52 protein-coding genes and 1 pseudogene (2 of these 53 only partly in view) are annotated in these 57671 nt (G+C 71.0%); 45 read left to right on the forward strand and 8 right to left on the reverse strand.

Features of this window, described 5'->3' with window-relative positions; all coding sequences use genetic code 11:
- Positions 1 to 867, forward strand: partial view of a replication-associated recombination protein A gene (locus ACFYZ8_RS39100; RefSeq protein WP_359039959.1) — the 3' portion only. Its footprint begins 489 nt before the window's first position; only the last 867 of its 1356 coding nucleotides appear in the window; its start codon lies off the left edge, out of view; the stop codon is at positions 865 to 867.
- Between the two features lie 295 nt (positions 868 to 1162).
- A complete protein-coding gene (gene rpsD, locus ACFYZ8_RS39105; protein ID WP_250076706.1) occupies positions 1163 to 1777 on the forward strand; it encodes a 30S ribosomal protein S4 in 615 nt (204 codons plus the stop codon).
- Between the two features lie 30 nt (positions 1778 to 1807).
- Here the strand turns inward: rpsD and ACFYZ8_RS39110 are convergent, their stop codons facing one another.
- On the reverse strand, positions 1808 to 3163 hold the full coding sequence (locus ACFYZ8_RS39110) for an ATP-binding protein (protein ID WP_388540419.1): 1356 nt from the start codon (positions 3161 to 3163) through the stop codon (positions 1808 to 1810).
- A 322-nt stretch (positions 3164 to 3485) separates the two neighbouring features.
- On the opposite strand from ACFYZ8_RS39110, the gene ACFYZ8_RS39115 reads away from it, so the two are divergent.
- From ACFYZ8_RS39115 to nusB, 13 genes are all read left to right on the forward strand, one after another.
- Positions 3486 to 3920: a DUF948 domain-containing protein gene (locus ACFYZ8_RS39115; protein ID WP_359039964.1), complete on the forward strand. Its 435-nt coding sequence runs from the start codon at positions 3486 to 3488 to the stop codon at positions 3918 to 3920.
- An 8-nt stretch (positions 3921 to 3928) separates the two neighbouring features.
- Positions 3929 to 4255, forward strand: a complete 327-nt coding sequence (locus ACFYZ8_RS39120; RefSeq protein ID WP_388540416.1) for a hypothetical protein — start codon at positions 3929 to 3931, stop codon at positions 4253 to 4255.
- The gene (gene alaS, locus ACFYZ8_RS39125) at positions 4255 to 6927 is read left to right on the forward strand and encodes an alanine--tRNA ligase (protein ID WP_388540413.1); all 2673 of its coding nucleotides are present in this window, start codon (positions 4255 to 4257) and stop codon (positions 6925 to 6927) included. Before ACFYZ8_RS39120 ends, alaS begins: the two co-directional genes overlap by 1 nt.
- Positions 6927 to 7391, forward strand: coding sequence for a Holliday junction resolvase RuvX (ruvX, locus tag ACFYZ8_RS39130; RefSeq protein WP_007380695.1), 465 nt, complete (start codon positions 6927 to 6929; stop codon positions 7389 to 7391). Before alaS ends, ruvX begins: the two co-directional genes overlap by 1 nt.
- A 122-nt stretch (positions 7392 to 7513) precedes the next feature.
- Positions 7514 to 9250: an endolytic transglycosylase MltG gene (gene mltG, locus ACFYZ8_RS39135; protein WP_388540409.1), complete on the forward strand. Its 1737-nt coding sequence runs from the start codon at positions 7514 to 7516 to the stop codon at positions 9248 to 9250.
- Complete coding sequence (locus ACFYZ8_RS39140; RefSeq protein ID WP_359039974.1) at positions 9231 to 10070, forward strand: shikimate dehydrogenase; 840 nt, start codon at positions 9231 to 9233, stop codon at positions 10068 to 10070. The genes mltG and ACFYZ8_RS39140 overlap by 20 nt, the downstream gene beginning before the upstream one ends.
- A gap of 199 nt (positions 10071 to 10269) precedes the next feature.
- Positions 10270 to 11454 carry a chorismate synthase gene (aroC, locus tag ACFYZ8_RS39145; RefSeq protein ID WP_359039976.1) on the forward strand — a complete coding sequence of 395 codons (1185 nt, stop codon included), beginning with the start codon at positions 10270 to 10272 and terminating at the stop codon, positions 11452 to 11454.
- Positions 11451 to 11963: a shikimate kinase gene (locus ACFYZ8_RS39150; protein ID WP_359039978.1), complete on the forward strand. Its 513-nt coding sequence runs from the start codon at positions 11451 to 11453 to the stop codon at positions 11961 to 11963. The genes aroC and ACFYZ8_RS39150 overlap by 4 nt, the downstream gene beginning before the upstream one ends.
- A complete protein-coding gene (gene aroB, locus ACFYZ8_RS39155; protein WP_359039980.1) occupies positions 11960 to 13051 on the forward strand; it encodes a 3-dehydroquinate synthase in 1092 nt (363 codons plus the stop codon). Before ACFYZ8_RS39150 ends, aroB begins: the two co-directional genes overlap by 4 nt.
- 291 nt (positions 13052 to 13342) lie before the next feature.
- Entirely contained in the window at positions 13343 to 14251 is a 909-nt protein-coding gene (locus ACFYZ8_RS39160; RefSeq protein ID WP_388540405.1) for a Pro-rich N-terminal domain-containing protein, read from the forward strand.
- Positions 14252 to 14366: 115 nt separating this feature from the next.
- On the forward strand, positions 14367 to 15473 hold the full coding sequence (locus ACFYZ8_RS39165; protein WP_388540402.1) for an aminopeptidase P family protein: 1107 nt from the start codon (positions 14367 to 14369) through the stop codon (positions 15471 to 15473).
- A 49-nt stretch (positions 15474 to 15522) separates the two neighbouring features.
- Complete coding sequence (efp, locus tag ACFYZ8_RS39170) at positions 15523 to 16089, forward strand: elongation factor P (protein WP_007380687.1); 567 nt, start codon at positions 15523 to 15525, stop codon at positions 16087 to 16089.
- A gap of 2 nt (positions 16090 to 16091) precedes the next feature.
- Positions 16092 to 16526 (forward strand): transcription antitermination factor NusB, encoded by a 435-nt coding sequence (gene nusB / locus ACFYZ8_RS39175; protein ID WP_359039987.1) that lies wholly within the window; start codon positions 16092 to 16094, stop codon positions 16524 to 16526.
- Positions 16527 to 16708: 182 nt separating this feature from the next.
- Here the strand turns inward: nusB and bldD are convergent, their stop codons facing one another.
- Positions 16709 to 17209, reverse strand: a complete 501-nt coding sequence (gene bldD / locus ACFYZ8_RS39180; protein WP_003956405.1) for a transcriptional regulator BldD — start codon at positions 17207 to 17209, stop codon at positions 16709 to 16711.
- Positions 17210 to 17462: 253 nt separating this feature from the next.
- Between bldD and pyrR the strand changes: the two genes are divergently transcribed.
- The 14 genes from pyrR to ACFYZ8_RS39250 all read left to right on the forward strand — a co-directional run bounded on the left by pyrR (position 17463) and on the right by ACFYZ8_RS39250 (position 34038).
- Positions 17463 to 18038 carry a bifunctional pyr operon transcriptional regulator/uracil phosphoribosyltransferase PyrR gene (gene pyrR / locus ACFYZ8_RS39185; RefSeq protein ID WP_359035914.1) on the forward strand — a complete coding sequence of 192 codons (576 nt, stop codon included), beginning with the start codon at positions 17463 to 17465 and terminating at the stop codon, positions 18036 to 18038.
- A gap of 75 nt (positions 18039 to 18113) precedes the next feature.
- Positions 18114 to 19091 (forward strand): aspartate carbamoyltransferase catalytic subunit, encoded by a 978-nt coding sequence (locus tag ACFYZ8_RS39190; protein WP_388540396.1) that lies wholly within the window; start codon positions 18114 to 18116, stop codon positions 19089 to 19091.
- Positions 19092 to 19096: 5 nt separating this feature from the next.
- Positions 19097 to 20383, forward strand: a complete 1287-nt coding sequence (locus ACFYZ8_RS39195; RefSeq protein ID WP_388540393.1) for a dihydroorotase — start codon at positions 19097 to 19099, stop codon at positions 20381 to 20383.
- Entirely contained in the window at positions 20380 to 20958 is a 579-nt protein-coding gene (locus tag ACFYZ8_RS39200) for a hypothetical protein (protein ID WP_388540390.1), read from the forward strand. Before ACFYZ8_RS39195 ends, ACFYZ8_RS39200 begins: the two co-directional genes overlap by 4 nt.
- Positions 20955 to 22097: a glutamine-hydrolyzing carbamoyl-phosphate synthase small subunit gene (gene carA / locus ACFYZ8_RS39205; RefSeq protein ID WP_359035906.1), complete on the forward strand. Its 1143-nt coding sequence runs from the start codon at positions 20955 to 20957 to the stop codon at positions 22095 to 22097. Before ACFYZ8_RS39200 ends, carA begins: the two co-directional genes overlap by 4 nt.
- Complete coding sequence (gene carB, locus ACFYZ8_RS39210) at positions 22090 to 25398, forward strand: carbamoyl-phosphate synthase large subunit (RefSeq protein WP_388540386.1); 3309 nt, start codon at positions 22090 to 22092, stop codon at positions 25396 to 25398. Before carA ends, carB begins: the two co-directional genes overlap by 8 nt.
- Positions 25399 to 25449: 51 nt before the next feature.
- Complete coding sequence (locus ACFYZ8_RS39215) at positions 25450 to 26559, forward strand: quinone-dependent dihydroorotate dehydrogenase (RefSeq protein WP_388540383.1); 1110 nt, start codon at positions 25450 to 25452, stop codon at positions 26557 to 26559.
- Positions 26556 to 27395, forward strand: a complete 840-nt coding sequence (gene pyrF / locus ACFYZ8_RS39220) for an orotidine-5'-phosphate decarboxylase (RefSeq protein ID WP_388540381.1) — start codon at positions 26556 to 26558, stop codon at positions 27393 to 27395. Before ACFYZ8_RS39215 ends, pyrF begins: the two co-directional genes overlap by 4 nt.
- Positions 27396 to 27685: 290 nt before the next feature.
- Entirely contained in the window at positions 27686 to 28009 is a 324-nt protein-coding gene (locus tag ACFYZ8_RS39225; protein ID WP_003977346.1) for an integration host factor, read from the forward strand.
- Between the two features lie 59 nt (positions 28010 to 28068).
- The gene (gene gmk / locus ACFYZ8_RS39230; protein WP_359035898.1) at positions 28069 to 28662 is read left to right on the forward strand and encodes a guanylate kinase; all 594 of its coding nucleotides are present in this window, start codon (positions 28069 to 28071) and stop codon (positions 28660 to 28662) included.
- Positions 28663 to 28727: 65 nt separating this feature from the next.
- Positions 28728 to 29000, forward strand: coding sequence for a DNA-directed RNA polymerase subunit omega (rpoZ, locus tag ACFYZ8_RS39235; protein WP_003988945.1), 273 nt, complete (start codon positions 28728 to 28730; stop codon positions 28998 to 29000).
- Positions 29001 to 29099: 99 nt separating this feature from the next.
- The gene (gene coaBC / locus ACFYZ8_RS39240; RefSeq protein ID WP_388540378.1) at positions 29100 to 30302 is read left to right on the forward strand and encodes a bifunctional phosphopantothenoylcysteine decarboxylase/phosphopantothenate--cysteine ligase CoaBC; all 1203 of its coding nucleotides are present in this window, start codon (positions 29100 to 29102) and stop codon (positions 30300 to 30302) included.
- Positions 30303 to 30542: 240 nt separating this feature from the next.
- Positions 30543 to 31751, forward strand: coding sequence for a methionine adenosyltransferase (gene metK, locus ACFYZ8_RS39245; RefSeq protein ID WP_355751811.1), 1209 nt, complete (start codon positions 30543 to 30545; stop codon positions 31749 to 31751).
- A 124-nt stretch (positions 31752 to 31875) separates the two neighbouring features.
- Complete coding sequence (locus tag ACFYZ8_RS39250; RefSeq protein WP_388540375.1) at positions 31876 to 34038, forward strand: primosomal protein N'; 2163 nt, start codon at positions 31876 to 31878, stop codon at positions 34036 to 34038.
- Between the two features lie 138 nt (positions 34039 to 34176).
- On the opposite strand, the gene ACFYZ8_RS39255 is transcribed toward ACFYZ8_RS39250, so the two are convergent.
- Positions 34177 to 34728, reverse strand: a complete 552-nt coding sequence (locus ACFYZ8_RS39255) for a hypothetical protein (protein WP_388540372.1) — start codon at positions 34726 to 34728, stop codon at positions 34177 to 34179.
- A gap of 270 nt (positions 34729 to 34998) precedes the next feature.
- On the opposite strand from ACFYZ8_RS39255, the gene fmt reads away from it, so the two are divergent.
- A complete protein-coding gene (gene fmt, locus ACFYZ8_RS39260) occupies positions 34999 to 35931 on the forward strand; it encodes a methionyl-tRNA formyltransferase (RefSeq protein WP_359035890.1) in 933 nt (310 codons plus the stop codon).
- 388 nt (positions 35932 to 36319) lie between these two features.
- On the forward strand, positions 36320 to 37738 hold the full coding sequence (locus ACFYZ8_RS39265) for an RsmB/NOP family class I SAM-dependent RNA methyltransferase (protein WP_388540369.1): 1419 nt from the start codon (positions 36320 to 36322) through the stop codon (positions 37736 to 37738).
- A gap of 1 nt (position 37739) precedes the next feature.
- Here the strand turns inward: ACFYZ8_RS39265 and ACFYZ8_RS39270 are convergent, their stop codons facing one another.
- On the reverse strand, positions 37740 to 39896 hold the full coding sequence (locus ACFYZ8_RS39270) for an MMPL family transporter (protein WP_359035886.1): 2157 nt from the start codon (positions 39894 to 39896) through the stop codon (positions 37740 to 37742).
- A gap of 134 nt (positions 39897 to 40030) precedes the next feature.
- On the opposite strand from ACFYZ8_RS39270, the gene rpe reads away from it, so the two are divergent.
- The 4 genes from rpe to ACFYZ8_RS39290 all read left to right on the forward strand — a co-directional run bounded on the left by rpe (position 40031) and on the right by ACFYZ8_RS39290 (position 43383).
- Complete coding sequence (rpe, locus tag ACFYZ8_RS39275; protein ID WP_007380668.1) at positions 40031 to 40717, forward strand: ribulose-phosphate 3-epimerase; 687 nt, start codon at positions 40031 to 40033, stop codon at positions 40715 to 40717.
- 78 nt (positions 40718 to 40795) lie between these two features.
- Positions 40796 to 41839: a sugar-binding domain-containing protein gene (locus tag ACFYZ8_RS39280; protein ID WP_359035884.1), complete on the forward strand. Its 1044-nt coding sequence runs from the start codon at positions 40796 to 40798 to the stop codon at positions 41837 to 41839.
- A 236-nt stretch (positions 41840 to 42075) separates the two neighbouring features.
- Complete coding sequence (locus ACFYZ8_RS39285) at positions 42076 to 42417, forward strand: hypothetical protein (RefSeq protein ID WP_389050806.1); 342 nt, start codon at positions 42076 to 42078, stop codon at positions 42415 to 42417.
- A 9-nt stretch (positions 42418 to 42426) separates the two neighbouring features.
- On the forward strand, positions 42427 to 43383 hold the full coding sequence (locus ACFYZ8_RS39290; protein WP_359035880.1) for a hypothetical protein: 957 nt from the start codon (positions 42427 to 42429) through the stop codon (positions 43381 to 43383).
- On the opposite strand, the gene ACFYZ8_RS39295 is transcribed toward ACFYZ8_RS39290, so the two are convergent.
- The gene (locus ACFYZ8_RS39295; protein WP_388540359.1) at positions 43369 to 44097 is read right to left on the reverse strand and encodes a hypothetical protein; all 729 of its coding nucleotides are present in this window, start codon (positions 44095 to 44097) and stop codon (positions 43369 to 43371) included. The genes ACFYZ8_RS39290 and ACFYZ8_RS39295 overlap by 15 nt on opposite strands.
- Before the next feature lie 134 nt (positions 44098 to 44231).
- Entirely contained in the window at positions 44232 to 45392 is a 1161-nt protein-coding gene (locus tag ACFYZ8_RS39300; RefSeq protein WP_388540357.1) for a cytochrome P450, read from the reverse strand.
- A gap of 219 nt (positions 45393 to 45611) precedes the next feature.
- On the opposite strand from ACFYZ8_RS39300, the gene ACFYZ8_RS39305 reads away from it, so the two are divergent.
- From ACFYZ8_RS39305 to ACFYZ8_RS39320, 4 genes are all read left to right on the forward strand, one after another.
- Positions 45612 to 45914, forward strand: coding sequence for a barstar family protein (locus ACFYZ8_RS39305; RefSeq protein ID WP_388540354.1), 303 nt, complete (start codon positions 45612 to 45614; stop codon positions 45912 to 45914).
- Between the two features lie 132 nt (positions 45915 to 46046).
- Positions 46047 to 47489, forward strand: a complete 1443-nt coding sequence (locus ACFYZ8_RS39310; protein WP_388540495.1) for a GuaB1 family IMP dehydrogenase-related protein — start codon at positions 46047 to 46049, stop codon at positions 47487 to 47489.
- A 1229-nt stretch (positions 47490 to 48718) separates the two neighbouring features.
- The gene (locus tag ACFYZ8_RS39315) at positions 48719 to 50176 is read left to right on the forward strand and encodes an amino acid permease (protein WP_359035871.1); all 1458 of its coding nucleotides are present in this window, start codon (positions 48719 to 48721) and stop codon (positions 50174 to 50176) included.
- A 10-nt stretch (positions 50177 to 50186) separates the two neighbouring features.
- The gene (locus tag ACFYZ8_RS39320) at positions 50187 to 50639 is read left to right on the forward strand and encodes an Lrp/AsnC family transcriptional regulator (protein WP_007380661.1); all 453 of its coding nucleotides are present in this window, start codon (positions 50187 to 50189) and stop codon (positions 50637 to 50639) included.
- A 38-nt stretch (positions 50640 to 50677) separates the two neighbouring features.
- On the opposite strand, the gene ACFYZ8_RS39325 is transcribed toward ACFYZ8_RS39320, so the two are convergent.
- Both ACFYZ8_RS39325 and ACFYZ8_RS39330 read right to left on the reverse strand, forming a co-directional pair.
- Complete coding sequence (locus tag ACFYZ8_RS39325) at positions 50678 to 51136, reverse strand: hypothetical protein (RefSeq protein ID WP_388540351.1); 459 nt, start codon at positions 51134 to 51136, stop codon at positions 50678 to 50680.
- An 11-nt stretch (positions 51137 to 51147) separates the two neighbouring features.
- Positions 51148 to 51888, reverse strand: a complete 741-nt coding sequence (locus ACFYZ8_RS39330; protein ID WP_388540349.1) for a GntR family transcriptional regulator — start codon at positions 51886 to 51888, stop codon at positions 51148 to 51150.
- A gap of 226 nt (positions 51889 to 52114) precedes the next feature.
- Between ACFYZ8_RS39330 and ACFYZ8_RS39335 the strand changes: the two genes are divergently transcribed.
- From ACFYZ8_RS39335 to ACFYZ8_RS39360, 6 genes and pseudogenes are all read left to right on the forward strand, one after another.
- Complete coding sequence (locus ACFYZ8_RS39335; RefSeq protein ID WP_388540346.1) at positions 52115 to 53269, forward strand: ABC transporter substrate-binding protein; 1155 nt, start codon at positions 52115 to 52117, stop codon at positions 53267 to 53269.
- The gene (locus tag ACFYZ8_RS39340; protein ID WP_359035864.1) at positions 53266 to 54165 is read left to right on the forward strand and encodes an ABC transporter permease subunit; all 900 of its coding nucleotides are present in this window, start codon (positions 53266 to 53268) and stop codon (positions 54163 to 54165) included. The genes ACFYZ8_RS39335 and ACFYZ8_RS39340 overlap by 4 nt, the downstream gene beginning before the upstream one ends.
- Positions 54153 to 54965: an ABC transporter permease subunit gene (locus tag ACFYZ8_RS39345; protein ID WP_359035862.1), complete on the forward strand. Its 813-nt coding sequence runs from the start codon at positions 54153 to 54155 to the stop codon at positions 54963 to 54965. The genes ACFYZ8_RS39340 and ACFYZ8_RS39345 overlap by 13 nt, the downstream gene beginning before the upstream one ends.
- A 3-nt stretch (positions 54966 to 54968) precedes the next feature.
- On the forward strand, positions 54969 to 56018 hold the full coding sequence (locus ACFYZ8_RS39350; RefSeq protein WP_388540342.1) for an ABC transporter ATP-binding protein: 1050 nt from the start codon (positions 54969 to 54971) through the stop codon (positions 56016 to 56018).
- Between the two features lie 38 nt (positions 56019 to 56056).
- A pseudogene (locus ACFYZ8_RS39355) lies at positions 56057 to 56698 on the forward strand (HAD family hydrolase); the annotation flags it as partial.
- 209 nt (positions 56699 to 56907) lie between these two features.
- On the forward strand, positions 56908 to 57671 hold the 5' portion of the coding sequence (locus ACFYZ8_RS39360; RefSeq protein ID WP_359035858.1) for an MFS transporter. 424 nt of this gene lie beyond the right edge of the window; the window shows 764 of its 1188 coding nt (coding positions 1-764); it begins with the start codon at positions 56908 to 56910; its stop codon lies beyond the right edge, outside the window.

Genomic DNA, 57671 nt, shown 5'->3' on the forward strand with positions numbered 1-57671 from the left:
TCCCCGCTGCTGTCCCGGTCCCTGCTGCTGACCCTCGAACCCCTCACCGACGACGACGTCAGAGGGCTCCTGAAGCGGGCGCTGAGCGACGAGCGCGGCCTGAAGGACGCCGTCACCCTCCCCGAGGACACCGAGGACCACCTCCTGCGGATCGCCGGCGGCGACGCCCGCCGCGCCCTGACCGCCCTGGAGGCTGCCGCCGGTGCCGCCCTCGACAAGGGCGAGCCGGAGATCTCCCTCACCACACTGGAGGAGACGGTCGACCGCGCGGCCGTGAAGTACGACCGCGACGGCGACCAGCACTACGACGTGGCCAGCGCCCTCATCAAGTCCATCAGGGGCTCCGACGTGGACGCGGCCCTGCACTACCTGGCCCGCATGATCGAGGCCGGCGAGGACCCCCGCTTCATCGCCCGCCGCCTGATGATCTCCGCCAGCGAGGACATCGGCCTCGCCGACCCGAACGCCCTGCCCATAGCCGTCGCCGCCGCCCAGGCCGTGGCGATGATCGGCTTCCCCGAGGCCGCGCTGACCCTGAGCCACGCCACCATCGCCCTGGCTCTCGCCCCGAAGTCCAACGCCGCGACCATGGCGATCGGCGCCGCCATGGAGGACGTGCGCAAGGGACTCGCCGGACCGGTGCCGCCCCATCTGCGCGACGGGCACTACAAGGGCGCCGCCAAGCTCGGGCACGCGCAGGGGTACGTCTACCCGCACGACCTGCCCGAGGGGATCGCCGAGCAGCAGTACGCCCCGGACGCCATCAAGGACCGCGAGTACTACGAACCCACCCGGCACGGCGCCGAGGCCCGGTACGCGGACGCCGTGGAGTGGACCCGCAAGCACCTCGGTCGCAAGCGGTCCTGAGCACCCTGTAGAATCCCTCGAAGTGCTGTGTCCCGTGCAGTCAGAACGGGACGGTCAGCCGGAACCCCCAGTGGGTTCCAGGAGCGTCGCGCACCGTTCGAATGGTGTCGCGGGCAGCCCACCACCGCCCGTCGTACGACGGGAAAGGTCGGTGGGCCACTCGCGTGCTGCACGTATGTGCCCAGACCAGGGGAGCGGCTGCCCACCAGGTCCCTCGCGGACCCGGCGGGTTTCCCCGGCTGCGGATGCGACCTCCCATAACTCTGACGAGCCGAACACTGAGAAATGAGAGATTGTGGCGAACCAGCCCCGCCCCAAGGTCAAGAAGTCGCGTGCCCTCGGCATCGCGCTGACCCCGAAGGCCGTCAAGTACTTCGAGGCCCGTCCCTACCCCCCGGGTGAGCACGGCCGCGGCCGCAAGCAGAACTCGGACTACAAGGTCCGTCTGCTCGAGAAGCAGCGTCTGCGTGCGCAGTACGACGTGTCCGAGCGTCAGCTCGTCCGCGCCTACGAGCGTGCCTCCAAGGTTCAGGGCAAGACCGGTGAGGCCCTGATCATCGAGCTCGAGCGTCGTCTCGACGCGCTGGTCCTGCGTTCGGGCATCGCCCGCACGATCTACCAGGCCCGCCAGATGGTCGTCCACGGCCACATCGAGGTCAACGGTCAGAAGGTCGACAAGCCGTCCTTCCGCGTCCGTCCCGACGACGTCGTGATGGTCCGCGAGCGCAGCCGCGAGAAGACCCTCTTCTCGATCGCCCGCGAGGGTGGCTTCGCCCCCGACGGCGAGACCCCGCGCTACCTCCAGGTGAACCTCCGCGCCCTGGCCTTCCGCCTGGACCGCGAGCCGAACCGCAAGGAGATCCCGGTGATCTGCGACGAGCAGCTCGTCGTCGAGTACTACGCCCGCTGATCACCGGCAGGCCGTAGCACCCGCACCACCTCAGCCCGCCGTCTCCCCGCCCTTCCGGGTGGGCGAGGCGGCGGGTTGCTGCATGCCGGGGGTCACACGCGGGTGCCGCACGCACGGAGCCCCGCGGCGCCGGCAGCCCGTCGAGCGGACATGCGCGGCCCAGGGCCCGGGACACCGCGGCGAACCGAACAGGGGCAGCCCCACCGACGGCCACAGCGAGGCCGCCGCACCCTGGAGCACGGCGGCCTCGGCCGCGTCGCCCCCGGTCACCGTGACCAAGGCGAGGAGCTCGATCGACAGGACCGAACCGAGCAGGTCGTGGAAGGCGTGCGCGCAGGTCAGACAGTCGGTGAGCAGCTCACGCGCGCATGCCGCGTCCCCCTCGCTCCAGGCCGCGTACGCCAGGACGTACAGCGCGTACGACCGCGCCCACCGCTCGCCGTGGTCCTCGCACACCCGGCGCACCTCCTCGCACCCTCGCACCGCGTCCGGCAGATCGCCCAGGAAGGCGTGTGCCATCGCCAGCTCGACCTGCCCCATCAGCACATTGCTGTTGAGCTCGCCGATCTCCTGGAGCGCCGCCGGCGCGGGCACGGTGTCACCTTGGAGGACCGCCACATGGCAGAGCACCCACAGGGCCTTCAGACGCGTGTGGTCGTGGCCCGGCTCCAGTTCGACGCTGCGCTCCAGCCAGTGCCGTCCCAGGCAGTACTCCAGGGCGCCGCGCAGGTTCGGCAGCTCGGCCTCGACGCGCGCGGCCACCTCGTTCTGGCGCGGGGAGAACCAGTCCAGCTCGCACCAGGTCGCCAGGCCCACGTACCAGTCGCGGTCCCGCCTGCGCAGCCGTACCGCGTCGCCCGTCGCCTCCAGCCACTCGGCGCCGTACGCCCGTGTCGAGCATCCGGCCACCACCGACCGGGCGAGCAGCGCGGACAGGACGTCGAGGACGTCGTCGCAGTGCAGACCGCCGCCGCTGCACACGTACTCCGCGGCCTCCAGGTCGAACCGCCCCGCGAACACCGAGAGCCGCGACCACAGCAACCGCTCCTCGGGCGTGCACAGTTCATGGCTCCAGCCGATCGCCGTGCGCAGCGTCCGATGCCGGGGCAGCGCGTCCCGGCCGCCGCTCGTCAGCAGCCGGAACCGGTCGTCCAGCCGCTCCAGCAGCTGCCCGGGAGACAGCGCCCCCAGCCGGCCCGCGGCCGGCTCGATCGCCAACGGGATGCCCTCCAGGCGCCCGCACAGCTCCCGGACGTACGGATCGTCGTCGGCGGTCACCCCCAGCCGCCCGGCCCGCTCCCGGAACAGCTCCACCGCCTCGCCCTCGCCCGGCGGGCCCGGCATGAGGACCCGCTCACCGGCGACGGCCAGCGGCCGGCGTCCCACGGCGCCCGCTACGAACAGGAGTTGACGTCCGGTCAGGTGACTCGGAAGCGTCTCGGGCGGCAGCCGCGTGGTCGAGCCACACGCCGTCGGGCGGCGCGCACCGGCCGCCCGTCACCCGGGCCGCGAGCCGGGACTTGCCGAGCCCGCCGGGGCCCGTCACCGTCACGCATGGGGCACGGAGCGTACTGAAGCGTATGCACTCCGTACAATCGCCGTGGACAACTCGCCTGCCCGCGAGGAGATATCCGGTGCGGAGCGCCGTCCCCGGCGCGATAGGCTCGGCGGAGACTTTTTCCATAGACAGCACGTATTCAGGGAGCGGGTGCACACAGTGTCCGGTGGAGAGGTTGCCGGGATCCTGGTGGCCGTCTTCTGGGCGATCCTGGTCTCCTTCCTCGCCGTCGCGCTGGCGAGGCTGGCCCAGACGCTCAAGGCGACCACCAAACTCGTGGCGGACGTGACCGACCAGGCCGTCCCGCTGCTGGCCGATGCCTCCACCGCGGTGCGCTCCGCGCAGACCCAGATCGAGCGGGTCGACGCGATCGCCTCGGACGTCCAGGAGGTCACGTCGAACGCCTCCGCGCTGTCCACCACCGTGGCCTCCACCTTCGGCGGCCCCCTGGTCAAGGTCGCGGCCTTCGGCTACGGCGTGCGCCGGGCCCTCGGCGGCCGCAAGGACGATGTGCCCGTGAAGGCTCCCCGGCGTACCGTGATCGTGGGTCGGGCGGTTTCCCGGGGCCGTGGGAAGAGGGACTGAGGTTCAGGATGTTCCGCCGCACTTTCTGGTTCAGCTCGGGCGTGGCCGCCGGTGTCTGGGCCACCACCAAGGTCAATCGCAAGCTGAAGCAGCTGACCCCCGAGAACCTCGCCGTCACGGCGGCCAACAAGGCGATCGAGACGGGCGCCCGCCTCAAGGACCGCGCGGTCGGCTTCGCGCTCGACGTCCGCGACAACATGGCCCAGCGGGAGGCCGAGCTGACGGACGCGCTCGGCATTCGCGAGAGCCCCGAACTGCCCGCACCCAGGCGCATCGCCGCCATCGAGAACACCACGCACACCACGAATTCGCACAACCGGAATGAGGACCACTGATGGAGTCGGCCGAGATTCGCCGCCGCTGGCTGAGCTTCTACGAGGAGCGCGGTCACACCGTCGTCCCTTCGGCGTCGCTCATCGCGGACGACCCGACTCTGCTCCTGGTCCCCGCCGGCATGGTGCCCTTCAAGCCGTACTTCCTCGGTGAGGTCAAGCCGCCGTGGGCGCGCGCCACCAGCGTGCAGAAGTGCGTGCGCACCCCCGACATCGAAGAGGTCGGCAAGACCACCCGGCACGGCACCTTCTTCCAGATGTGCGGCAACTTCTCCTTCGGCGACTACTTCAAGGAAGGCGCCATCAAGTACGCCTGGGAGCTGCTCACCACGCCCCAGGACAAGGGTGGTTACGGCCTGGAGCCGGAGAAGCTCTGGATCACCGTGTACAAGGACGACGACGAGGCCGAGCGCATCTGGCACGAGGTCGTCGGGGTGCCGAAGGAGCGCATCCAGCGCCTCGGCATGAAGGACAACTACTGGTCCATGGGTGTCCCCGGACCCTGTGGCCCCTGTTCCGAGATCAACTACGACCGCGGCCCCGAGTTCGGCGTCGAGGGCGGTCCCGCCGTCAACGACGAGCGGTACGTGGAGATCTGGAACCTCGTCTTCATGCAGTACGAGCGCGGCGAGGGCATCGGCAAGGACAACTTCGAGATCCTCGGCGAGCTCCCCAGCAAGAACATCGACACCGGCCTCGGCCTCGAGCGCCTCGCGATGATCCTGCAGGGCGTGCAGAACATGTACGAGATCGACACCTCGATGGCCGTCATCAAGAAGGCCACCGAGCTCACCGGTGTCGCGTACGGCGACGCCCACGACTCGGACGTCTCCCTGCGCGTGGTCACCGACCACATGCGCACGTCCGTGATGCTCATCGGCGACGGTGTCACCCCGGGCAACGAGGGCCGCGGTTACGTCCTGCGCCGCATCATGCGCCGGGCCATCCGCAACATGCGCCTGCTCGGCGCCACCGGTCCGGTCGTACTCGACCTGATCGACACCGTGATCGCCATGATGGGCCAGCAGTACCCCGAGCTCGTCACCGACCGCGAGCGCATCGAGAAGGTCGCCGTCGCCGAGGAGAACGCCTTCCTCAAGACGCTCAAGGCCGGCACCAACATCCTCGACACCGCCGTCACCGAGACCAAGGCCGCCGGCGGCAAGGTCCTCGCCGGCGACAAGGCGTTCCTGCTCCACGACACCTGGGGCTTCCCGATCGACCTCACCCTGGAGATGGCCGCCGAACAGGGCCTGTCCGTGGACGAGGACGGCTTCCGCCGCCTGATGAAGGAGCAGCGGGAGCGCGCCAAGGCCGACGCCCAGGGCAAGAAGACCGGCCACGCCGGCGCGGGCGCCTACCGTGCGATCGCCGACCAGGCGGGCGAGACCGAGTTCCTCGGCTACTCGGACACCGAGAGCGAGTCCACGATCGTCGGCATCCTCGTCGACGGCGCCTCCTCCCCGGCCGCCACCGAGGGCGACGAGGTCGAGATCGTCCTGGACCGCACCCCGTTCTACGCCGAGGGCGGCGGCCAGATCGGCGACACCGGCCGGATCAAGGTCGACTCCGGTGCCGTCATCGAGATCCGCGACTGCCAGAAGCCGGTCCCGGGTGTCTACGTCCACAAGGGCGTCGTGCAGTTCGGCGAGGTGACCGTCGGAGCCAAGGCCCACGCCGCCATCGACAACCGCCGCCGTACCGCCATCGCCCGCGCCCACTCGGCCACCCACCTCACCCACCAGGCGCTGCGGGACGCGCTCGGCCCCACGGCCGCCCAGGCCGGTTCCGAGAACCAGCCCGGCCGCTTCCGCTTCGACTTCGGCTCCCCGTCCGCCGTGCCCACGGCCGTGATGACCGACGTCGAGCAGAAGATCAACGAGGTGCTCGCCCGTGACCTCGACGTCCGCGCCGACGTCATGGGCATCGACGAGGCCAAGAAGCAGGGCGCCATCGCCGAGTTCGGCGAGAAGTACGGCGAGCGGGTCCGCGTGGTGACCATCGGCGACTTCTCCAAGGAGCTGTGCGGCGGCACCCACGTGCACAACACCTCGCAGCTCGGCCTGGTCAAGCTGCTGGGCGAGTCGTCCATCGGCTCCGGGGTCCGCCGTATCGAGGCGCTCGTCGGTGTCGACGCCTACAACTTCCTCGCCCGTGAGCACACGGTCGTCGCCCAGCTCCAGGAGCTGATCAAGGGGCGTCCGGAGGAGCTTCCGGAGAAGGTCTCCGCCATGCTCGGCAAGCTGAAGGACGCCGAGAAGGAGATCGAGAAGTTCCGCGCGGAGAAGGTGCTCCAGGCCGCGGCAGGTCTCGCCGAGTCCGCCAAGGACGTCCGCGGGATCGCCGTCGTCACCGGTCAGGTCCCGGACGGCACGACCCCGGACGACCTGCGCAAGCTGGTCCTCGACGTGCGCGGCCGCATCCAGGGCGGCCGGGCCGTCGTCGTCGCCCTCTTCACGGTCAACAACGGCAAGCCGCTGACGGTCATCGCCACCAACGAGGCCGCCCGCGAGCGTGGTCTCAAGGCCGGTGACCTGGTCCGCACCGCCGCGAAGACCCTCGGCGGCGGCGGTGGCGGCAAGCCGGACGTCGCCCAGGGCGGCGGCCAGAACCCGGCCGCCATCGGTGAGGCCGTGGACGCCGTGGAGCGCACGGTCGCGGAGACCGCCAAGTAATGCGCCGAGGCCGCAGGCTCGCGATCGACGTCGGGGACGCCCGCATCGGGGTCGCCTCGTGCGACCCCGACGGGATCCTCGCCACCCCGGTGGAGACGGTCCCGGGCCGGGACGTCCCGGCGGCCCACCGCCGGCTGAAGCAGCTGGTCGAGGAGTACGAACCGATCGAGGTCGTCGTCGGTCTGCCTCGTTCCCTCAAGGGGGGCGAGGGCCCGGCCGCCGTGAAGGTCCGCGGCTTCGTCCAGGAGCTCGCCCGGGGGATCGCGCCCGTACCGGTCAGGCTCGTCGACGAGCGGATGACCACCGTGACGGCCAGCCAGGGACTCCGCGCATCCGGAGTGAAATCCAAAAAGGGCAGATCGGTCATCGACCAGGCAGCGGCCGTGATCATTCTCCAGCAGGCCCTGGAATCCGAACGGGTGTCAGGTAAAGCACCCGGCGAGGGCGTCGAAGTGGTCATCTGATCGCGATACGGTAACGTTCCGCGCGATGCGGCGACATTCGAACAGTCACCGCACAGAAAGAGGCGGATCGGTAGCCGGATCGTGGACGAGGGAGACCGCCGCCTCGCGGCTCTAGGGGATCGATGACTGAGTATGGCCGGGGCCAAGGCTCCGAACCGTGGCATCCGGAGGACCCGTTGTACGGGGACGACGGATGGGGTGGACAGCAGGCCCAGGCGGGCCAGCAGTCTCCCTACGGCGGCCAGCCGCAGCACTATCCGGAGCAGCCGCAGCAGCCGCAGTACGACAACGGTGGCTGGGGCGACGGCCAGCAGGCCGCCTATGGTCAGGCGGAGCAGCAGTACCCGCAGCAGCACGACGGCCAGTACGACCAGCACCAGCAGTACAACCACCAGTACGACCAGCAACAGTACGGACAGCAGCAGTACGACCAGCAGGCCTATCAGGGCCAGCCGCAGCAGCCGCAGTACGACAACAACGGCTGGGCGGCCGACGCCCAGGCGCAGACCCCCTACCCGGCCGACCCGTCGGACCCCTACGGTCAGCAGGCCGCGTACGGCGCCGAGCAGCAGGACTACTACGGCAGTCCGGACGCCTACCCGCCGCCGGAGCCGCCGAGCCGTCGGCGCGCCGAACCGGAGCCGCAGCAGACCGACTGGGACCCGGGCCCCGACCAGGGCGAACACGCCTTCTTCGCGGGCGGTGACGACGAGGACGACTCCGACGAGCCCGTGGACGGTCGTGGCGACCGGCGTGGCCGCGGCGGCAAAGGGACCAAGAAGCGCAAGAGCGGCTGCGCCTGTCTGGTGGTCCTGCTGGTGTTCGGCGGCGGTATCGGCACCGTCGGCTACTTCGGGTACCAGTTCTACCAAAATCGTTTCGGCACGGCTCCGGACTATGCCGGGGACGGGACGAGTGAGATGGTCACCGTCCAGGTCCCCAAGGGCGCGGGCGGGTACGCGATCGGCCGGCTGCTGAAGGACGCGGGCGTCGTGAAGAGCGTCGACGCCTTCGTGTCCGCGCAGGAGCAGAACCCCAAGGGGAAGACGATCCAGGCCGGCGCCTATCTGCTGAAGAAGGAGATGTCCGCCGAGAGCGCCGTCGTGATGATGCTCGACCCGAAGAGCCAGAACAACGTGCTGGTCAAGCCGGGGCAGCGGAATGTCGCTGTCTACAAGGCGATCGACGAGAAACTCGATCTCGAACCCGGCGCCACGAAGAAGATCGCCAAGGAGAAATACAAGAGCCTCGGGCTGCCGAGCTGGGCGAACGACAACAAGGACATCAAGGACCCGCTGGAAGGCTTCCTCTATCCGGGCACCTATCCCGCTGCCAAGGGCATGAAGCCCGAGGTGGTGCTGAAGGAAATGGTCACCGAGGCCGCGGGGGCGTACGGCAAGTACGACCTGGAGGCGAAGGCCAGGGCGCTCAAGCTGGACGGCCCGCTGCAGGTCATCACGGTCGCGAGCCTCGTCCAGGCGGAGGGTAAGACCGAGGACGACTACCGCAAGATGGCGGAAGTGGTCTACAACCGGCTCAACCTCGCGAATCCCGAGACGTACGGTCTGCTCCAGTTCGACTCGACCTTCAATTACCTGAAGGGCCAGAGCAACATCAACATCACCGAGTCGGAGATCAAGAGCAACAAGAACCCGTACAACACGTACACGAACAAGGGTCTGCCGCCCGGTCCGATCGACAACCCGGGCGTCACCGCGCTGAAGGCGGCGCTGAATCCGACGCATGACGGCTGGTACTACTTCGTCGCGACCGACGGTGTGAACAAGACCGAATTCGCCAAGACGCACGACGAATTCCTGAGGCTCAAGGACAAGTTCAATGAGGCCACGGGCAACTGACGCCCGCCGGGCAGCCGTCCTCGGCAAGCCCATCGCCCACTCCCTCTCCCCGGTGCTGCACCGCGCCGCCTACGAGGAGCTGGGGCTCACGGGCTGGTCGTACGACCGGTTCGAGCTCGACGAGGCCGCGCTGCCCGGATTCGTCGAGCGGCTCGGGCCGGAGTGGGCCGGACTGTCGGTGACCATGCCGCTCAAGCGGGCGGTCATCCCCCTGCTCGACGGGATCAGTGAGACGGCCGCCTCGGTGGAGGCGGTCAACACGGTCGTGTTCACCGAGGACGGCCGCCGCCTCGGCGACAACACCGACATCCCGGGGATGGTCGCCGCCCTCAGGGAGCGGGGCATCGAACAGGTCGACTCGGCGGCGATCCTCGGCGCCGGAGCCACCGCCTCCTCCGCGCTGGCCGCGCTCGCGCGGATCTGCACCGGCGACGTCGTCGCCTATGTGCGCAGCGCAGCCCGGGCCGCCGAGATGCGGCAGTGGGGCGAGCGTCTCGGCGTCGAGGTCCGCACCGCCGACTGGGCGGACGCGGCCGAGGCCCTGGGTGCCCCCCTGGTGATCGCCACCACCCCCGCCGGGGCCACGGACGCGCTCGCCCACGCGGTCCCGGAGCGTCCCGCGGCCCTCTTCGACGTGCTCTACGACCCCTGGCCGACCGAGCTGGCGGCCCGCTGGTCGATGACCGGCGGGGCCGTGGTCAGCGGCCTCGACCTGCTCGTGCACCAGGCGGTGCTCCAGGTCGAGCAGATGACCGGCCTGCGGCCCGCGCCCGTGGAAGCCATGCGCAAGGCGGGCGAGCACGCGCTGGCGGCTCGCTGAGCCCCTCGGGCAAGTGGCTTCAAGGGCTCGGCACGGGTGGTGGCCACGTCCGTCTGCTGGACCGGTGACCGGTCCTCGCCGCCGGACGTGGGAGGATCGGAGGTGGCGGGCCGGGGCCGCGCACCTGGTCGCGCCGTTGCCGTACGCGAGGACGCGCGTAAGCAGGGCAGTACCAGGGCGCGAGCACTGAGGAGCACCGTTGAGCAGGTTGCGCTGGCTGACCGCGGGGGAGTCCCACGGTCCCGCACTCGTGGCGACGCTGGAGGGCCTTCCGGCCGGTGTGCCGATCACCACGGAGATGGTGGCGGATCACCTGGCGAGGCGTCGGCTCGGTTATGGCCGCGGTGCCCGGATGAAGTTCGAGCAGGACCAGGTCACCTTCCTCGGCGGTGTCCGCCACGGTCTGTCCCTGGGTTCGCCGGTCGCGATCATGGTGGGCAACACCGAGTGGCCGAAGTGGGAACAGGTCATGTCGGCCGACCCCATCGACCCGGAGATCCTGGCCGGGCTCGCGCGCAACGCCCCGCTGACCCGGCCCCGCCCGGGCCACGCGGACCTGGCGGGCATGCAGAAGTACGGCTTCGACGAGGCCCGGCCGATCCTGGAGCGCGCCTCCGCACGGGAGACGGCGGCCCGGGTGGCGCTGGGCGCGGTGGCCCGGTCGTACCTGAAGGAGACGGCCGGCATCGAGATCGTCAGCCATGTCGTCGAGCTGTGCTCGGTGAAGGCCCCGCAGGGCGTGTACCCGACCCCGGCCGACGTGGAGAGGCTGGACGCCGACCCGCTGCGCTGTCTGGACGCGGACACGTCGAAGGCGATGGTGGCCGAGGTCGACCAGGCCCACAAGGACGGCGACACCCTCGGCGGTGTGGTGGAGATCCTGGCGTACGGCGTGCCGGTGGGCCTGGGCTCGCATGTGCACTGGGACCGCAAGCTGGACGCCCGTCTCGCGGGTGCGCTGATGGGTATCCAGGCGATCAAGGGTGTCGAGCTCGGTGACGGGTTCGAACTGGCGCGGGTACCCGGGTCGAAGGCGCACGACGAGATCGTGAACACGCCGGAGGGCATCCGCCGGGTCTCCGGCCGTTCCGGCGGTACCGAGGGCGGCCTGTCCACGGGTGAGCTGCTGCGGGTGCGGGCGGCCATGAAGCCGATCGCGACCGTGCCGCGCGCTCTGCAGACCGTCGACGTGACCACTGGCGAGGCCGCGCAGGCCCACCACCAGCGCTCCGACGTGTCCGCGGTCCCGGCGGCCGGGATCGTCGCCGAGGCGATGGTGGCGCTGGTGCTTGCGGACGCGGTGGCGGAGAAGTTCGGCGGCGACAGCGTGCCCGAGACCCGCCGCAACGTGCGCTCCTACCTCGAGAACCTGGCCATCCGATGAGCCCGGTGGTCGTCCTCGTCGGTCCGATGGGGGTGGGCAAGTCCACCGTGGGGCAGCTGCTGGCCGGGCGGCTCGGTCTGGGCTACCGGGACACCGACGACGACATCGTCGCCGAGCAGGGCCGCGCGATCGCGGAGATCTTCGTCGACGAGGGCGAGGCCGCCTTCCGCGCGATCGAGAAGCAGGCCGTCCTGCGGGCGCTGGCCGAGCACGAGGGTGTCCTCGCGCTCGGTGGCGGCGCGATCCTGGACGAGGACACGCGCGCCGCGCTGGCCGGGCTCCGGGTCGTCTATCTCTCGATGGACGTCGAGGAGGCCGTCAAGCGCACCGGCCTGAACACCGCACGCCCGCTGCTCGCGGTCAACCCGCGCAAGCAGTGGCGCGAGCTGATGGAGGCCCGCCGCCATCTGTACGAGGCGATCGCCACGGCGGTCGTGGCCACCGACGGCCGTACACCCGAAGAAGTCACACAGAACGCGCTGGACGCACTGGAGTTGAAGGAAGCATGAGCGAGGCAGTGACGCGCATCCAGGTCGGCGGCACCGCGGGCAGCGAGCCGTACGAGGTCCTGGTGGGACGTCAACTCCTGGGTGAGCTCGGTGCGTTGGTGGGGGAGAAGGCCCAGCGGGTCGCCGTCATCCACCCCGAGGCGCTGGCCGACACCGGGGACGCGCTGCGCGCCGACCTCGCCGAGCAGGGCTTCGAGGCCGTCGCCATCCAGGTGCCGAACGCGGAGGAGGCCAAGACCGCCGAGGTCGCCGCCTACTGCTGGAAGGCGCTCGGGCAGTCCGGCTTCACCCGCTCCGACGTCGTAGTCGGCGTCGGCGGCGGCGCGACCACCGACCTGGCCGGGTTCGTGGCCGCGACCTGGCTGCGCGGGGTGCGCTGGATCGCCATCCCGACCACCGTGCTCGCCATGGTCGACGCGGCGGTCGGCGGCAAGACCGGCATCAACACCGCCGAGGGCAAGAACCTGGTCGGCGCCTTCCACCCGCCCGCAGGTGTCCTGTGCGACCTGGCCGCGCTGGACTCCCTGCCGGTCAACGACTACGTCTCCGGGCTCGCCGAGATCATCAAGGCCGGCTTCATCGCCGACCCGCAGATCCTGGAGCTCATCGAGTCCGACCCCGAGGCCGCGCGCACCCCGGAGGGCCCGCACACCGCGGAGCTCATCGAGCGCTCGATCCGGGTCAAGGCCGAGGTCGTCTCCTCCGACCTCAAGGAGTCGGGCCTCAGGGAGATCCTCAACTACGGCCACACCCTCGCCCACGCCATCGAGAAGAACGAGCGGTACAAGTGGCGGCACGGCGCCGCGGTGGCCGTGGGCATGCACTTCGCCGCCGAACTGGGCCGTCTGGCGGGCCGGTTGGACGACGCGACCGCCGACCGCCACCGCACCGTCCTGGAGTCGGTCGGGCTGCCCCTGCACTACCGCTACGACCAGTGGCCCAAGCTCCTGGAGACCATGAAGGTCGACAAGAAGTCCCGCGGCAACCTCCTGCGGTTCATCGTCCTCGACGGACTGGGCAAGCCCACCGTCCTGGAGGGCCCCGACCCGGCCGTCCTGCTCGCCGCGTACGGCGAGGTCGGCCAGTAAGTCCCGCGACGGGCGTTGTGCCGGATTCCCTTTGCGTCAGGGGCACTTCGGGGCGCCCCCGGTCGTTTCACCAAACGTGGGCCGGGGGCGGTACCGTTCGATGGCGAGCGGGGTAAGCACCACCCCGTAACCAGCGCCGATCAGCCTGACGCGAGTGAGCCGGAGGGGCGCGTCGGAGACGAGAGGACGGGCGGGCGAGGGCCTTCGGGCCGCGCCCGGCCGGGCTCCCGTGTACCGACGCGAGTGCCCGGAGGCGAGCGAGCCGAAAAAGACGAGACGGAGTGGCACCGGATGCAGCACGCAGTGGGTTCTCCGCTGCCGCCGCCCCATCAGCCGGGGCACGGACCGGCCGCCGGCTGGTCGCCGGCCGCACCCCACCCGGGGCCGCATCACCCGGGTGCGCACCAGGGCTCCGCCCCGGTGCCCCCACCGCCCCCGGCGCCGGGCTTCTCCCCGGCTCCGGTGCCGCCGACGCCACCGCACTCCCAGGTGCCGCCGACGCCGCCGCAGCACTCCCCGGTCCCACCCGCGCCGCCGCACTCGCCGGGGCCGGTACCCGACACCACCGGCCATGTGCCGTTGCCGCCCGGCGCTCCCGTGGGCGCCCCCAGCGGCCCGCCCGCCGCCACAGCCGACCCGGCCGGCACGACCCTCGCGGTGCTGCTCATCGGTCCGGCGGGGGCCGGAAAGACGAGCGTCGCCAAGTACTGGGCCGACCATCGCCGGGTCCCCACCGCCCACATCAGCCTCGACGACGTACGCGAGTGGGTCCGCTCGGGCTTCGCCGACCCGCAGTCCGGCTGGAACGACCACTCCGAGGCCCAGTACCGCCTCGCCCGCCGCACCTGCGGCTTCGCCGCCCGCAACTTCCTCGCCAACGGCATCTCCTGCATCCTCGACGACGCGGTGTTCCCGGACCGGCCGGTGGTCGGCCTCGGCGGGTGGAAGCGGCACGTGGGCCCGGGCCTGCTGCCCGTGGTCCTGCTGCCCGGCCTGGAGATCGTCCTGGAGCGCAACGCCGAACGCTCGGGCAACCGCCGCCTGACGGACGAAGAGGTCGCGCGGATCCACGGGCGGATGGCCGGGTGGTACGGCTCGGGTCTGCCGATCATCGACAACTCCCAGATGGACGTACCGCAGACGGCGAGGGTCCTGGACGACGTACTGGCCCGCTCCATCGCGAGCCCGCCGAACTGGTAGCGCCCCGAAGGGGCGCGGGGAACTGCGCGATCAGCCCCACCGGCCGACAGACGACAGGCCCCCACTCGGCCTCTCTCAAAAAGCGACATACCAGTAAAACTCCTACGCTCGACTCATGTCAGAGGTGTACGCCACCCGAAGAGCCCGCCTACGCGACCGCTGCCAGGCCGGCGGCAGCCAGTCCGCGCTGATCTCCCGCCCGGCCAACGTCCGCTACCTCGCGGGCGCCGCCCCGCGGGGCAGCGCCCTGCTGCTGGGCAGGACCGAGGATCTGCTGGTGTGCGGCGGCCCGTCGGACGACCGTCCCGGCATCGGCCGCCCCGACGAGGCCCTGCGCGTCCACACCCTCCCCGGTGCCGGCGGCGACCCCGCCGTGGCCGCGGCGGACCTCGCCGCAGAACAGGGCGCCGACTCGCTCGCCGTGGAGGAACAGCACCTCACGGTCGCCCGGCACCGGGCGATCCGTTCCGTCGCCCCGCGCCTGCGCCTCGCCGACCTCGGCGGCGCGGTCGAGCAGCTCCGCGTCATCAAGGACGAGGAGGAGATCTCCTGCCTGCGCATCGGCGCGGAGATCGCCGACCAGGCGCTCGGTGAGCTCCTGGAGTCCATCCTCGTCGGCCGCACCGAGCGCCACCTCGCCCTCGAACTGGAACGCCGCCTGGTCGACCACGGCGCCGACGGCCCGGCCTTCGCCACCTCCGTCGGCACCGGGCCGAACTCCGGCCGCCGGGGCCACCGCCCCACCGACCGCCGCGTCGAAGAAGGTGACTTCCTCTCCGTCTGCCTGGGCGCGAACTACCGCGGATACCGGTGCGAGATCGGCCGTACCTTCGTCATCGGTACGTCCCCCGCCGACTGGCAGATCGAGCTCTACGACCTCGTCTTCGCCGCTCAGCGGGCCGGACGGGAGTCGCTGACACCCGGCGCCGCCTACCGTGACGTGGACCGGGCGGCACGTCAGGTGCTGGAGTCCGCGGGCCACCACGAGGGGCTCCCGCTCCTCACCGGACACGGTGTCGGGCTCGAAATCGACGAGGACCCGCAGCTGGCCCCCGCGGCCATGGGTAAACTGGACGCTTGCGTGCCGGTCACCGTCGAACCGGGGGTCCACTTCCCGGGACGGGGCGGCGTCCGGATCGATGACACGCTCGTCGTACGCCCCGAGGCGGACGGCGGACCCGAGCTACTCACCATCACGACCAAGGAGCTGCTCGCGCTGTAGGAGTGCGTGCGCCGGGGTCGTCCACGTCAGTCCAGGAGATTCCGCAACCGTGGCTTCCACGAACGACCTCAAGAACGGCCTGGTGCTCAAGCTCGAAGGCGGCCAGCTCTGGTCCGTCGTCGAGTTCCAGCACGTCAAGCCCGGCAAGGGCCCCGCCTTCGTGCGCACCAAGCTCAAGAACGTGCTGTCCGGCAAGGTCGTCGACAAGACGTTCAACGCCGGCGTCAAGGTCGAGACGGCCACTGTCGACAAGCGCGACATGCAGTTCTCGTACATGGACGGCGAGTACTTCGTCTTCATGGACCTGGACACCTACGACCAGCTGATGATCGACCGCAAGACGGTCGGCGACGCCGCCAACTTCCTGATCGAGGGCTTCACGGCCACCGTGGCGCAGCACGAGGGCGAGGTGCTCTTCGTCGAGCTGCCGGCCGCCGTCGAGCTCGTGGTGCAGGAGACCGAGCCGGGCCTGCAGGGCGACCGCTCCACCGGTGGCACCAAGCCCGCCACCCTGGAGACCGGTCACCAGATCCAGGTCCCGCTCTTCATCACCACCGGTGAGAAGATCAAGGTCGACACCCGTACGAGCGACTACCTCGGCCGGGTGAACAGCTAACCGTGGCTGCCCGCAACACGGCCCGCAAGCGCGCCTTCCAGATCCTCTTCGAGGGCGACCAGCGCGGCGTCGACGTCCTGACGGTCCTGGCGGACTGGATCCGGCTCTCCCGGGATGACACCCGGCAGCCGCCGGTGAGCGAGTACACGATGCAGCTGGTCGAGGGCTACGCGGAGTACGCCAAGCGCATCGACGAGCTCATCGCGCAGTACTCGGTCGGCTGGACGCTGGACCGGATGCCGGTCGTCGACCGCAACATCCTGCGTCTGGGCGCCTACGAGCTGATCTGGGCCGACGAGACCCCGGACGCCGTGGTCCTCGACGAGATGGTGCAGCTGGCCAAGGAGTTCTCCACGGACGAGTCGCCCTCGTTCGTGAACGGGCTGCTGGGCCGGCTCAAGGACCTGAAGCCGTCGCTGCGCCGAGACGAGGCGTGAGCCGGGACGCCGAGGCGGCTCGAGACCCGAATTGCCTGAGGGCCCGCAGCATGACCGCTGCGGGCCCTCAGGCGTGTGGGGACGTGAAAGCGCCACGAGGCCCGCAGAAAGCCGCCGGGGTGGCCGGAACCGTGAAGTTCCGGCCACCCCGGCGGCACGTTTCTGCTGAGGCTGGGGGCGGCTCAGCTCTCCTCGTGGGACACCGCGCGACGCGCGTCCGCGTCCAGCACGCCCCAGCTGATCAGCTGCTCGGTGAGGACCGAGGGCGACTGGTCGTAGATGACGGCGAGTGTGCGCAGGTCGTCCTGGCGGATCGAGAGCACCTTGCCGTTGTAGTCACCGCGCTGGGACTGGATCGTCGCCGCGTAGCGCTGGAGGGGGCCCGCCTTCTCGGCCGGGACGTGGGCCAGCCGCTCCAGGTCGAGGACCAGCTTCGGCGGGGGCTCGGCGGCACCGCCCGGAGTGGTGCCGGGCAGCAGCTCCTGTACCGGAACGCCGTAGAAATCCGCCAACTCGGCAAGACGCTGCACGGTCACCGCGCGGTCGCCGCGCTCGTACGAACCGACCACGACCGCCTTCCAGCGTCCCTGGGACTTCTCCTCGACACCGTGGAGGGAAAGGCCCTGCTGGGTGCGGATGGCCCGGAGCTTGGCCCCGAGCTGTTTGGCGTATTCGCTGGACATATAGCTCCCCGGACACTGGATCGACGCGGCCGCAGTGGTTTCGAGCCGCGCGTCTGGTAACTCACTGTGAGGTTACGCAGCGTGACTCTTCTGCGTCAAGCCGAATGGTCCACACCGGCTCTTCCGTGAGAGTGGTGGCCGATTGGGCCAGGGGGGTGATGAGAGGCCTCGTTCCGGCCTGCTACCGTGGATGGCGCAAATCCGACGTCCTTTAAGGTCCGTCCCGTGAGGCGGAGAAGGAGGTCCGTTTCGTATGGACAAGCAGGACACTTCCGATATCCAGGCGTCCGACGCCCGGCCCGTTCTCGAGGGCCCCGACATCGCGCGCGTGCTGACCCGCATCGCCCACGAGATCGTCGAACGCGCCAAGGGCGCCGACGACGTGGTGCTCCTCGGCATTCCCACCCGGGGCGTCTTCCTCGCCCAGCGGCTCGCCGTGAAGCTCGAGGAGATCACCGACCGCAGGATCCCGGTCGGTTCGCTCGACATCACCATGTACCGCGACGATCTGCGCATGCACCCCCCGCGCGCGCTGGCCCGCACCGAGATCCCCGGTGACGGCATCGACGGCCGCCTTGTCGTCCTCGTCGACGACGTGCTCTTCTCCGGCCGCACCATCCGCGCCGCCCTGGACGCCCTGAACGACATCGGGCGCCCCCGCGCGGTGCAGCTCGCGGTCCTCGTCGACAGAGGCCACCGCGAACTGCCCATCCGCGCCGACTACGTCGGCAAGAACCTCCCCACGTCGCTGCGGGAGACGGTCAAGGTCCAGCTCGCCGAGGAGGACGGTCGCGACACCGTGCTGCTCGGTGTGAAGCCGGCCCAGTAGCAGACGGCCGCGCGCCTTCCGGCGTGCCCTCGCCTGCCCGAAATCTCCCCTGAACTGCCTTACGGAGCCTGACAGATGCAGCGTCATCTCATCTCGGCCGCCGACCTCACCCGCGACGACGCCGTCCTGATCCTCGACACCGCCGAGGAGATGGCCCGGGTCGCCGACCGGCCGATCAAGAAGCTGCCGACCCTGCGCGGCCGCACGATCGTCAACCTCTTCTTCGAGGACTCCACGCGCACGCGTATCTCCTTCGAAGCCGCCGAGAAGCGTCTGTCGGCGGACGTCATCAACTTCACCGCCAAGGGCTCCAGCGTGTCCAAGGGCGAGTCCCTCAAGGACACCGCCCAGACCCTGGAGGCCATGGGCGTCGACGCCGTCGTCATCCGGCACGGAGCCTCGGGGGCGCCGTACCGCCTCGCCAACTCCGGCTGGATCGACGCGGCCGTCATCAACGCCGGCGACGGCACCCACCAGCACCCCACCCAGGCCCTGCTGGACGCGTTCACCATGCGCCGCCGGCTCGTCGGGCGGGACGCCGGGATCGGCCAGGACCTCGCCGGCAGGCGCATCACGATCGTCGGGGACGTCCTGCACAGCCGGGTCGCCCGCTCCAACGTGGACCTGCTGCACACCCTCGGAGCCGAGGTCACCCTCGTCGCCCCGCCCACCCTGGTGCCGGTCGGCGTCGAGACCTGGCCCTGCGAGGTGTCGTACGACCTCGACAGCACGCTCGCCAAGTCCGACGCCGTGATGATGCTGCGCGTCCAGCGCGAACGCATGAACGCCGCGTTCTTCCCGACCGAGCGAGAGTACTCGCGGCGCTACGGCCTGGACGGCGACCGCATGGCGCGGATGCCGGAGCACGCCATCGTGATGCACCCCGGCCCGATGGTGCGTGGCATGGAGATCACCGCCGAGGTCGCCGACTCCGACCGCTGCACCGTCGTCGAGCAGGTCGCGAACGGAGTCTCCATCCGGATGGCCGTTCTGTACCTGCTTCTGGGTGGCAACGAACCCGCCGTCAGCCACACCCGTATCGAGGAGAAGTAAGTCACATGAGCAAGATCCTGATCCGTGGTGCGAAGGTCCTCGGCGGCGAGCCGCAGGACGTGCTGATCGACGGCGACGTGATCGAGGCGGTCGGCGCCGGCCTGTCCGCCGAGGGCGCCGAGATCGTCGAGGCGGCCGGCAAGGTGCTGCTGCCGGGCCTGGTCGACCTGCACACCCATCTGCGCGAGCCGGGCCGCGAGGACTCCGAGACCGTGCTGACCGGCACCCGCGCGGCGGCGAGCGGCGGCTACACGGCCGTGTTCGCCATGGCCAACACCTTCCCCGTCGCCGACACCGCCGGCGTGGTCGAGCAGGTCTACCGGCTGGGCCAGGAGCACGGCTACTGCGACGTCCAGCCCATCGGGGCGGTCACCGTCGGCCTGGAGGGCAAGAAGCTCGCCGAGCTCGGAGCCATGCACGAGTCGGCCGCCGGGGTGACCGTCTTCTCCGACGACGGCAAGTGCGTCGACGACGCCGTGATCATGCGGCGCGCGCTGGAGTACGTGAAGGCCTTCGGCGGGGTCGTCGCCCAGCACGCGCAGGAGCCGCGGCTGACCGAGGGCGCCCAGATGAACGAGGGCATCGTCTCCGCCGAGCTGGGGCTCGGGGGCTGGCCCGCGGTGGCCGAGGAGTCGATCATCGCCCGGGACGTCCTGCTCGCCGAGCACGTCGGCTCCCGCGTGCACATCTGCCACCTGTCGACCGCCGGGTCCGTCGAGATCGTGCGCTGGGCCAAGTCCCGCGGCATCGACGTCACCGCCGAGGTCACCCCGCACCACCTGCTCCTCACCGACGAACTGGTGCGGACGTACAACCCGGTCTACAAGGTCAACCCGCCGCTGCGCACCGAGCGGGACGTGCTGGCGCTGCGCGAGGCCCTGGCCGACGGCACCATCGACATCGTCGCCACCGACCACGCCCCCCACCCGCACGAGGACAAGGACTGCGAGTGGGCCGCCGCCGCCATGGGGATGGTCGGCCTGGAGACCGCGTTGTCAGTGGTGCAGGAGACCATGGTGGACACCGGGCTCCTCGACTGGGCCGGGGTCGCCGAGCGCATGTCCACCGCACCCGCCCGTATCGGGCAGGCCGCGGGCCATGGGCGTCCCGTCTCGGCTGGTGAGCCCGCCAACCTCACGCTGGTCGACACGGAATACCGTGGGTCGGTGGACCCCGCGGGCTTCGCCTCGCGCAGCCGCAACACTCCGTACGAGGGGCGTGAGCTGCCGGGCCGTGTCACGCACACGTGGCTCCGGGGCACGGCCACGCTCGTCGACGGGAAGCTCACGTGACATCTGAAATCCTGCTGGCCGCCGGTCTCGCAGCCGAGAAGAAGTCGGCCGAGGTCACCGACTGGGCCGCCCGCATCGGCTGGCTCGTTGGCCTCGCCCTCTTCATCGCGCTCGTCTACTGGCTGATGCGCGAGGGCTGGAAGTGGCGCGGCACGCTCCAGGGCGACCTGCCCGAGCTGCCCGGCGCGCCGGACGACCCCGGCCCGGCGAGACTGAGCATGAGCGGCCGCTACCACGGCTCCACCACCGCCGGGCAGTGGCTCGACCGGATCGTGGCGCACGGCCTCGGCACCCGCAGCCGGGTCGAGCTCACGCTGACGGACGCGGGACTGGACGTCGTACGCCCCGGGGCGACCGACTTCTTCATCCCGCGCGAGGCCCTGCGCGAGGCCGTGCTCGGCAAGGGCATCGCCGGCAAGGTCCTGACCGAGGGCGGGCTGCTCCTGGTGACCTGGGCGCACGGCGAGCGGCTGATCGACTCCGGTTTCCGCTCGGACCACGCGGCCGAGCACACCGAGTGGGTCGACGCCATCAACTCCATGATCAACAAGACGGAAACGGAAGGCGCACGATGACGACCTCCACAAGGGGAGCCTCGAAAACTCCCGCGGTACTCGTCCTGGAGGACGGCCGGATCTTCCGCGGCCGTGCCTACGGGGCCGTGGGGGAGACCTTCGGCGAGGCCGTGTTCTCCACCGGCATGACCGGCTACCAGGAGACCCTGACCGACCCGTCGTACGCCCGGCAGATCGTCGTAGCGACCGCCCCGCAGATCGGCAACACCGGCTGGAACGACGAGGACGACGAGTCCCGCCGCATCTGGGTCTCCGGGTACGTGGTGCGCGACCCCGCGCGCGTGCCGTCCAACTGGCGGGCCAAGCGCTCCCTGGACGACGAGCTGGTCGCGCAGGGCGTCGTCGGGATCTCCGGCATCGACACCCGCGCCCTCACCCGCCACCTGCGCGAGCGCGGCTCCATGCGGGCCGGGGTCTTCTCCGGCGAGGCGATCGCCGCCGAGTCCGAGCTCGTCGCACGGGTGCAGGCCCAGCCGCACATGAAGGGCGCCTCGCTGTACGAGGAGGTCGCCACCGAGGAGACGTACGTCGTCCCCGCGGTCGGCGAGAAGAGGTTCACCGTCGCCGCGATCGACCTCGGCATCAAGGGCATGACCCCGCACCGCATGGCCGAGCGGGGCATCGAGGTGCACGTGCTGCCCGCGACGGCGAGTGTCGACGAGGTCTACGCCGTCGAGCCGGACGGTGTGTTCTTCTCCAACGGCCCCGGCGACCCGGCCACCGCCGACGGGCCGGTCGCGCTCATGTCCGCCGTGCTGGAGCGCAGGACGCCGCTGTTCGGCATCTGCTTCGGCAACCAGATCCTCGGGAGGGCCCTCGGCTTCGGCACCTACAAGCTGAAGTACGGGCACCGGGGCATCAACCAGCCCGTGCAGGACCGGACCACCGGCAAGGTCGAGGTCACCGCGCACAACCACGGGTTCGCCGTGGACGCGCCGCTCGACAAGATCAGCGAGACCAAGTTCGGCCGCGCCGAGGTCTCCCACGTGTGCCTGAACGACGACGTCGTGGAGGGGCTCCAGCTGCTCGACCAGCCGGCCTTCTCCGTCCAGTACCACCCCGAAGCGGCAGCGGGCCCGCACGACGCCGCCTACCTGTTCGACCGCTTCGTATCCCTGATGGAGGGCCAGCGTGCCTAAGCGCACCGATATCCAGTCCGTCCTGGTCATCGGCTCCGGCCCGATCGTCATCGGCCAGGCCGCCGAGTTCGACTACTCCGGCACCCAGGCGTGCCGCGTGCTCAAGGCCGAGGGCCTGCGCGTCATCCTCGTCAACTCCAACCCGGCGACGATCATGACCGACCCGGAGATCGCCGACGCCACCTACGTCGAGCCGATCACCCCGGAGTTCGTCGAGAAGATCATCGCCAAGGAGCGCCCCGACGCCCTGCTGCCCACCCTGGGCGGCCAGACGGCCCTCAACACGGCGATCTCGCTGCACGGGGCCGGCACCCTCGACAAGTACGGCGTCGAACTGATCGGCGCCAACGTCGAGGCCATCAACAAGGGCGAGGACCGCGACCTGTTCAAGGACGTCGTCGAGGAGGTCCGCAAGAAGATCGGGCACGGCGAGTCCGCCCGTTCGGTCATCTGCCACTCCATGGACGACGTCCTCCAGGGCGTCGAGACCCTCGGCGGCTACCCGGTCGTCGTCCGCCCGTCCTTCACCATGGGCGGCGCCGGCTCCGGTTTCGCGCACGACGAGGAGGAACTGCGCCGCATCGCAGGGCAGGGCCTCACGCTCTCCCCGACCACCGAGGTGCTCCTGGAGGAGTCCATCCTCGGCTGGAAGGAGTACGAACTGGAGCTGATGCGCGACAAGCACGACAACGTCGTGGTCGTCTGCTCCATCGAGAACTTCGACCCGATGGGTGTGCACACCGGCGACTCGATCACCGTCGCGCCCGCCATGACGCTCACCGACCGCGAGTACCAGGTGCTGCGTGACGTCGGTATCGCGATCATCCGCGAGGTCGGCGTCGACACCGGCGGCTGCAACATCCAGTTCGCGGTGAACCCCGAGGACGGTCGCGTGATCGTCATCGAGATGAACCCGCGCGTGTCCCGCTCCTCGGCGCTCGCCTCCAAGGCGACCGGCTTCCCGATCGCCAAGATCGCCGCGAAGCTCGCCGTCGGCTACACGCTGGACGAGATCCCGAACGACATCACCGAGCAGACCCCGGCCTCCTTCGAGCCCACGCTCGACTACGTCGTGGTCAAGGCCCCGCGGTTCGCGTTCGAGAAGTTCCCGTCCGCCGACTCCACCCTCACGACCACCATGAAGTCGGTCGGCGAGGCCATGGCGATCGGCCGCAACTTCACCGAGGCCTTCCAGAAGGCGCTGCGCTCGCTGGAGAAGAAGGGCAGCCAGTTCACCTTCGTCGGCGAGCCCGGTGACAAGACGGCCCTCCTGGAGGAGTCCGTACGGCCCACCGACGGCCGGATCAACACCGTCATGCAGGCCATCCGCGCGGGCGCCACGCCCGAGGAGGTCTTCGAATACACGAAGATCGACCCCTGGTTCGTCGACCAGCTCTTCCTGATCAAGGAGGTCGCGGACGAGCTGGCCTCCGCCGAGCGTCTGGACGCCGATCTCCTCGCCGAGGCCAAGCGGCACGGCTTCTCCGACCAGCAGATCGGCGAGATCCGCGGCCTGCGCGAGGACGTGGTGCGCGAGGTGCGGCACGCGCTCGGCGTACGCCCGGTCTACAAGACCGTCGACACCTGCGCGGCCGAGTTCGCCGCGAAGACGCCGTACTTCTACTCCTCCTACGACGAGGAGAGCGAGGTCGCCCCGCGCGAGAAGCCCGCGGTGATCATCCTGGGCTCGGGTCCGAACCGCATCGGCCAGGGCATCGAGTTCGACTACTCCTGTGTGCACGCCTCCTTCGCGCTGTCGGACGCCGGGTACGAGACGGTGATGGTCAACTGCAACCCGGAGACCGTCTCCACCGACTACGACACCTCCGACCGGCTGTACTTCGAGCCGCTCACGCTGGAGGACGTCCTGGAGATCGTCCACGCCGAGCAGCAGGCGGGCCCGGTCGCGGGCGTCATCGTGCAGCTGGGCGGCCAGACCCCGCTGGGCCTGGCGCAGGCGCTCAAGGACAACGGCGTGCCGATCGTGGGCACCTCTCCCGAGGCGATCCACGCCGCCGAGGACCGCGGCGCCTTCGGCCGGGTCCTCGCCGAGGCGGGCCTGCCGGCCCCCAAGCACGGCACCGCGACCACCTTCGCGGGCGCCAAGGCCATCGCGGACGAGATCGGCTACCCCGTCCTCGTACGGCCCTCGTACGTCCTCGGCGGCCGCGGCATGGAGATCGTCTACGACGAGACCCGCCTGGAGTCCTACATCGCCGAGTCCACCGAGATCAGCCCCTCGCGGCCGGTCCTGGTCGACCGCTTCCTGGACGACGCCATCGAGATCGACGTCGACGCCCTCTACGACGGCCAGGAGCTCTACCTGGGCGGTGTGATGGAGCACATCGAGGAGGCCGGCATCCACTCCGGCGACTCGGCGTGCGCGCTGCCGCCGATCACCCTGGGCGGCTTCGACATCAAGCGCCTGCGGGCCTCCACCGAGGCCATCGCGCGCGGGGTGGGCGTCCGGGGCCTGATCAACATCCAGTTCGCGATGGCCGGGGACATCCTCTACGTCCTGGAGGCCAACCCGCGCGCGTCCCGCACGGTCCCCTTCACCTCGAAGGCCACCGCGGTGCCGCTCGCCAAGGCCGCCGCCCGGATCTCCCTGGGCGCGACCGTCGCCGAACTGCGCGCCGAGGGCCTGCTCCCTGCCACCGGCGACGGCGGCGAGCTGCCGCTGGACGCGCCGATCTCCGTCAAGGAGGCCGTCATGCCGTGGTCGCGCTTCCGCGACATCCACGGCCGCGGCGTCGACACCGTCCTCGGCCCGGAGATGCGCTCCACCGGCGAGGTCATGGGCATCGACTCCGTGTTCGGCACGGCGTACGCCAAGTCGCAGGCGGGCGCCTACGGTCCGCTGCCGACCAAGGGCCGCGCCTTCATCTCCGTCGCCAACCGCGACAAGCGCTCGATGATCTTCCCGGCGCGCGAGCTGGTCGCCCACGGCTTCGAGCTGCTCGCCACCTCCGGCACCGCCGAGGTCCTCAAGCGCAACGGCATCAACGCCACGGTCGTGCGCAAGCAGTCCGAGGGCACCGGCCCGAACGGCGAGAAGACCATCGTCCAGCTCATCCACGACGGCGAGGTCGACCTGATCGTCAACACCCCCTACGGCACCGGCGGCCGCCTCGACGGCTACGAGATCCGTACGGCGGCCGTGGCACGGTCGGTCCCGTGTCTGACGACGGTCCAGGCGCTCGCCGCCGCCGTCCAGGGCATCGACGCCCTCAACCACGGTGACGTGGGCGTCCGTTCGCTCCAGGAACACGCCGAGCACCTGACCGCGGCCCGCGCCTAGCAGCCCTGAGGGGGACACCGGAAACGGTGTCCCCCTCTTCATGAGGACACCATGTACAAGATCTTCTTCAATCTCGTCTTCCAGCACATGGACCCCGAAAAGGCCCATCACCTCGCCTTCCGCTGGATCCGGCTCGCCGTCCGCGTCCCCGTGCTGCGCACCTTCCTCGCGGCCGCCCTCGCGCCCCGGTACAAGGAACTGCGCACCGAGGCCTTCGGGCTGCGCATGCACGGCCCCTTCGGGCTCGCCGCGGGCTTCGACAAGAACGCGGTCGCCATCGACGGCATGACCATGCTGGGCTTCGACCACGTCGAGATCGGCACGGTGACGGGGGAGGCGCAGCCGGGCAACCCCAAAAAGCGGCTCTTCCGCCTGGTGCAGGACCGCGCGCTGATCAACCGCATGGGCTTCAACAACGACGGCTCGCTGGCCGTGGCGGCCCGTCTGGCCTCCCGTGAGCTGGTCTTCAGGACCGTCGTGGGCGTCAACATCGGCAAGACCAAGGTCGTCCCCGAGGCCGAGGCGGTCGGCGACTACGTGAAGTCGGCCGAGCGGCTCGCGCCGTACGCCGACTACCTGGTCGTGAACGTGTCGTCGCCCAACACGCCCGGCCTGCGCAACCTCCAGGCGGTCGACCACCTGCGCCCGCTGCTGACCGCGGTCCGCGAGGCCGCCGACCGCGTCGTCGCGCACCGCCGGGTCCCGCTCCTGGTGAAGATCGCGCCCGACCTCGCCGACGAGGACGTCGACGCGGTCGCCGACCTGGCCGTCGAGCTCGGCCTGGACGGCATCATCGCCACCAACACCACCATCGCCCGAGAGGGACTCGGCCTGAAGTCCGGCCCCGCCCTGGTCAAGGAGACGGGCGGCCTCTCCGGCGCGCCCCTCAAGGAGCGCTCCCTGGAGGTCCTCAGGCGCCTGTACGCGCGCGTGGGCGATCGGATCACCCTGGTGGGCGTCGGCGGCGTGGAGAGCGCCGAGGACGCCTGGCAGCGCATCCTGGCCGGTGCCACGCTGGTCCAGGGCTACAGCGCCTTCATCTACGAGGGGCCCTTCTGGGCCCGAGCCCTCCACAAGGGTCTCGCCGCGCGCCTGCGCACCAGCCCGTACGCCACCCTCGCCGACGCGGTCGGCGCCGACGTGAGGAAGACCACGGTATGACCGAGCCCTTCGGCGCCCGTCTGCGCCGTGCCATGGACGAGCGCGGCCCCCTGTGTGTGGGGATCGATCCGCACGCCTCGCTGCTCACCGAGTGGGGCCTGAACGACGACGTGGCCGGTCTGGAGCGGTTCAGCCGCACGGTCGTCGAGGCCCTGTCCGACCGGGTCGCCGTGTTCAAGCCCCAGAGCGCGTTCTTCGAGCGCTTCGGCTCGCGCGGCGTCGCCGTACTGGAGACGACCGTCCAGGAGGCCCGCGCGGCCGGTGCGCTGGTCCTCATGGACGCCAAGCGCGGTGACATCGGCTCGACCATGGCCGCGTACGCCGAGGCGTTCCTGCGCAAGGACTCCCCGCTGTTCTCGGACGCGCTGACCGTGTCGCCGTACCTCGGCTACGGCTCGCTCTCGCCCGCGATCGCTCTGGCGAGGGAGAGCGGCGCGGGCCTGTTCGTGCTCGCCCTGACCTCCAACCCGGAGGGCGGTGAGGTCCAGCACGCCGTCCGCGCGGACGGCCGGAACGTCGGCGCGACCATGCTGGCCCATCTGGCCGCCGAGAACACGGGGGAGGAGCCGCTGGGATCCTTCGGCGCCGTCGTCGGGGCCACGCTGGGCGATCTGTCGTCGTACGACCTGGGCATCAACGGTCCGCTCCTCGCGCCCGGTGTCGGCGCCCAGGGGGCCACCCCGGCCGATCTTCCCCGGGTCTTCGGGGCGGCGGTCCGCAACGTCGTCCCGAACGTCAGCCGGGGGGTGCTGCGGCACGGTCCCGACGCCGGCGCGCTGCGGGCCTCCGTCGAACGGTTCGCGGACGAGATCAGGTCCGCGCGGCCGACGGCATGACGACCGCGTCACGACGTTCGAACCCGTCGTTCGAGTCCTCCGGCGCGTGGTCCGAGGCCCGCTTGAGTCTGAATACATCCTCAAATCCGGGGCAGTATGTCAGAAATGTCCGGCCTGACGGAGGCTGACCAGGACTTTTCCGCTGTTCTCGCTGACTCTGGCGGAGTTGGCCGCTAGTCTCCGACGCAGAGTCAACGGGCGAGCGTGTTGCTCGTGGCTCCCCAGGTGTGGGGCGACTAGGTTCCTCACCGGTCCGTATCCGACAGTTCGACATCCGAGGTGACGTAGGCGTGGCTCTTCCGCCCCTTACCCCTGAACAGCGCGCAGCCGCGCTCGAAAAGGCCGCCGCGGCTCGCCGGGAGCGGGCCGAGGTCAAGAATCGACTCAAGCACTCCGGCGCCTCCCTGCATGAGGTCATCAAGCAGGGCCAGGAGAACGACGTCATCGGCAAGATGAAGGTCTCCGCCCTGCTCGAGTCCCTGCCGGGCGTGGGCAAGGTCCGCGCCAAGCAGATCATGGAGCGACTCGGTATCTCCGAGAGTCGTCGTGTACGCGGCCTCGGCTCCAACCAGATCGCTTCGCTGGAGCGTGAGTTCGGCAGCACCGGTTCCTGAACCGGGTCACTCCGGACAGGGAGTCCCGGGCACTCCGGGATTGCTGGAATAATCGCTGCATGGCTGCAACATTCCGGGGGACGACCCCCGAGCCCCCGGACGTACGTCCGCGGCTGACCGTGCTCTCCGGCCCCTCCGGGGTCGGCAAGAGCACGGTCGTCGCCCATATGCGCAAGGAACACCCCGAGGTCTGGCTCTCGGTGTCGGCGACGACCCGCAAGCCCCGCCCCGGCGAGAAGCACGGCGTCCACTACTTCTTCGTCAGCGATGACGAGATGGACAAGCTGATCGCCAACGGCGAGCTGCTGGAGTGGGCCGAGTTCGCCGGCAACCGCTACGGCACACCGCGTGCGGCCGTGCTGGAGCGGCTGGAGGCCGGCGAGCCCGTCCTCCTGGAGATCGACCTCCAGGGTGCCCGGCAGGTCCGTGAGTCCATGACGGACGCCCAGCTGGTCTTCCTGGCCCCTCCGTCCTGGGAGGAGCTCGTGCGCAGACTCACCGGACGGGGCACCGAGCCGCCCGAGGTGATCGAGCGCCGCCTGGAGGCGGCGAAGGTCGAACTGGCGGCTGAACCCGAGTTCGATGTGACCTTGGTCAACACCTCCGTCGAGGACGTGGCGCGCGAGCTGCTAGCCTTGATGGATGTTGTGTGATCGTGCCTGCTCGTTGAGGCCTGATCACTCGCACTGATTCTTTCCCATCCATCGGAAGGTAGAGCGTGTCCTCTTCCATCTCCGCGCCCGAGGGCATCATCAACCCGCCGATCGACGAGCTCCTCGAGGCAACCGACTCGAAGTACAGCCTCGTGATCTACGCGGCCAAGCGGGCCCGCCAGATCAACGCGTACTACTCGCAGCTCGGCGAGGGCCTGCTCGAGTACGTCGGTCCGCTGGTGGACACCCACGTCCACGAGAAGCCGCTCTCGATCGCCCTCCGCGAGATCAACGCGGGTCTACTGACGTCCGAGGCCGTCGAGGGTCCGGCGCAGTAGTACTTTCAGATTGCAGTTGGCTTTTCCACAGGCCCGGCAGCGCGACTGTCGGGCCTGTGGTGTGTCATGGAGTCGTAGCTTCGAGGAAGGGGAGACCTGGTGGACAAGCCGAAGGTCGTGCTGGGGGTCAGCGGGGGCATCGCCGCGTACAAGGCATGCGAGCTGCTGCGCAGGCTGACCGAGTCCGGGCACGACGTCCGTGTGGTCCCCACCGCCTCCGCGCTGCACTTCGTGGGGGCCGCCACCTGGTCCGCCCTCTCCGGCAACCCGGTCTCGACCGAGGTCTGGGACGACGTCCACGAGGTCCCGCACGTCCGCATCGGGCAGCACGCCGACCTGGTGGTCGTGGCCCCGGCGACCGCCGACATGCTCGCCAAGGCGGCGCACGGCCTGGCGGACGACCTCCTCACCAACACCCTCCTCACGGCCCGCTGTCCCGTCGTCTTCGCGCCCGCCATGCACACCGAGATGTGGGAACACCCGGCCACCCAGGAGAACGTGGCGACCCTGCGCCGCCGCGGCGCCCTCGTGATCGAACCGGCCGTCGGCCGTCTGACCGGCGTCGACACCGGCAAGGGACGGCTGCCGGAACCCGCCGAGATCTTCGAGGTCTGCCGCCGCGTCCTGGCCCGCGGGGTCACCGAGCCCGACCTCAGGGGCAGGCACGTAGTCGTCAGCGCCGGCGGCACCCGCGAACCCCTCGACCCCGTCCGCTTCCTCGGCAACCGCTCCTCCGGCAAGCAGGGGTACGCCCTCGCCCGCACCGCGGCCGCGCGCGGCGCCCGGGTCACGCTGGTCGCGGCGAACACCGGCATGCCGGACCCGGCCGGCGTGGACGTCGTCCCCGTGGGGACGGCCGTACAGCTGCGCGAAGCGGTCCTGAAGGCGGCGGCCGACGCCGACGCGGTGGTCATGGCGGCGGCGGTCGCGGACTTCCGGCCGCAGACGTACGCCGCCGGAAAGATCAAGAAGAAGGACGGCAAGGACCCCGATCCCATCGTCCTGGTGCGGAATCCGGACATCCTCGCGGAGATCTCGGCCGAACGTGCCCGGCCCGGCCAGGTGATCGTCGGATTCGCCGCCGAGACCGACGACGTGCTGGCCAACGGCCGTACGAAGCTGGAGCGCAAGGGCTGCGACCTCCTCGTCGTCAACGAGGTGGGCGAGCGCAAGACCTTCGGGTCGGAGGAGAACGAGGCGGTGGTGCTGGGCGCCGACGGCACTGAGACGCCGGTACCGCACGGACCGAAGGAACTCCTGGCCGAAACCGTGTGGGACCTGGTGGTGGGGCGCCTGCACTGAGTGCTTGAGTCGCGTCCCGGTCCTTACGAACCTCTGCCGCTGTGGCGTGGCGCCCCTGGCCAAGTCCACTCGGAATTGGGCACAATGCCCGTGCCGCAGGTCACAGCACTCCCGAGTGGCGAGACAGGGGGCCCGACGGCAGAGCACGACCGATAAACTGTTCTCGGACGATGCCGGGCGCAGCCCCCGAGCCCGTCCGCCAATGATCAGCCAGCAGCCGCTGCAACCCCAGGGAGCGTTGTGTCCCGTCGTCTGTTCACCTCGGAGTCCGTCACCGAGGGCCACCCCGACAAGATCGCTGACCAGATCAGTGACACCATCCTCGACGCGCTCCTCAAGGAGGACCCGACCTCCCGGGTCGCCGTCGAGACCCTGATCACCACCGGTCTGGTGCACGTGGCCGGTGAGGTCACCACCAAGACCTACGCGCCGATCGCCCAGCTGGTCCGGGACAAGATCCTCGAGATCGGCTACGACTCCTCGAAGAAGGGCTTCGACGGCGCCTCCTGCGGTGTCTCGGTGTCCATCGGCGCGCAGTCCCCGGACATCGCGCAGGGCGTCGACACGGCGTACGAGAACCGGGTCGAGGGCGACGAGGACGAGCTGGACCGCCAGGGTGCGGGCGACCAGGGCCTGATGTTCGGCTACGCCACGGACGAGACCCCCACCCTGATGCCGCTGCCGATCTTCCTGGCGCACCGCCTCGCCAAGCGCCTGTCCGAGGTCCGCAAGAACGGCACCATCCCCTACCTGCGCCCGGACGGCAAGACGCAGGTCACCATCGAGTACGACGGCGACAAGGCCGTCCGTCTCGACACGGTCGTCGTCTCCTCGCAGCACGCGTCCGACATCGACCTGGAGTCCCTGCTGGCCCCCGACATCCGCGAGTTCGTCGTGGAGCCGGAGCTCAAGGCGCTCCTGGACGAGGGCATCAAGCTGGAGACGGAGAACTACCGCCTCCTGGTCAACCCCACCGGCCGCTTCGAGATCGGCGGCCCGATGGGTGACGCGGGTCTGACCGGCCGCAAGATCATCATCGACACGTACGGCGGCATGGCCCGCCACGGCGGCGGCGCCTTCTCCGGCAAGGACCCGTCCAAGGTCGACCGCTCGGCGGCGTACGCGATGCGCTGGGTCGCCAAGAACGTGGTCGCCGCGGGTCTCGCCTCCCGCTGCGAGGTCCAGGTCGCCTACGCCATCGGCAAGGCCGAGCCCGTGGGTCTGTTCGTCGAGACCTTCGGTACCGCGAAGGTCGACACGGACAAGATCGAGAAGGCGATCGACGAGGTCTTCGACCTCCGCCCGGCCGCCATCATCCGCGACCTCGACCTGCTGCGCCCGATCTACTCCCTGACGGCGGCGTACGGCCACTTCGGCCGTGAGCTGCCCGAGTTCACGTGGGAGAAGACGGACCGCGTGGAGGCGTTGCGGAAGGCCGCCGGCCTGTAGGCCCGCCCGTCCCGTAAGAGGCCCGGCCCCGTTGGGGCCGGGCCTCTTGGCGTGTCCGGTGACCGGCTCACCGGCAGTGGGACAGCGCGGCCGTCTGTCAGTGGGGTCTGGTACCAATGAAGCTGTGAGCAGCGAGGACGGGTCGGTGGACGGCGGCGCCGAAGGAGCGCGGCCCGAGCAGCTTGCGCTCATTCGGGAGAGTGTGCGGAAGGCCAAGGTGCCGCGGGCCAAGCCGCGGACCTGGCGGGGGGCCGCCTTGGCCAAGGACTTGCCGGTCGCACGGGTGCTGGTCGACAAGGGTGTCCTGCATCTCGACCGGTACTTCGACTACGCCGTGCCCGAGGAACTCGACGCGGACGCGCAGCCGGGGGTGCGGGTGCGGGTGCGGTTCGGGGCCGGGCGCGGGCGGGTCCGGGAAGGGCGGCGTGAGGGCGGGGGGTTGATCGACGGGTTTCTCGTCGAGCGGCTCGCCGAGTCGGACTACTCCGGGCCGCTGGCGGCGCTCGCCCAGGTCGTCTCGCCCGAGCCGGTGCTCAGCGCGGAGCTTCTGGGGCTGGCTCGGGCCGTAGCCGACCGGTATGCGGGAAGTCTGGCGGATGTGCTGCAGCTCGCCGTCCCGCCCCGTAGTGCCCGGGCCGAGCAGCGGCCGTCCCCCGAGCCCCTGCCGCCACCCGCGGCGCCGGAGGCGGGGTCATGGGGGCGGTACGAACGTGGGGGCGCGTTTCTGGAATCGCTGGCCTCGGGAGGCGCCCCGCGCGCGGTGTGGAACGCCTTGCCGGGACCGGAGTGGAGTCAGGAGCTGGCGCGGGCCGTCGCCGCCACCTTGGCCTCCGGACGGGGTGCGCTCGTCGTCGTGCCCGACGGGCGGGCGGTCGCCCGGGTCGATTCCGCGCTCACCTCCGTACTGGGGGAGGGGCGGCACGCGGTCCTGACCGCCGACGCCGGGCCCGAGAAGCGCTATCGGGAGTGGCTGGCCGTGCGGCGGGGGGCCGTGCGGGCCGTTGTCGGGACACGAGCCGCGATGTTCGCCCCGGTGCGGAATCTGGGGCTCGTCGCGCTCTGGGACGACGGCGACGACAGCCACAGCGAGCCGCACGCCCCGCAACCGCACGCGCGTGAGGTGCTGCTTTTGCGGGCCGCGCTGGACAAGTGCGGTTTCCTGCTGGGGAGTTGGAGCTGCACGGTGGAGGCCGCGCAGCTCGTGGAGAGCGGATGGGCGCGGCCGCTCGTGGCCTCGCGGGAGCAGGTGCGGTCCGTCGCTCCGGTGGTGCGGACGGTCGGGGACCAGGATCTGGCGCGGGACGAGGCCGCGCGGGCTGCCCGGCTGCCGACGCTCGCCTGGCAGGCCGTCAGGGAGGGCCTGAAGCACGGGCCGGTGCTCGTGCAGGTCCCGCGGCGTGGATATGTGCCGCGGATGGCCTGCGCCAACTGCCGGGAGCCCGCGCGGTGCCGGCACTGTGCAGGCCCGCTGCAGGGACAGGAGTCCGGGGCGGCGCTGCGGTGCGGATGGTGCGGGCGTGAGGAGGAGGCCTGGCACTGTCCGGAGTGCGGGGGGTTCCGGTTGCGGGCACAGGTGGTGGGGGCGCGGCGTACCGCGGAGGAGTTGGGGCGGGCGTTTCCCGCTGTTCCGGTGCGGACGTCCGGGCGTGAGCATGTGCTGGACACCGTGCCGGGGGCGCCGGCGCTGGTGGTGAGCACCCCCGGGGCGGAGCCGGTCGCCGAGGGCGGGTACGCGGCGGCGCTGCTGCTGGACGGGTGGGCGATGCTCGGGCGGCCCGATCTGCGGGCCGGCGAGGATGCGCTGCGGCGGTGGATCGCGGCGTCGGCGCTGGTGCGGGCGCAGGGAGCGGGGGGCACGGTGGTGGTGGTCGCCGAGCCCACGCTGCGGCCTGTGCAGGCGTTGGTGCGGTGGGATCCCGTGGGGCACGCGGTGCGGGAGCTGGGGGAGCGGGCCGAGCTGGGCTTCCCGCCGGTGTCGCGGATGGCTGCGGTGTCGGGTACGGGGGAGGCGCTGGCCGAGTTTCTGGCGGCAGTCGAACTGCCCGCCGAGGCCGAGGTGTTGGGGCCCGTGCCGTTGCCGGTGACGGTGGCGGGGGGGCCTCGGAGAGTGGGGGCGCCGCCGGTCGGGGAGCGGTGGGAGCGGGTGCTGGTGCGGGTGCCGCCGGGGAAGGGGGCCGCGTTGGCGACCTCGCTCAAGGCCGCTCAGGCCTCCCGGATGGCTCGCGGTGGGGGGAGCGGGGGCGAGGGGGCGGTGTGGGTGCGGATCGATCCGCCTGACATCGGGTGACGCTCGGGGCAGCGTCTTGAAGTGGCTTGAAGTGGGTTGAGGGGCGCGGCTCGCAGAGTCGCGCGCGCCCGAGCGGGTGTCAGGACATGCGTCTGCCCTCCCGGTGGTGAGATGGGAGGGCAGAGAAGGGGGGGTGGCTCAGCCGTTGCGGGGGCCGGGGAAGGCGGTCGGCCGGGCCTCCTCGCGGAGGGCGGGGCTGCCCGAGGTGGGCTGGGTCGGCATGGAGCGGGCCGCGGGGACCGTGGGGACCGCCGGCACCGAGGGGATACCGGTGTTGACGCTGACCGCGCGGGATCCCGACGGCTCTGTGGCGCGCTCGGCCTCGGCCGTCGCCTGGGCCGTGGTGCGGCGGGCGCCGTAACGACGGTGCACCGCCTGCTTGGTGACGCCGAGTGCGGAGCCCACCGCGTCCCACGAGAAGCCGAGCGAGCGGTCGAAGTCGACCGCGGCCGTCACCAGGGTCTCCACGCTGTCCCGCAGTTCCTGCGCGAGACGGACCGTGGGGGCGGGGGCGCGTCCGTAGACGACGAAGCCCGTGGAGGGACCGGAGCGGCGCGGGCGGTAGACGTTGCCCAGCTGGGCGGTCAGTGTGCGCAGTGCGTCCACCTGCCGGCGGACCCGCTCGATGTCCCGCACCAGCAAGTGCAGGCTGGCCCGAGCCTGGGCGTCGTGGGTTGCGTGGTCGGCCATGAACAAGCCTCTCGAACCGGCGTTGAAAAGGACGGGGCCGCGATCGCGGGCCCGTTGTGGTCAACTCTTTCTTGACCAACGCGTTTACGCTCCGCTGGTCACGCAGTGGGGGCGTACCGGCATATGCGTGCGCCGGGGGTGGGGGGTTCGCGCCTTGGTGAGGAGGACGGGCCCCGCCTTGGGCCCCGCTCCGGCCGTGCGGTGTTCAAGTGCCCCGCCATAGACTTGTGCGCTGCCCGTCGTCACCCGTCCGAGAGGCCCTGCCCACCCATGAAGCTCGTCTTCGCCGGTACCCCCGAGGTCGCCGTTCCCGCTCTGGACGCTCTCATCGCCTCCGGGCGGCATGAGGTCGCCGCCGTCGTCACGCGGCCGGACGCGCCGGCCGGGCGCGGGCGCAGGCTGGTCGCGAGCCCGGTCGCGGAACGGGCGGTGGAGGCGGGGATCGAGGTGCTGAAGCCGGTCAAGCCGCGGGATCCGGAGTTCCTGGAGCGGCTTCGCGAGATCGCCCCGGACTGCTGCCCCGTCGTCGCCTACGGCGCCCTCCTGCCCCGCGTCGCCCTCGACATCCCCGTCCACGGCTGGGTCAACCTGCACTTCTCCCTGCTGCCGGCCTGGCGTGGGGCCGCGCCCGTGCAGCACTCCATCATGGCGGGGGACGAGCTCACGGGCGCTTCGACCTTCCTCATCGAGGAGGGGCTGGACTCCGGCCCCGTCTACGGCACCGTCACCGAGGAGATCCGGCACACCGACACCAGCGGCGACCTGCTGACCCGGCTCGCCTTCGCCGGCGCGGGGTTGCTCGCCGCGACGATGGACGGTATCGCCGACGGCACGCTGAAGGCCGTACCGCAGCCGACCGAGGGCATCACCGTCGCCCCGAAGATCACCGTCGAGGACGCGCGGGTCGACTGGTCCGCGCCCGCGCTGCGGGTGGACCGGGTCGTGCGGGGGTGCCATCCGTCGCCCGGCGCCTGGACGACCTTCCGCGGCGAGCGGCTCAAGCTCATCCAGGTCCAGCCGGTTCCCGACCGTACGGATCTCACCCCCGGCGCGCTCTCCGTCGGCAAGAACAGCGTCCACGTCGGTACGGGGTCGTACGGCGTGGAGCTGCTGTGGGTGCAGGCCCAGGGGAAGAAGCCGATGAAGGCCGCGGACTGGGCGCGGGGGGTCCGGATCGCGGACGGGGAGAGCGTCGGAGAGTGACGGGGTACCGGGGGCTGCCTGTGGCTTCGGCAGGGTTTGCGTGAAGGTGGGGGCGGTCGTGGTGGTCGGCGGGTGCCAAGCGGTTCGCCTGCCGTTGTGCGGAGGTGTGATCGGAGAGGCGACTCTCATGTGCCTGCGTGCCTGCGGTCGCGCGTGCTGGGGCCACCCACCCTTCGTCCGGTGGCGGTCGGCGGGGCGCAGCCGGAGGCGCGGGCCGCGTGAGGCTGGTTGGGGCGCCGCATCCCGTGCACCTACCTCGCGGAAGGGCACAGCCCCTCTGGCCGTCCGCCATGAGTCCGCGTGAGCCCCCCCGGCTCGGAATCGCCCCGGGCTTCGGCGGACGTACTCTTGGGGCGTATCCAGACCTTGAACCCGGAGCACCTTTTTCGTGAGCGACCAGCCCCGTCGGCCCCAGAAACCCGGCAAGCCCTACCGTCGGCCCCAGAAGGACCCCGTCCGCATGCTCGCCTTCGAGGCGTTGCGGGCCGTGGACGAGCGGGACGCGTACGCCAACCTCGTCCTGCCGCCGCTGTTGCGGAAGGCGCGCGAGAAGGGCGGCTTCGAGGCCCGGGACGCGGCCCTGGCCACCGAGCTCGTGTACGGCACACTGCGGCGGCAGGGGACGTACGACGCGATCATCGCCGAGTGCGTGGACCGGCCGCTGCGTGAGGTCGATCCGCCGGTGCTCGACGTGCTGAGCCTCGGGGTGCACCAGCTGCTCGGGACGCGCATCCCGACGCACGCCGCCGTGTCCGCCTCCGTGGAGCTCGCGCGGGTCGTGCTCGGGGACGGACGGGCCAAGTTCGTCAACGCCGTGCTGCGGAAGGTCGCGCAGGACGACCTCGACGGCTGGATCGCCAAGGTGGCACCGCCCTACGACGACGACCCCGAGGACCATCTCGCCGTCGTGCACTCGCACCCGCGCTGGGTCGTCTCCGCGCTGTGGGACTCCCTCGGCGGCGGGCGGGCCGGCATCGAGCGGCTGCTGGAGGCCGACAACGAACGGCCCGAGGTGACCCTCGTCGCCCGTCCCGGCCGGGCCACCGCCGAGGAACTGCTGCGCGAGGAGTCCGCCGTGGCGGGGCGCTGGTCGCCGTATGCCGTGCGGCTGGCGGAGGGCGGGGAGCCCGGGGCCGTCGACGCCGTGCGGGAAGGCCGGGCCGGGGTGCAGGACGAGGGCAGTCAGCTCGTCGCGCTGGCCCTCGCGAACGCGCCCCTCGAGGGGCGGGACGAGAAGTGGCTCGACGGGTGCGCGGGGCCCGGCGGCAAGGCCGCGCTGCTCGCCGCGCTCGCCGCCGAGCGGGGCGCCGTGCTGCTGGCCTCGGAGAAGCAGCCGCACCGGGCCGGGCTGGTGGCCAGGGCGCTCGCGGGGAATCCCGGGCCGTACCAGGTCATCGCCGCGGACGGGACCCGGCCGCCGTGGCAGCCGGGGAGTTTCGACCGGGTACTGATGGACGTGCCGTGCACGGGGCTCGGGGCGCTGCGGCGGCGGCCGGAGGCCCGGTGGCGGCGGCGGCCCGAGGATCTGGAGGGCTTCGGGCCGTTGCAGCGGGCCCTGTTGAGTACCGCGATCGACTCCGTCCGGGTGGGCGGGGTCGTCGGGTACGCCACGTGTTCGCCTCATCTTGCGGAGACCAGGGCGGTGGTGGACGACGTGCTCAAGCAGTGGCCGGCCACCGAGCTCGTCGATGCGCGGCCGTTGTTCCCCGGTGTGCCGGATCTGGGGGAGGGCCCGGACGTCCAGCTGTGGCCGCATGTGCAGGGGACCGATGCGATGTATCTGGCGGTCATTCGCAGGACGGGCTGATCTAGTCGTGCGTCTGCTGCGCCGTCTCGGCCGGCCGCGCCGTTCCCCGCGCCCCTGAGTCGGTCACCTGCTCCTTGGCCAGGCTGTGCGGCCACCACACCTTCGGTCCCACGTCCAGGAACAGGGACGTGACCAGGACCGAGCGGACGATGAACGTGTCCAGCAGGACCCCCAGCGCCACCGCGAAGCCGATCTCCGCGAAGGCGACCATCGGGAGGGTGCCGAGGGCGGCGAAGGTGCCTGCCAGGACCAGGCCGGCGGAGGTGATGACCGCGCCGGTCGCGGCCAGCCCGGTGACCACGCCCTGCCGGGTGCCCTGGCGGGCCGCCTCCTCGCGGATGCGGGTGGTCAGGAAGATGTTGTAGTCGATGCCGAGGGCGACCAGGAAGACGAAGACGAACAGGGGGAAGTCCGTGGACTCGCCCGCGTAGTCGAACAGGTGGCGGAAGGCCAGGGCGCTGAGGCCGAGGGCTCCCGCGAAGGACAGGATCACCGTCCCGATCAGCAGCAGCGGGGCGATCAGGGCGCGCAGCAGGGCGCACAGGATCAGCAGGACGACCGCGAGCACCAGCGGGATGATCAGCAGGTTGTCGTGGGTGGTCGCCCTGTCCATGTCCAGCAGGGCGGCCGTACCGCCGCCGACCCGGGCGTCGGCGTCCGGGATCGCGTGGACGGCGTCCCGGACCCGCTCCACCGTCTGTTTCGCGGCCTCGCTGTCGGACGGGGCGGTCATCGTCGCCTCGAAGAGGACCTTGCCCTCGTACGAGGGTTTCGTGCCCGGTGGCAGGCCGAGTGACTCGGGCACGACTCCGCGCGTGCCCGCGACCGCCTCGCCCACCTGCCGAGCCTGGGCCTGGTTGCTGACGATGACCAGAGGATCGCCGCTGCCCGCCGGGAAGTACTTCGCGGACACCTCCTGGCCGACGATCGAGTCCGGTTTCCCGGTGAACGCGTCCGCGTTGCTGATGCCCTCGGCGCGCAGCTGGATCAGGCCGAGCGAGCAGATCGCGAGGGCCAGCGCCGTGGCGCCCCAGATCATGCGGGGGCGGCGGGCGATACGGCGGCCGGTGCGGGCCCAGAGGCCGCTCTCGATGCGGTCGGGGTCACCGAAGTGCGGGATCGCCGGCCAGAAGATCCAGCGGCCGAAGATCACCAGCAGGGCCGGGAACAGGGTCGTCATCGCCAGCAGGGCGACCGTGACGCCGATCGCGGCGACCGGGCCGAGGCCGCGGGTCGAGTTCATCTCGGCGGCCAGCAGAACGAGCATGCTGAGGACGACGGTCGCGCCGGAGGCGACGACGGCCGGGCCCGCGCGGTGCAGGGCGAGGGCCATCGCCTCGTGGCGGTCCTCGTGGCGGTGCAGTTCCTCCCGGTAGCGGGCGACGAGCAGCAGGGCGTAGTCGGTCCCCGCGCCGAAGACGAGCACCGTGAGGATGCCCGCGCTCTGGCCGTTGACCGTCAGCCCCGCGTGCTGCGCGAGCAGATAGATGAAGGCCTGCGCGGTGAACAGGGCGGCGATCACCGAGAGCAGCGGGACCAGGAGCAGGGTGGGGCTGCGGAAGGTGATGAGCAGCATGACGACGACCACCGCCATGGCGGACAGCAGCAGGGTCGAGTCGATGCCCTCGAAGGCCTCGGAGAAGTCCGCGGAGGTGCCGCCGGGCCCAGTGATGTGCACGGCGAGGCCGTCGCCGCCCTCGCCCACCACGTCACGGATGGAGTCGACCGCGGGTGCGATCTCCTGCCAGCCCTTCTCGTCCATGGTGATCGGGACGAGGACCTGGGCCGCGCGCGGGTCGCCCTGCCGGTCGTAGACCGGGCCCCGGGTCTCCGCGCCGCGGATGCCATGCGCCGTCAGCCGCTTGATCTCGGCCACGTCCTCGGCGATCGCGGCCCGCTCCTGCGCGGTGAGGCCGCTCTCGCGCGCGTAGACGACGACCGCGGGGATCTGTTCCGGCCTGAAGTCCTCGGAGAGTTGCAGGACCTGGGTCGACTCGGCGGAGCCCGGCAGCCAGGACGCCGCGTCGTTGTCCTGGGCGTCGGTGAGCTTGGAGGCGAGCGGCGCCGTCAGGAACAGCACCACCAGCCACAGCGCCAGTACCACCCACTTGGCACGCCGTCCGCAGACGAAGTGCGCGATGCCCCGGTTCCCGGTCATGGCCACCCCCGGCGCCACCAGTCGAGCCGATCGGCCGCCCAGCATGACACGCGCGAGTCGTCCACAACATCCGATGAACGGCTTAGGTCCGTACCGGCGCGCCCCTTCGCGCTCCGGCATGGGAGGCTTGGGGCATGGCCGCGCAGATCAACCCCAGCATCCTGTCCGCCGACTTCGCCCGCCTCGCGGACGAGGCGAAGGCGGTCGAGGGAGCCGACTGGCTCCACGTCGACGTCATGGACAACCATTTCGTCCCGAACCTCACGCTCGGGGTGCCGGTCGTAGAGTCGCTGGCCCGTGCGACGGACACCCCGCTGGACTGCCATCTGATGATCGAGGCCCCCGATCGCTGGGCGCCCCAGTACGTAGAGGCGGGGGCCTCCTCCGTCACCTTCCATGTGGAGGCGGCCGCCGCACCGGTCCGGCTCGCCCGGGAGATCCGGGCCAAGGGCGCCCGCGCCTCCATGGCGCTGAAGCCCGCGACGCCCATCGAGCCGTACGAGGACCTGCTCCCCGAGCTCGACATGCTGCTGATCATGACCGTCGAGCCCGGTTTCGGGGGTCAGGCGTTCCTCGACATCATGCTCCCCAAGATTCGCCGGACCCGCGAGTTGATCAGCAAGCACGGCCTTGAGCTGTGGCTCCAGGTCGACGGCGGGGTCTCGGCGTCCACCATCGAGCGCTGCGCGGACGCGGGCGCCGATGTCTTCGTGGCCGGATCCGCCGTGTACGGGGCGTCCGACCCGGCAGAGGCGGTACGTGCATTGCGCAACCAGGCGGAGGGGGCGACCGCGAAGGCCTCGTGGGCGTGCGACCACTGAGCGTCAGGAACGTGAACGGCTCTGATCAGGGCTGATCAAGCGCGCCGGATCTGCAAGGATGAACGGCGAATCCAGAGTGTGAACAGCAGTGAGGAGAACGCCGTGTCGGGTATGTCGGCGGGCCGGTCAGCCATGCGGATGGGACCCGCTGAGCTGGTGCAGGCGGCGGCCATGGCCCGCCGCTTCTACCTCGAGGGCAAATCGAAGATCCAGATCGCGGAGGAGTTCGGCGTCAGCCGCTTCAAGGTGGCCCGGGTCCTGGAGACCGCTCTCGAACGGGATCTCGTACGCATCGAGATCCGCGTGCCGGCCGAGCTGGACGCCGAGCGCTCCGACGCGCTCCGCGCCCGCTACGGCCTCAGGCACGCCGTCGTGGTCGAGTCCCCGGCCGAGGCCCAGGACTCGCCCGACCCCGAGAACCTGGGAGAAGTGGCCGCCGACCTGCTCGGCGAACTGGTCGACGAGGGCGACATCCTGGGCCTGGCCTGGGGCCGCTCCACCATCCACATGGCGGCCGCCCTCGACCGGCTGCCGCCGTGCACGGTGGTGCAGTTGACGGGGGTGTACGACGCCGGGACCGCCGAGCGCGGCTCGGTGGAGGCGGTGCGCCGCGCCGCCCAGGTGTCCGGCGGGGACGCCCACCCCATCTACGCGCCGATGCTGCTGCCGGACGCGGCCACCGCGGCCGCGCTGCGCAACCAGACCGGGATCGCCCGGGCCTTCGAGTACTTCGACAAGGTCACGGTCGCCTGTGTCTCCATCGGCTCCTGGGAGCCGGGCATCTCCACGGTGCACGACATGCTCAGCGACGAGGAGCGCGGCCACTACGCCTCGCTCGGTGTCGCCGCCGAGATGTCCGCGCACCTCTTCGACGCCGAGGGCCGCAGGGTCGGGCGGGACCTGGGCGAGCGGTGCATCACCGTCAAGGCCGACCAGCTCCGCCGTATCCCCGAGGTCGTCGCGATCGCGGGCGGACAGCGCAAGGCGGCCGCGATCGACGCGGTGCTGCGGTCCGGGCTCGTCACCAGCCTGGTGACGGACACGTCGGCGGCGGACGTGCTGATGACCGCCGGGCCGACGCCGAAGCCGGCGCTGAACCGGGCGGACCCGGACGGCCTCTGACGGAGGGTCATGAGGGGACGGCCGTAGCAGCCCTGGGCCCATGCTGCTGCGGTTCGTCTCCCGGCTCCTGCTGTCTCTGCTCTTCCTGACGGGGTGTTCGTCCACGGACACGCACGCTCCAACGCGACCGGTTACCGGTCGTCGCCGCGGGCCCCGGCTTCCGGCGCCCCACTCGACGTGGAGCCCCCGCGAGGCCTACCTTCAAAGTCCTTTGTCCTTCGCATACAGGGGACTTCATGCCGTCAGCCAGACCGGGGCCGCTCGCGATGGTGCGGCTGCTCCTACGCCTGCAGATGCAGTTCTCGGGGAACAGGCTGCCGGGCCACCCCTGGGCTCTGGCGGATGCGCGGCTGTTCATCTGCGACGCCGCGGGCTGCCGGTGGGCGTGGTTCCTCCTCTCCCCGACGTCCCGTGACTTCTGCCCCCGGCACGGTCTCACACGGCGCCACCCGGCCGAGCACGGTGACCGGGACTGGGACGTGAAGTGCCCGGAGCCCGAATGCATCGTGGAGAGACACATCGACGTGTACGACGAGACGATTCACCACGCCAGCTTCTTTCGCTGTGCCCATCACTGAGGAGAGTGGATGAGTCAACTGAGCGCGCTGGGAGTCGTGGACGCCGACCTCACCCCACGGCTGAAGTTCGTCAACATCCTTCCTTCCGCTCTGCTCATCACCGTGGTGGTCGCGCTGATCCTCGGCGGCGCGCCGTCCCACCCCCCTGGGCTGGAGCGGCTTCTCGACCACGCCGGCGCGCACTCCTGGATCGGGGTCGTGGTCGCCACTGCCGGCGCGCTCGTCGCCGGACTGCTGCTGCAGCCGCTCGAACTCGCCTCCATCCGGCTGCTGGAAGGCTATGTCAGCCCCACGGGCCCGCTGGGGCCGCTGGCACGACTGGGCGTGTGGGTGCACGAGAACCGCAGGTCCAGGCTTGCCTGGCAGATGGAGCACCTGTCCGAGCCGGCGAGTGTCGAGGCCGCGCGGTTCCGGCTCGCCCTGATGCCGCACGAAGCGCCCGTGCTCCCCACGACGCTGGGAAACCGGCTTCGCGCGGCGGAAGAACGGGCAGGCCGTCCCTACGACCTCGACGCCCTGGTGGCGTGGCCCCGGCTGTACTACGTCCTTCCGCAGGACGTGCTGCGCTCCGTCTCGGACGACCGCAACCAACTCGACACCGCGGCACGGCTGTGCCTCTCCTTCGCTCTCACCTCGGCCGTCACGACGGGACTGCTGCTGTTGCATCCCTGGTGGCTGCTGCTTCCGGCGGTCTTCGCCGTGCTGTCGTGGTGCGCCTATCGGGCCTCCGTCCACGCGGCCACGACGTACGGGGAATCGGTCGCGGCCGTGTTCGACGTGTATCGCCTGAAGCTGCTGCAGGAGATGAACCTTCAGCTTCCGGCCGACACGGAGAAGGAACGCGCGCTCAACCAGCGGCTCATGGACTACTGGTCCCGGGACGACGCCACTCCGCGGCCGCGCCCGCTGACGTACGACACCGGGAGCGGCGGCACCGGCGCGCAAGGTGGTTCAGGGGGGCCCTGACGCCCCGTCGGACGTACGGATCTCGATCCCGCCGAGCAGGGAGAGCGCCTTGATGTGGAGGGTCGGCGTCGACGGCGGATCCGGGGCGGACGGCTGCGGCCCGCGCCATCGTGCGGAGTAGCGTTCGACCTTCAGCTCCCAGCCCGCCGGGACCACTATGTCGATCCCGCTGAGCACGGCCGTCACGTCCAGCCTGGCCTCCAGCCCCACATTGCCGTTGCTGTCCACGGTCCTGTGCAACCGAGCCTCCCGCAGGTCGATCACGCACCCGCTGGCGACCGCCGTGACCGTGGCGAGCGAGAACTCCCCACGTGGCCACACCACGCTCCTCGCCTCCGCCACCGAGACCAGGCGCGTCACCAGGAGACCGTCGGCGGCGGGTGCCGTGACAGCCATGCCGACCAGCATGAACGTGCCTGCGAGGAGCAGGGCCAGCGGCCACAGGTACGGGCGAGCGGAGTCGGGGAGCGGATCGCGGGTCAGGAAGAGGAGAAGGACGCCCGCGAAGGCGACGACGAGGGGGCCGCGGAGAACGTTCTTGGTGGCGAGGACCAGACGGAGGCCGCCACCGAGGCCGAGTGCCACGAGGGAGAGAGGCCACCAGTCGCCCAGGACGGCGAGGACGTGCGCGGAGGGCGCGAGCCGGTCGACAAGGGCGGTGAGTCCGACGGCGGATAGCGCCAGCGCGATCCATAGACGCAGATGGCTTCTCACGGAAGCGAACGTTAGTACACGGAAGGGGGGTTGGACCTGGAGGGTTGCGCCCCCGGCCAGGTCCTCCGCCCAGGAGAGTCCGGTGTTCGGTGTTCGGTGTTCGGTGAAGAACACCAGTGCGCCGCACCGTGCGGTTACACGACGACCGGGAGCGCCGCGAGCCCGCGAAGGAGACGGGTGCGCCGCCACTGGAGCCGATCGGACGGCACGGCAAGCCGGATTCCGGGAAACCGCCTCAGGACTGCTTGCAGGGCGATCTCCGCCTCGGCTTTGGCCAGGGGAGCGCCGACGCAGCGGTGGATGCCGTGGCCGAAGCTGAGATGTGCGGTGGCGTCCCGGTCCAGGTCGAGAAGGTCCGGCGACGGGAACCGGCCCGGGTCGCGATTGGCGGATCCGAGGTCGATCAGTACCGGGGAACCGGGCGGGATGTCGGTACCGCCGAGTGTGAAGGCCTCCATGGAGAACCGGAAGGTGGCGGTGCTGACAGGGGGATCGAACCGGAGCAGTTCGTCGAGCGCGGCCGGGACCTCGTCCGGGTTCTTCCGGAGGCGGTCCAGCTCGGCCGGGTGCCGGAGCAAAGCCAGGGTGGCGTTGCCGAGGAAGTTGGTGGTGGTCTCGTGCCCGGCCACGAGCAGCAGCACCGCCAGAGAGACCAGCTCCTCCTCGCTCAGACGGTCGTCTGCGTCACGAACTGAGATGAGCCGATCGAGGAGGGAGTCGCCGGGGGTCCGGCGCTTGGCGGCGATGAGGCTTGTCATGTGGTCGGCCGTGGCATGCGAGGCCGCGTCGATGACGTCGGGCCTGCCTGCCGCGAACAGTTCGGCGGACCAGCGTTGGACGTCCGGCCGCTCTGCCTCCGGGACTCCGAGGAGTTCGCAGATCACCGTGACCGGCAGCGGGACCGCCAGGCCGGTCACGAAGTCGAACTGCCCGCCGACGGGCCACTGGTCCAGTAGTTCGCCGGTGACGCGGGCGATGAACGGACGCAGCTGGGCGACGGCCCCGGACGTGAACGCCTTGGCCACCAGCCTGCGCAGCCGGGTGTGCTGGGGTGGATCGCTGGCCAGCATGGTGTGCGCCACCGCCGGGTGCAGCCGACGTCGTGACTCCTTGTCCGCGAAGAACGCGGCCGTGTCCTTCGAGAGCCGAGCGTCGCCGAGAGCTTCCCGGGCTTCAGCGTAGCCGGTGACCAGGTAGCCGGGATGTCCACCGGACCCGGTGGGCAGGGGCTGTACCGGGCAACTGGACCTCCTGACCGCAGAGGTGAGACAGGGGTCCTGAATCGGGTCGGTCATGCTTTCAGGCTGCAGCCCGCCCTGCCTGGTCGTCAGCCGCGACACGCCCAACACGGCGCGACCAAGCGTCTGTTGGTCTCCTGCACGGCCCAGGACCTCGTCAACGCCGTAACAGCGTGTCGACTGATCGATGGGCCGGGTGCTTGGACGAGGACCGGAGTCGGCTGCGTACTCTGGGAACGCCGATGATCACTACGACTCGTTCAGGACGGTACTGAGATGACGGCACGCGTGGTCACGCTGGACCTCGACGGGGTCACGGACAAGGCGGCCCTGATGGACCGCTCTGCCAGGGACCTGCGGCTGCCGGGGTGGTTCGGCCGCAACTGGGACGCGCTGGCCGACGTCCTCTCCGACCCGGGCCTGTGGTCCGGCGGGGCGGCGGGGGAGGAGACCGTCGTCGTCGTACGGCACTGGGAGCGGTACGCCCAGGCGCGGCCGGACGAGTGGGCGACCGCGCGCGAGGTGTTCGCGCAGGCGTCCGCGCTCACCGTGGCACTCGCCCTTGGAGGTTCGTCCTAGGGCCCCTCCGGCCGGTCTGGACGTTCCGCCCGTGGGTGGCGTTCCGCCCGGCGTGGGAGAATGAAGTACGTGCTCTTTCCCCCTGGCTGACCTGTCCGGGGGCCACCTCTGATCGACTGGGATGTGCAGCACGTGCGTTTCCTCAACGACATCCAGCCCCCGTACGACCTGACGTACGACGACGTCTTCATGGTCCCGAGTCGCAGCGCCGTCGGTTCGCGGCAGGGCGTGGACCTCAGCTCCCCGGACGGCACGGGCACCACGATCCCGCTGGTCGTCGCCAACATGACCGCCATCGCCGGGCGCCGCATGGCCGAGACCGTGGCCCGGCGCGGTGGCCTCGTGGTCATCCCGCAGGACATCCCGATCGAGGTCGTCACCGAGGTCGTCTCCTGGGTGAAGAGCCGCCACCACGTCCTGGACACCCCGATCGTGCTGGCCCCGCACCAGACCGTCGCCGACGCGCTCGCCCTGCTGCCCAAGCGCGCCCACAACGCCGGTGTGGTCGTCGACGAGGACGGCCGGCCCGTCGGTGTCGTCACCGACCGGGACCTGTCCGGGGTCGACCGTTTCACCCAGCTCGCCGAGGTCATGTCCCGCGATCTGCTGCTGCTCGACGCGGAGATCGACCCGCGTGAGGCCTTCAACCGGCTCGACGCGGCCAACCGGCGGTACGCCCCCGCCGTGGACCGGGAAGGCCGGCTCGCCGGCATCCTCACCCGCAAGGGCGCCCTGCGCGCCACGCTGTACACCCCTGCCGTCGACGCGCGGGGCAGGCTGCGCATCGCCGCCGCCGTGGGCATCAACGGCGACTTCGCGGAGAAGGCCAAGCAGCTGCTCGACGCGGGCGTCGACACGCTCGTCATCGACACCGCGCACGGCCACCAGGAGTCCATGATCACCGCGATCAGGACGGTCCGGGCGCTCGACCCGCAGGTCCCGATCGTGGCCGGCAACATCGTCGCCGCGGAGGGTGTGCGGGACCTCATCGAGGCCGGCGCGGACATCATCAAGGTCGGTGTGGGCCCCGGCGCGATGTGCACCACCCGCATGATGACCGGCGTCGGCCGGCCGCAGTTCTCGGCGGTCCTGGAGTGCGCGGCCGAGGCGAGGAAGTACGGCAAGCACGTGTGGGCCGACGGCGGCGTCCGGCACCCGCGCGATGTCGCCATGGCGCTGGCCGCGGGCGCGTCCAACGTGATGATCGGGTCCTGGTTCGCGGGCACCTACGAGTCGCCGGGCGACCTCCAGCAGGACGCGAGCGGGCGGCTCTACAAGGAGTCCTTCGGGATGGCGTCCGCGCGGGCGGTGCGCAACCGTACGTCGGACGAGTCGGCGTACGACCGCGCCCGCAAGGCGCTCTTCGAGGAGGGCATCTCCACCTCCCGGATGTTCCTCGACCCGGCCCGCCCGGGCGTCGAGGACCTGATCGACTCGATCATCGCGGGCGTCCGCTCCTCCTGCACCTACGCCGGTGCGGGCTCCCTGGAGGAGTTCGCCGAGAAGGCGGTCGTGGGCATCCAGAGCGCGGCCGGCTACGCGGAGGGCAAGCCGCTGCACGCGAGCTGGAGCTGAGCTCGTCGGGTCCGGCCCCCGGGGAGATTCGGGGGCCGTCCGCGTTTTCTGGCCGTACGGTCGGCCTATGGAGATCACCGTCTGCCGGAGCGGCGATGTCGCAGGTTGGCGAGTGCATGTATGTCGTCGCGTGGCCGGACGGGCGGCCCGTGGGGCACGCGGCGGTGCGCTGGATCGGGTGTGCGGCTCCCGAGGCCACGGCGGCACCTTCGCGGGGGATCGGCACCGGGCTGATCCGGGCCGCCGGGGAACCGGCCCGGGGGCGGGGTCCGGCGACCGGGGGCATCGGGGTCGGGCGGGACACCCCGCGCGCGGGTTGCCGACGGGTCGTTGCGGGAGTGCGTCGACGCGTGCACGGTCCTCGTCAGGAACCTCGCGTCAGACGACCTTGACGTCAGGGCCATGGGCGGCGCACGGAGGCCCTCGACCGGGTCGGACTCCTCGAACTCCTCGAACTCCTCGCGATGAGTGAAGTCGTGGCCCGCCAGGCGTCCTACGGCCGTCAGCCGACCGTGCGCGCCGCCCGCGAGGCCGGGGGCGCCTGGTCGCAGATCGGAGCCGCGCTGGGCACCGGCAGGGAGGCCGCGGGGGAGGCGCACACGCGCTGGATCGACACCCGGGCGTCAGCCTGCGGCAAGCCCGGGCAGGTGGGGTTCGGCGAGGTGGGTGTGGTCCGGTGCGGGTGTTGTGGGGCCGGGGGGTGTTGGGCCAGGAGGGGGCGGGGTTGCTCGGCGCTCAGTTCGCGGTCGTGGCGTGGTCGGGCAGGTGGGGTTCGGCGAGGTGGGTGTGGTCCGGCGCGGGTGCTGGGGCCCGGAGGGCTGCTGAGGAAGGCCGGGGGGTGATGAGGGCGCGTGTATCGGTGCTCACATCGCGGCCATGGTCAGGTCGGGTTCGGCGAGATGGGCGTGGTCGTGGCGCGAGGGGTTACGGGGGAGCCAGAGGTTCTGTGAGGAGCGTCGAAGGGGCCGCCGTGGGTGCGCATCGGGCGCCCGGGCCGGGGCCTACCGCAAGCCCGGCCGGATGGGTTCGACGGGACGGAACCGGGCCTGCGGGGGACCCGGAGGACCGCTGACGAGGCCTGAAGGGCGTCGTGCGCAACGAACACCCGCCCAGCGGCGCGCAACGCAACGATCTTGCGAGTGCGTGCAAGGTTGCTGCATTACGACTGTGACGTCCGGGCTCGTAGGGTGCTTCGCTGTACTCACCTGCAGCGACGAAGGAGTCAGCGCGTGCTCGACCAAGGCGCACCCCCACAACAGCGCACACCACAGCCGACGGGGCTCGGTGCGCGCCTCATGCGGCGCAAGCCGGTGGAACGCCTGGTGGCGGAGGGCGGCCAGGGCGAGGGAGGGGCCCTCAGGCGCTCCCTCGGGCTCTGGCAGCTGACGATGATCAGCATCGGTGCCACCCTCGGCACCGGCATCTTCGTCGTCCTCGGCGAGGCGGTCCCCAAGGCCGGCCCGGCCGTCACCCTCTCCTTCGTGATCGCGGGACTCACCGCCCTCTTCTCCGCCCTGTCCTACGCCGAGCTCGCGGGCACGATCCCGGTCTCCGGGTCCTCGTACTCGTACGCGTACGCAACCATGGGCGAACTGATCGCCTGGATCTGCGGCTGGTGCCTGGTCCTGGAGTACGGCGTCTCGGTCGCCGCCGTGGCCGTCGGCTGGGGCGAGTACCTCAACGAGCTCCTCGACGGGACCATCGGCGTCACCATCCCGGACGCGCTCTCCGCCCCGCCCGGCGACGGCGGCGTCTTCAACCTGCCGGCACTGATCGTCGTCCTGCTCGCCATGGCCTTCCTGCTGGGCGGCGCCCGCGAGTCCGCCCGCGCCAACACCGTCATGGTGGTCGTGAAGATGGCCGCGCTGGTGCTGTTCTGCGCGATCGGCGTCCAGGGCTTCCGCTCGGGCAACTACGAGCACTTCATGCCCCTCGGGATGGCGGGGGTCAGCGCGGCCGGTGCCACGCTCTTCTTCTCGTACATCGGCTTCGACGCCGCCTCCACCGCCGGTGAGGAGGCCAAGAACGCCCAGCGCGACCTGCCGCGCGCGATCATGTTGTCGCTGGTCATCGTGACGGCCCTGTACGTCCTCGTCGCCGCCGTCGCCGTCGGCGCCAAGCCCTGGCGGCACTTCAACGACTCCGAGGCCGCCCTCGCCCAGATCATGCGCGAGGTCACCGGACAGAGCTTCTGGGGCACCCTGCTGGCGTTCTGCGCGGTCATCGCCATCGCGAGCGTCGTCCTGACCGTCCTCTACGGCCAGACCCGCATCCTCTTCGCGATGTCCCGGGACGGACTGGTGCCGAAGGTGTTCGCCCGGGTCCACCCGAAGACCGGCGCCCCGCGCGCCAACACGGTGATCGTGTCCCTGTTCTGCGGAGTGCTGGCCGCGGCGATCCCGCTCGGACAGCTCGCCGACGCCACCAGCATCGGCACGCTCTTCGCCTTCGCGCTGGTCAACATCGCCGTGGTGGTGCTGCGCCGGACCCGCCCCGACATGCCCCGCACCTTCCGGGTCCCGCTCTCGCCGTTCTTCCCGGCGCTGGGCTTCGGCTTCTGCGTGTGGATGATGGGCAGCCTGTCCACCGTCACCTGGGTGGTCTTCGGGGTCTGGATGGCCGTCGGGCTCGTGTTCTACTTCGGGTACGGCCATCGCCGTTCCCGACTCGCATCACCCGAAAGCTGATCCACCCACCGTGCTGAACGATCTCGACGAACGCATCGTGCACGCCCTCGCCGAGGACGCCCGCCGCTCCTACGCGGACATCGGGCAGATCGTCGGCCTGTCCGCGCCCGCCGTGAAACGGCGCGTGGACCGGCTGCGCGCCACCGGGGCCATCACCGGATTCACCGTACGGGTGGACCCGGCGGCCCTCGGCTGGGAGACCGAGGGGTTCGTCGAGATCTACTGCCGGCGCAACACCTCACCGGAGACCATCCAACGGGGTCTGGAGCGCTACCAGGAGGTCGTGGCCGCCTCCACCGTCACCGGCGAGGCGGACGCGGTGGTGCAGGTCTTCGCCTCCGACATGCGGCACTTCGAGCGCGTCCTGGAACGGATCGCGGGCGAGCCGTTCGTGGAGCGGACGAAGTCGGTGCTGGTCCTCTCCCCGCTGCTGCGCCGCTTCTCCTCGGGCTCGCCCACCTGACCGCCTCGGGCTCGCCCACCTGACCTCCAGGGGCTCGCCTACCTGACCTCCTCGGCGCGGCGCCGGACCGCCGCGAGGAGGCGCCGTACGGAGAGCGCGTGTCCGCCGGAGCCGATCACGAGCAGCCGGTAGAGGGTGCCGGCCGGCCCCGGGAACCGTGCCCGGGTCTCGGCCCGCAGCCGGATCCGACCGGAACCGGCCCCGTCGAGGCGGAAGACCAGCGCGTACGTCGAGAAGTGGTGGCGGCCCACCAGGACGAGCTCCCGGCCCGGCGCGGCGGACAGCACGTGGAAGCCGGGGCAGGCCGAGCCCTTCGCCAGGGGGCGCGGTCCGGCGGCCGTACGGTCCGGGCAGCCCACCAGACGGGCGTACCCGGCGAGGCGTCCCTCGGAGAAGGAGCGGTCCAGAACCTCGCCGACGGCCTGCCACACGGTGTGGGCGTCCGCCGCCACGATCTCGGTGTGTTCGTCCACGTGCGGGAGGCTGCCGATCTCCATGAGGCTCTCCTTCAGTCGGCCGTCTTCCTGGCGAGCGCGTTGTTGTCGATCGAGTTGTGCACGCTGAAGCTCACCGCGTCAGAGCGGTAGCGGTCGTCCGCCCACTCCACCGGGCGCCCTTCACGGGTCGTGGTCACCCGGCGCACCCGTAGCAGCGGGCTCGTCCGACGCACCCCCAGCAGCTCCGCGTCCTGCGCGCCCGCCGCCACCGCGTCGATGACGTGCTCCCCGTAGGCGAACACCAACCCCGTGTCGTCGTACAGGCGTTGGGTGACCGAGGGGCAGTCGGGCTCGATGGACTCGACGGTCGGGGAGATCCAGTCGGCGTAGACCGTCCGCTCCAGCAACACCGGTTCACCGTCCAGGCCGCGTACCCGCAGGACGTGCAACACCGGAGTGCCGGAGGGGAGTTGCAGACGTATCGCGTCCTCCTTCGACGCCGGGCGGTACTCCTGTGCGACCACCTGCCCGGTCGCCTCCCGGCCCATTGCCCGTGCCCACTCGGCGAAACTCCTCAGCTCCGCGAAGCTCTGGCTGCGCCGGCTGGCCAGCACCACCCGCCGGGCGCCCTGGCGGGAGCCGATGAGGCCCTCGGACGTCAGCGCGGCGACCGCCTGACGGACCGTCCCGCGGGAGACGCCGTAGTGCGCGGCGAGCTCCGTCTCGGCGGGCAGCAGACTGCCGACGGTGTACTCCTCGCGGTCGATCGCCCGGCGCAGTTCGTCGGCGATCTCCTCGTGTCGCGCCGGCATGCTTCCCCTCTGAGTCGAATGCTGTGCACAGCGTGACCAGCGTAGTCGACTTCCGGCAGAGCTCGGAGAGGGTCCGGAAGAGGTCCGGATTGTGCGGGAGTTCGCGGGTCAGCGTTTCGCCATTGTTTACCGGCGTGACACCAGCGGCCGCCTTACTGGGGCCAACTTGTTCAGACAAGTTCTCTCCCTTTGGCTCCTGCACCCTCGCGCGTCCCCTGGAGAAGCCGTGACCGTGTCCCTGCCGAGAACCGCCGCCCTCGGTGTTCTCGCCACCCTCGCCGCCCTCGCCCTGAGCGCCTGTGGCGCCGCCCCCGACACCGCGTCGACCACCGCCGACGGCAAGAACGCCGCCACCGCCGGCTCCGCCGCCGACCTCGGCGGCATGGACAAGCTGGTCGCCGCCGCGAAGAAGGAGGGCACGCTCAACGCCATTGCGCTGCCCCGCGACTGGGCCAACTACGGCGCCCTTATAGACGGCTTCACGAAGAAGTACGGCATCAAGATCTCCGTCGAGAACCCCGACGGCTCCAGCCAGGACGAGATCAACGCCGTGACCTCCAGGAAGGGGCAGGATCGCGCGCCGGACGTCCTCGACCTCGGCTCCTCCTTCGCGCTCAGCGCCGCCCAGCAGGGCCTGCTCGCGCCGTACAAGGTGGCGTCCTACGACGACATCCCGGCCGGGCAGAAGGACGCGCAGGCCCGCTGGTACAACGACTACGGCGGCTACATCTCCATCGGCTGCGACGCCAAGCGCGTCAAGACCTGCCCCACCACCTTCGCCGACCTGCTCAAGCCGCAGTACAAGGGCCAGGTCGCCCTCAACGGCAACCCCACGAAGTCCGGTTCGGCCTTCGGCGGGGTCTACGCGGCCGCGCTCGCGAACGGCGGCTCCTTCGACGACATCCAGCCCGGCCTGGACTTCTTCGCCAAGCTGAAGAAGAACGGCAACTACACGCCCGTCGAGTCGACCCCGGCCACCGTCGAGAAGGGCGAGACGCCCATCAGTATCGACTGGGACTACCTGAACGCCGGATACGCCGACGAGTTCAAGTCCAAGGGCGTCGACTGGAAGGTCACCGTCCCGAGCGACGGCCAGTTCTCGCAGTACTACTCCCAGGCGATCAACAAGGACGCCCCGCACCCCGCGGCCGCCCGGCTGTGGCAGGAGTACCTCTACAGCGCCGAGGGCCAGAACCTCTGGCTCAAGGGCTACGCCCGCCCGGCCCTGATGACCGCCATGGAGAAGGCCGGCACCCTCGACAAGGCCGCCGCGGCCAAGCTGCCGGAGGTCACCGGAACGCCCAAGTTCCCGACCGAGGCCCAGCAGGACAAGGCCAAGACGGTCATCGCCGAGGGCTGGGCGAAGGCCGTCTCCGGATGACGGCCACCCTTCCACGGGTCGACGACACGGCGACCGCCGCTCCGGTGCGGCGGCGGCGCCGTGCCCTCGGCTGGCTCGCCGTCGTCCCGCTGCTCGCGTTCGTCGCGGTCGCCTTCGGACTCCCGGCCGTCGCGATGCTCGACGGCGCCTTCACCGCCAAGGACCAGTCCACCGGGGTGACTTCGTACACCGTCGACAATCTGACGGCCTCCCTCAAGGGCGCGTACCTCACCGCACTGCTCGGCAGCGTGAAGCTGTCGGCCGTGTCCGCCGCCCTCGGCACCCTGGTCGGACTGCCGCTCGCCCAGGCCGTGGTGACCTCCCGCTTCCGCGCCCTGCGCGAGGCCGTGCTCACCGCGTCCGGGGTGCTCGCCAACTTCGGCGGAGTCCCGCTGGCCTTCGCCTTCGTCGCCACGCTCGGCAACGCCGGTGTGCTGACCCGGCAGTTCGGTCTCGCCGACAAGGGCTGGGACCTCTACAGCTTCTGGGGCCTGGTCATCGTCTACCTGTACTTCCTGATCCCGCTCATGCTGCTCACCGTCACCCCCGCCCTGGAGGGGCTGCGCGTCCAGTGGCGCGAGGCCGCCCAGAACAACGGGGCAACGGGCGTGCAGTACTGGCGCTTCGTCGCCCTGCCCGTCCTGCTGCCCACGCTGCTCGGCGGGTTCGTGCTGCTCTTCGGCAGCGCGTTCGCCGCGTACGCCACCGCCGCCGCGATGGTGGGCAGCTCGATCCCGCTGGTCACCCTCCAGATCGCCGACGCGATCTCCGGCAACGTGCTCGTCGGCCAGGAGAACGTGGCCCTCGCCCTCAGCCTCGACATGGTCCTGGTCGCGGGCCTGGTCATGGCCGTGTACCTGCCCCTTCAGCGAAGGAGCGCCCGATGGCTCGCCTGAACGCGTGGCGGTGGGGCGTGCTCGGCCTCGCCGGGCTGTACTTCCTGGTGCCGCTGGCCGCGTCCGTCGTCTTCACCGTCGACGTGCCCGGCCAGGGCATCACCTTCGACGCCTACACCCAGATCTTCTCCACCGACGGATTCGTCTCCGCACTGCTGCTCTCGCTGGAGCTGGCCCTCGCGACCATCGCCGTCGTCCTGCTGCTGATGGTGCCCGCCATGGTGGCGTTGCGGCTGGGCGCGCCCCGGCTGCGTCCGGTCGTCGAGGTGGTGTGCTCGCTGCCGCTGGTCGTCCCGCCGATCGCGTTCGTCGCCGGCATCGGCACGGTCCTCAAGTGGGGGCCCGACCACCTCTCGCGCACTCCGCTGTTCGAGACCTTCGTGGCGATCCAGAACCCCGACTTCCCGTTCGTGCTCGTCCTCGCGTACGTCGTGATGGCCCTGCCGTTCGTCTACCGGGCACTGGACGCCGGGCTGCGCGCCGTCGACGTCCGCACCCTCGTCGAGGCCGCCCGCAGCTGCGGCGCCGGCTGGCCGCAGGCCCTCGTCCGGGCCGTACTGCCCAATGTGCGGGGCGCGTTGCTCAACGCCTCCTTCCTCACCCTGGCCCTGGTGCTCGGCGAGTTCACCGTGGCCCAGCTGCTGGGCTTCCAGCCGTTCGCCGTCTGGATCGTCAACGTCAGCGGCTCACAGGCCCAGTTGTCCGTCGCCGTGTCCGTGCTCAGCCTGCTCGTGACGTGGGTGCTGCTCCTCGTCCTGGCCGGCTTCGGCGGCCGTACCCGTCCTACCTCCCGGGGATGACCCATGCCTGAATCTGCTGCGACCGTCGAATTCCGGGGACTCAGGCGGGAGTTCGGCCCGACCGTCGCCCTCGACGGACTCGACCTGACCGCCCGGCCGGGCGAACTGCTCGCCCTGCTCGGCCCGTCCGGCTGCGGCAAGACCACCGCCCTGCGGATGCTCGCCGGCTTCGAACACCCCGACTCCGGCGAGGTGCTGGTGGACGGCGAGGACGTGACCCGGGTGCCGGCCCACCGCCGGGACGCCGGGATGGTCTTCCAGTCGTACAGCCTCTTCCCGCATCTCGACGCGCTCGACAACGTGGCCTTCGGGCTGCGGATGCGCAAGGTCCGTACGGCCGAACGGCGGTCCCGGGCGGCCGAGTTGCTGGACCTGGTCGGGCTCGCCGACAAGGGTGGCCGGTTCCCGCACCAGCTCTCCGGTGGCCAGCAGCAGCGAGTCGCGCTGGCCCGCGCGCTCGCCCTGCGCCCGCGCGTACTGCTCCTCGACGAACCCCTGTCCGCGCTGGACGCCAAGGTGCGGCTCAGCCTGCGCGAGGAGATCCGGCGGCTCCAGCAGGAGCTCGGGATCACCACCCTGTTCGTCACCCACGACCAGGAGGAGGCCCTGTCCATGGCGGACCGGGTCGCCGTGATGCACGCCGGCCGGCTCGAACAGTGCGCGCCACCCAGTGAGTTGTACGGCCGTCCCGCCACCGCCTTCGTCGCCGAGTTCGTGGGCACGATGAGCCGGATCCCGGGAAGGCTCACCGAGGGCACGGTCGACGTGCTCGGGCAGCGGCTGCCGGTCGACGGCCCGGAGCCGGACGTGAGCGAGGTGGATGTCCTGGTGCGACCGGAGGCCGTGCGGGTGCGGGCCGAGGCCGATGGCACGTCCCGCGTGGTCGCCACGTCCTTCCTGGGCGCGGTCGTGCGGGTCACCGTCCGGCTCGCCGACGGCACCGAGGTCAAGGCCGACCTGCCCGCGCACGAGGCCGCCGAGCTGACCGCCGGTGCCACGGTGAGCGTGTCGCTGCCCGAGCGGCCGGTGCTGGTGGCGGAACGTACCCGCTGATCCCCTCGTATGAATCCCCCCCCACGAAAGAGAGAACCGTGACCCGACTCCCGCTCCAGGCCGTCCTGTTCGACATGGACGGCACGCTCGTCGACACCGAGCGGCTCTGGTGGGAGGCGGTGGAGGAGGCCGCCGGGCGGGCCCTGACCGAGGCGGACCGGCCGGACGTGCTCGGCCGCCCGGTCGAGCACACGGCCGCCTGGCTGGCCGCGGCCACGGGCGTCCCGGCCGCGGACCTCGCCGACACCCTGCACCGGGGGTTCGCGGAGCGGGTCCGCACCGATGTCGTGCCCCGCCCCGGTGCGCTCGACCTGCTCGACGCGCTGGCCCGCGAGGGCGTCCCCACCGCCCTCGTGACCGCCTCTTCCCGGGCCGTCGCCGACACCGTCCTCGATGCTCTGGGAGGTGCGAGCCGCTTCGCCGTCTCCGTCACCGCCGACGACACGGAGCACACCAAACCCGCCCCCGACCCCTACCTCGCCGCCTGCCACGCCCTCGGCGTCGACCCTTCGGGGTGTGTGGCCGTCGAGGACACCGAGACCGGCGTCCGCTCCGCCGAGGCGGCCGGCTGCGCGGTCCTCGCCGTACCCTCACTGGCCCCCATAGAGGCGGCCCCGGGCCGCACGGTCCTGACCGGGCTGGAAGACGTCACCGTGGCCGGACTGCGCGCCCTGACGCCACGCCGTACGTCTCCTGGAGCCCGGCCACGTCACTGCAGGGGATCGCTGTAGGGGATTCCGAGCCGCTCACATTTTCGCTGGGCAGCGGGCCCGCGAGTGTCTAGCATCGGTGCCATGACCTGGCGACATTGATCCACCAGCCGTGCCTCCCGAGGGCCGCCTCGGACGCCGTACCCACGACGTCCGAACCGCCCTTCCGGGAAGGCCTCATGACACTCTCACCCGCACATGTGTCCGCGACCGGCGTCCGCCGGCTGACGACCACGCTGTACGGTTACGCGTTCCTCGACGACCTCGTCCTGCTCTACCCGGTGTACGCGCTGCTGTTCGCCGACACCGGTCTGCCGCTCTGGCAGATCTCCTCGCTGTTCGCCCTGTGGTCCGTCACCGCGGTGGTCCTCGAGGTGCCGTCCGGCGCCTGGGCCGACACCGTCTCGCGGCGCAGGCTGCTGTGGATCGGCCCGCTGCTCACGGCCGCCGGGTTCACGCTGTGGGTGACCGTGCCGTCGTACGGCGCCTTCGCGCTGGGCTTCGTCCTGTGGGGAGCCGGGGGCGCGCTCGGCTCCGGCTCACTGGAAGCCCTGGTCTACGACGAGCTGGAACGGCTCGGGGCCGCCGAGCGGTACGCGCACGTGATGGGACGGACCCGGGCGGCACGGCTGCTGGCCACGGTCGCGGCGATGGGCCTCGCCGGACCGGTCCTCGCCCTCGGCGGCTACCCGGCCGTGGGCGCCGCGAGCGTCCTGGCCTGTCTGCTGGCCGCGGTGACGGCGACCCGGCTGCCGGAGCACCGGGTACCGGCCGAGAAGGGGAGCACACGCTGGTCGGCGACCCTGCGGGCCGGTCTCGCCGAGGCCCGCGGGAACCGTGCCGTCCAGGGTGCCCTGCTGCTGATCCCGGCCGTCGCCGCGGTGTGGGGCGCGCTCGACGAGTACGTCTCGCTGCTGATCCGCGACCTCGGCGTGGCCGACGC

Origin of the sequence: Streptomyces sp. NPDC001668, from assembly GCF_042893155.1 — a bacterium.
GTDB lineage: Bacteria > Actinomycetota > Actinomycetes > Streptomycetales > Streptomycetaceae > Streptomyces.

Bases quoted from the DNA above. Each gene is read 5' to 3' on its own strand.
- aroB (WP_359039980.1), top strand. From the start codon at position 11,960: ATGAGCGAGGCAGTGACGCGCATCCAGGTCGGCGGCACCGCGGGCAGC.
- pyrF (WP_388540381.1), top strand. From the start codon at position 26,556: ATGACCGAGCCCTTCGGCGCCCGTCTGCGCCGTGCCATGGACGAGCGC.
- ACFYZ8_RS39120 (WP_388540416.1), top strand. From the start codon at position 3,929: ATGTTCCGCCGCACTTTCTGGTTCAGCTCGGGCGTGGCCGCCGGTGTC.
- rpe (WP_007380668.1), top strand. From the start codon at position 40,031: ATGGCCGCGCAGATCAACCCCAGCATCCTGTCCGCCGACTTCGCCCGC.
- ACFYZ8_RS39270 (WP_359035886.1), bottom strand. From the start codon at position 39,896: ATGACCGGGAACCGGGGCATCGCGCACTTCGTCTGCGGACGGCGTGCC.
- mltG (WP_388540409.1), top strand. From the start codon at position 7,514: ATGACTGAGTATGGCCGGGGCCAAGGCTCCGAACCGTGGCATCCGGAG.
- ruvX (WP_007380695.1), top strand. From the start codon at position 6,927: ATGCGCCGAGGCCGCAGGCTCGCGATCGACGTCGGGGACGCCCGCATC.
- gmk (WP_359035898.1), top strand. From the start codon at position 28,069: ATGGCTGCAACATTCCGGGGGACGACCCCCGAGCCCCCGGACGTACGT.
- ACFYZ8_RS39190 (WP_388540396.1), top strand. From the start codon at position 18,114: ATGCAGCGTCATCTCATCTCGGCCGCCGACCTCACCCGCGACGACGCC.
- ACFYZ8_RS39325 (WP_388540351.1), bottom strand. From the start codon at position 51,136: ATGGAGATCGGCAGCCTCCCGCACGTGGACGAACACACCGAGATCGTG.
- ACFYZ8_RS39305 (WP_388540354.1), top strand. From the start codon at position 45,612: ATGACGGCACGCGTGGTCACGCTGGACCTCGACGGGGTCACGGACAAG.
- ACFYZ8_RS39140 (WP_359039974.1), top strand. From the start codon at position 9,231: ATGAGGCCACGGGCAACTGACGCCCGCCGGGCAGCCGTCCTCGGCAAG.
- ACFYZ8_RS39345 (WP_359035862.1), top strand. From the start codon at position 54,153: ATGGCTCGCCTGAACGCGTGGCGGTGGGGCGTGCTCGGCCTCGCCGGG.
- fmt (WP_359035890.1), top strand. From the start codon at position 34,999: ATGAAGCTCGTCTTCGCCGGTACCCCCGAGGTCGCCGTTCCCGCTCTG.
- bldD (WP_003956405.1), bottom strand. From the start codon at position 17,209: ATGTCCAGCGAATACGCCAAACAGCTCGGGGCCAAGCTCCGGGCCATC.
- ACFYZ8_RS39290 (WP_359035880.1), top strand. From the start codon at position 42,427: ATGAGTCAACTGAGCGCGCTGGGAGTCGTGGACGCCGACCTCACCCCA.
- ACFYZ8_RS39255 (WP_388540372.1), bottom strand. From the start codon at position 34,728: ATGGCCGACCACGCAACCCACGACGCCCAGGCTCGGGCCAGCCTGCAC.
- ACFYZ8_RS39330 (WP_388540349.1), bottom strand. From the start codon at position 51,888: ATGCCGGCGCGACACGAGGAGATCGCCGACGAACTGCGCCGGGCGATC.
- alaS (WP_388540413.1), top strand. From the start codon at position 4,255: ATGGAGTCGGCCGAGATTCGCCGCCGCTGGCTGAGCTTCTACGAGGAG.
- pyrR (WP_359035914.1), top strand. From the start codon at position 17,463: ATGGACAAGCAGGACACTTCCGATATCCAGGCGTCCGACGCCCGGCCC.
- ACFYZ8_RS39195 (WP_388540393.1), top strand. From the start codon at position 19,097: ATGAGCAAGATCCTGATCCGTGGTGCGAAGGTCCTCGGCGGCGAGCCG.
- ACFYZ8_RS39340 (WP_359035864.1), top strand. From the start codon at position 53,266: ATGACGGCCACCCTTCCACGGGTCGACGACACGGCGACCGCCGCTCCG.
- ACFYZ8_RS39300 (WP_388540357.1), bottom strand. From the start codon at position 45,392: ATGACCGACCCGATTCAGGACCCCTGTCTCACCTCTGCGGTCAGGAGG.
- carA (WP_359035906.1), top strand. From the start codon at position 20,955: ATGACGACCTCCACAAGGGGAGCCTCGAAAACTCCCGCGGTACTCGTC.
- ACFYZ8_RS39165 (WP_388540402.1), top strand. From the start codon at position 14,367: ATGTCAGAGGTGTACGCCACCCGAAGAGCCCGCCTACGCGACCGCTGC.
- ACFYZ8_RS39285 (WP_389050806.1), top strand. From the start codon at position 42,076: ATGCCGTCAGCCAGACCGGGGCCGCTCGCGATGGTGCGGCTGCTCCTA.
- ACFYZ8_RS39150 (WP_359039978.1), top strand. From the start codon at position 11,451: ATGAGCCCGGTGGTCGTCCTCGTCGGTCCGATGGGGGTGGGCAAGTCC.
- ACFYZ8_RS39215 (WP_388540383.1), top strand. From the start codon at position 25,450: ATGTACAAGATCTTCTTCAATCTCGTCTTCCAGCACATGGACCCCGAA.
- ACFYZ8_RS39350 (WP_388540342.1), top strand. From the start codon at position 54,969: ATGCCTGAATCTGCTGCGACCGTCGAATTCCGGGGACTCAGGCGGGAG.
- ACFYZ8_RS39160 (WP_388540405.1), top strand. From the start codon at position 13,343: ATGCAGCACGCAGTGGGTTCTCCGCTGCCGCCGCCCCATCAGCCGGGG.